Below are 55,309 nucleotides of genomic sequence, written 5' to 3'. Positions count from 1 at the left end.
TTCCTGCCGCTGCAAAAGAAATTGTTTTAAGTTTCTTGCGTTTTTGGGATCCGTTATCTTTCTTAGGGTTCATGACCAATCTCTCCTCGAATGTGCGTTTTTATAAAGGCATTTATCCTTGCAATAAGATGTTAATAGATTCATCATTGTTTGCGTACAACTGCTCTTAAAAATCTTACTATGTAAATCGTTTTTACCGTTTCCTTAACCATGCCTTCTGCAGACAGATAGTTTCTGATTTGCCGTTTTCGGTTAGGTACCATAAGCAGCGGCAGTTTTTTCGGATCAAACCATCCCGTCTGAGCTGTTTCAGGTCCTTTTGTAAACAACTTTCCGCCTATTGGCTCAGCTGAATAGATATGCTGTATATCATTTTCATCAGCCAAATGATATTCACCTATTTTAGCTGCAATCTTAATGCAGCACCCTGTTTCCTCTTCTGCCTCTCTAACCGCACATTCCTCCAGGAGTTCGCCCGGATCAGCCCTGCCCCCTGGCAGATCCCAGATTGGATAATCGCGGCGTTTTACTAATAGAATGTTCCCTTCGTTATTTTTAATGATTGAAAAACATCCTGCTGAGGCAATTGAATTCAAAGCCCTCTTAGCTCCTTCCAATACTAAACTTCAACATTATTATGCTGATCAGCTATTTTAACTCATTTTATGACCGGTGCCTTTGCACCTTGTATCCAATCTTTGATAAACGGAAGCTGATGCGGATTAAATTTATTTGGCAAGTTGTGTTTCTCTAAAAAAACTACTCTCTTACTCTCTTCATTTTGTTTTATTTGTCCCGAGAACTTCTTTGTGACAAAGATGACTTGCACGCTGTAAACCCTGTCTCCATTTTCGTATTCTGCAAATCCCTTTTTCCCTGAATAAATGCCAAATAAATTCAGGTCTTCCACAGATAACCCTGTTTCCTCGTACACTTCTCTTTTGACAGTTTCTTCAAAGGTCTCTCCGAGTTCAAGCAATCCCCCGGGAATTCCCCATTCTTGGCGGTCTGTTCGTTGCTGCAGAAGGATTCTGCCATTTTCATCTTCAATAATGGCTCCGCAGCCCACAGTTAATAACGTTTGATGGCCGATTAAATTTCGCATTGTTTGTATGTAGTCGCTCATTCCAGTTCCCTCTCCAATTCCGCTTAACACTTCCAATTTTAACATAAATACCCATACAATCTTAAAAAAAGACACATCATATTAAATGATGTGCCTCAGTGCTTGTTAATAAGCTCCTTCTGAGTAGGTGAGCTCATAGCTGTGTGTATAAATTTCAAAAATGTTTCCGAACGGATCTTCCACATAAACCATTTTGAACGGCTTTTCACTAGGATAATATTCCCGGATCGGCATGCGCTGCTTCCCGCCATGTTCAATGATTTTCTGCACCATGCCCTCGATATCAGGATCCTGGATGCAAAAATGAAAGATACCTGTTTTCCAGTATTCAAAATTGTTCTCAGGTTTTTCATTGTGTGGAAACTCAAACAGTTCAATTCCGATTTTGTCTCCGGTCGATAGATGGGCTATGCGGAATGTTTCCCACTCATTTCCGAAAACGTCCCTGCACATTTGCCCGATTGCAGAGTCATCGTTTTCTACTTTAGACGGTTCCATAAGGACATACCATCCGAAAACCTCTGTATAAAATTTGACTGCCTGGTCCAGGTCAGGAACAGAAAGTCCGATATGTGAAAACGATCTTGGATACGTCAGCATTGATTATATTCCTCCTCAATTGTACGATAGAGTTCCTTACAGAATTAGTGTAACGAATCATTTCCAATGATGTAAGTATGCACTTTTTTGTCAGTTACTATCATAGAAGTAAGAAAGGAAGCAGCAAATTGAACTCAAATGAAGGAAAATTAAAGTGCTCCATTGAATATACACTAAATAAAATAGGGGGAAAATGGAAAACGGTTGTCCTCTGGCATCTCGGGACTGATGGGACGCTTAGATACAGTGAAATCAGAAGGCTGTTGACAGGAGTAACCCACAAGGTATTAAGCCGGCAGTTAAAAGAACTTGAAGAAGATGGGTTTATCGAACGCAGGCAATATGATACGATGCCTCCGAAAGTAGAATATACCATGACATCCAAAGGACATACATTGATGCCGATTCTTCAGCACATGCATGTGTGGGGCAAAGAAAATTGGGACCAGGATTAAAGGAGGAATGAAAGTGGGATGGATCATTGGCTTGCTGGCTGGAACATTAGGGCTGGCTTACTTGATTGACCGGAAAAGAACGAACAGAAAAACCGTATCTCACAACCCCGGTGAGGAAAAAAACGTTACAATGGGCGACAATCGCTATTCAAGCGGCGGGGAATAGAGATTGCCTCCCTTTAAGGGAATCTATTTCAAAAAACATTGGTGAGCAACAAAAAGACGATAATCATCCAATTACCGTCTCTCCGCCTTTACATATGATTCACTTTCTTCTTTTTATCCCACTTAAAGATTTTGTTAAGGAACAAGTAAATTCTTTTTGACTCTTTTGTCATTAAAGGTCCAATAATCGCCAGAATCAGAACATACAGTGCTGAGAATGGCTTCAGCATCGGAGTAAGACCTCCGGCTATGCCGAGATTCGCTACAATAATGGAAAACTCGCCTCTTGATACAATAGTCAGACCAATGTTTGTGGACGCTTTATGTGACAAGCCCGCTCTCCTTCCGGCAATCATTCCGGCAATAAAGTTTCCGAGTATGGTCAATAGGACCGCACCAAGTGCAAGCCATACAGCGCCGCCGAGGGAGAATGGATCAATACTCAATCCAAAGCTGAAGAAGAAAATGGCGCCGAAGAAATCCCTGAAAGGAACGACCAGGTGCTCAATTCTGTCACTGTGCTCCGTCTCAGAAAATACAAGTCCCAGTAAAAGAGCGCCAATGGCTTCTGCTACGTGAATCAGTTCTGAAAAACCGGCCACGAAGAACAGGGAGGCGAAAATGACGATGATGAATACTTCATCAGAGGAAATACTGATCAGTTTGTTGATCAGAGGTGCACCTTTTCTGGCTGCAATGAAGAAAAGAAGCATGTAGCCAAGTGCAGTGAGAATGGAAATAAGCGCTCCGCTGAACGATGTAGCATCCCCCAGTACAAGACCTGAAACAACAGAAAGATACACAGCGAGGAAAATATCTTCAAACATAATAATTCCCAGAATCAGCTCTGTCTCATTATTTCCTGTCCGCCTTAAATCCACAAGGACTTTTGCCACGATGGCACTTGAGGAAATTGTTATCACTCCGGCAAACACCAAAACTTCAACCGGAGTAAACCCATTGATAAAGCCGTATAGAAGGCCCAATGTAAAATTGATGCCAATATAAATGGTACCGCCGGTTACGATCGATCTTCCTGATTTGATCAGCTTCTTAACAGAGAACTCAAGCCCCAGATAAAACAGCAAAAACAGGACACCGATTCTTCCAAGAAACGAGATAATCGCTTCACTTTCAATAAATCTCAGATCAATTACTCCTATATGAGGGGCATGCGGTCCTACAACCATGCCGAACACAATTAAAAAGGGAATAATAGAAAACTTAAATTTATTTGCAAGCAGGGCGGCTGCTGCAACAATCAGTAATGCGGTTCCAACTTCAAATACTAAATGATCCATTTAATCACCCCGGTTTGTTAATAGTTCGCTGATTACACGTTTAACTTCCTCTCTCTTCCCTGAAATGACAAGCGTGTCCCCTTTTTCAAGAATCTCATCAGGGCCAGCATTCAGCAGTTCTTTCATGTTGTTTTTCAAAATGGATATCACAGTGACACTGAAGTGGTTGCGGATATCAAGTTCGCCGATGCTTTTCCCTTCGGCAGCTGCCCCGGGTTCGATTTTGAACCATTCAATGACAAGTCCTGAAAAGGCCATTTCAATTGTTTCAAGAGCTTTTGGCTTGTAGGCCATGCCGCCAAGAATAGCCGCGATCTGTCTTGCTTCTGAGTCACTGAATACAATCGTTGAAACAACTTCCTCATGATCTTCGTCAAAATGATAGATTTCTCTTCTTCCGTCATCATGGATGACGATTACCGCTTTTTCCTGATTTTTTGTGATGACCTCAAATTTGCATCCAATTCCGGGAAGTTCGCTTTCTCTGATTTTCATCTGGATTCCTCCTGACCATTTTTAAAGATTCACATCGATTTGCGTGACAATCTGTTCATCTTTTTTTATTCCTAAAAACTTAAGGGTTTCAGCCGGTGTTGCATGATGGAAATGCTTTTGTAGAAGGGCAAGTGAGACCCCTTTTTTGTATGCGTGGTAGCCAAACGTTTTGGCCAGGGAATTGGTTCCGATTTTCTCATTCACCCCGGCATGAACGGCAGCGTCATGGATGATTCTGTATGCCTGCTGCCTAGTAATGGGCTTTTTGAATTTGCGGGATTGAAACAAGTAGCACATATCGGAATTCGCCTTCTTCAGATACTCGGTGATTGCCAATCTGAGTTTTTTATTAATATAAACAGATCTCCTCCTTTCGTCTAAATCGGAGTAATGATAAAATTCTGCAACATTTCCGTTTTCATCCAGCAGATCATCCTTTTTTACTGCAGTCAATTCTGACACCTTTAAACCTGTATTAATGCCAAAAACGAATAAAAGATAGTCTCTTTCGGATTGCTGTATAAGATAATCTTTTATTGCCTGAATGTCATTTACGTTTCTGATTGCACTTACCGTTTCCATTTTATCACTCTCCAATGTTACTTAATATTAGTTTATCATATAAATAAGTTACATTCAAATATACAGGCTACTTACAATCTTCTTAGTAATTCCCAAGAATGGAATTCATCCTGCAGTCCTTTATGCACCGGCTGCAGGATTTGAAATTCCCCATAAAAAAACAGCTCATTAAACATGAGCTGTACAAACCGTTATACAAGTATACATTGCAGACCTGATGTTCCGTTTATTGGATCGGCACCTTCTTAAACCAATACTCCAGCGCCTCCATTGGCTCCTCCCTCACGTGCGCGTAATAGATCTCCAATTCCTCCGGCTTAACACCATCAGGCAAAGTAAATGAAAAGTGAAAGTCTTCCGCTGTTTCCACATCATAGATCTGAGGCTCCAGGTCTGAAAAACCTTCTCTTTTAATCGCATGTTCAACATCTTCAACGAGGTATTTCCAGTCCATCTGGGTATGCAAATCCGCCCGGCTGCGGGAAACAGAGCCCGCACTCTTATTTTCAGGAATATAGAAGATAAGATAATCAGTTGGAAAACGGTAGTAATCAAGCCTTTCTGACCAGCTTCCGCTTATATGCACCCTGCCGTTTTCTGCGGATGTTTCAAAAATAAGAGAATCTGGCTTTACCCGATCAACGGAATGATAAAGAAAGAAACTGACAAATAGGATGCAGATGAATATGGGACTGAACAGCAATAGTGCGGCCAGTGTGTTTTTCTTCCATTTGCGGATTCCTGATACTAACAAAATAATCAAAACTAAACCTATAATCAGTGTCATTGCACAGGACCTCAAACCGTCATTTCATTTTCGTATTTATATTGGAGAGCATGGACTAACTGAGCATTAAGTACGTCTGCAAAAAAGCCAATTGAGAGTGAAGCGAGAAAAATAGTGCCCCCCATTAAGGCTAAACTAGGATGAAGAATGCCAATGATCATAAACAGCAGTATCCCTCCCGCATATATAAAGGCAATTATCCAAGCGCATCCTTTAATTCTGTGGAGAGATGTTAAAGCCGCTTCTGAAAAAGCCTTCCTTTTCTCTATAAGCGAAAGTAAATGCACAGTCTGCTTTAAAGCGAATGCAAAAGGGATGACAGTCAAATAAATTCCAGCAAGTACAATTCCTTTTGTATAGGCAAACTCCGGAAATTGCTCAGCAGACAACTCAGCAAGCCCCGGAAGCCACAAAACACTTAAACCAAAAACACCCCCGCCTATCAGGAGCACAGAGGCTTTTAAGATAAGGATAAATCCGTTTTGCATTTAGCACCTCATTCCAATGTTTTCCTATATATTACTCCTTAATTTATTGTAAATCAATAAATTTTTGTTGTTAAAACTAAAAAACAGCCAGCCTCCTTGATAAAGAAAGCAGCTGTTTTACAGGACGAAGCTTATGAATAAACACATCTCCACAGAGAAAAATAAGGAAAAAAACAACTAATAGAGAAGGAGCAGCTCATGATTATCTTTTACACTCTTTTTGCATGTTTTGTTTTGCCCCAACCGATTGCAAGTGATCTACATTCTTTACAGTCCGTTTCTTCGAATACTCATGAGTATTATCAATTAACAGAAATTTTCTATCATCAAGACCAGACTGCCATTTCCTACCCCCAGCTATCCGGTATGAAAAACCCAGCGGTCCAAGCAACATTGAATAGGAAAATCAAAGAAGATGCCTTAACGGTCCTTCACTATTACCCGGATGGAGTCCTGACGGATGGACTTACTTTAGACATCAAATACACAATAAAAAGAATGGACCGTGAACTGCTGAGTATACAGTATGATGGACTCGGCAATGTATCAGGCACAGCCCATCCCTCTCATCATTTTTATACATCAACCTACCTGCTGACTGATGGAAGGCGGGTAAAATTAAATCAGCTCGTAATCCTTAACGAAGCTTTTGCTGAAACGCTTAAGAAAAAAAGCAAGGCACTATCCCCTGCCCTGCAGGGTTACCTTGAGGGATTATCGAATCAGGACCTGCTTACTAAACTTCAAACTGCAGATCAGCTTGAACGTATCGGAGAAAACGATCAGTCTGATGTTTTCAGCTATTGGACAGAAGATTCCTTAGGCATCAGCATTGGAGTAAGCCATGCACAGGGTGACCATGCGGAATTTGAAGTGAAAACGAAAGATATCGTTCCTTTTTTGAAAAAACCTCTTTAGCAGAATAAGAAATTGTTTTTGACGTGTCAGAGCCCGCTTCCATTAAGCATTGATTGTGCGATTTGATTTTTCATCAAAATAAGAAGCCTTAGAAGGCATCATTACTGCCACAAGCAGACCAGCTGCAAACAGGACGCTTGCACCTGAAAAGACGAGACAGACTGTCTGCAGGGTGAACCATTCTGCTGATAATCCTAAAATAAGCGTCAGCACAATCTGTACGATTCCCTGAAGCATATCAGCAGCGCTCCCAAACCGGCCCATAATGGCGACAGGAACATTCATCTGAAAGAAAGTCGCATAGCCCGAATTGGCGAACGCCATAAAAAAGCCTAGAAAGACAAAAGACAGAGTAGCTGTCATAAATCCGTTTGAGCTGTAAAAAAACAAATACCCGGCAGAAGTCATCAGCATGCCTGTTCCCATATAGAAGCCAAGCTTCATTTTGGAAGCAAGTGCTGCTGATGCGGCAGCGCCGGCGAGCGCACCGAGTCCTGTCAGACTGACGATCATTCCATAATCCCTGTCAGAAAGCTCAAGATGCTGCTTAATAAAGGTTGCCTCCTGAGAATCAAGGGCAAAGCCAATCAGCATGGCTGCCTGAAAGAAAACGTATACCGCCATAAAGTAAGATGCCTTTTTCCCAAATTGAAAGACAGTTTTCCAATCATCGACAATCGTTTGAAATTTGCCGCGTATATTCGATTGATACGGCTCTTCCTCTAGCTTCGGCAGGAAACAAAGAATTAATCCGCAGGCAATAAAGGATACAGCATTGATAAAAATGCAAATGTCTGTTCCAAAATGCATAATCAGAAACCCTGCAACAGCAGGACCGGTCAAAAAAGCTCCGGAACTAGCCATCCCCATAACGGAATTAAATCTCTTTCTCTTTTCAGAAGGAATCATTTTCGTTATGTATACAGAAGAACTTGGACCAAAAAAAGAACCTGCCATATTAATAAGCAGAACAGCCAGATAAATAAACCAAAGTGAATCCAAAAAAGGGATGACAGCCACCATACCGCCTCTGAAAACATCTGTGAAAATCATCAGCTTCTTTTTATCCATCCGGTCAATGACACTGCCTGCCCATGTGTTTGTAATCAGCATGGCAATTGGCCTGATCATATACAGTCCTGCGACCGCTGCTGCCGAGCCTGTTAAGTTTAAGACAGATAAATTGATGGCAATCAGGTAGATCCAGCTGCCCAAATTTGATATGCCGATTCCTGTAATCAGCAGAGACGGCACTTTCCATGCATTCATTAACCCACCCCGTATAGAAGAATTATGTAATGATATCGTACCACTTTTCATCAGTTGTTTTTTCCTTCAATTGTGAATCTTCTCCAAATTTTAGTATTTTTTTCAAACGAACCTTGCTGATTCTTAATGCACAGTTTCAATACCTTTTTTTCAAACAAAAGAGAAGGTACAATAGAGCAAGAAAGGATGTGCTAAAATGGCTGTCGTTCTGCCGCATATTGAAGATGCCAACACAACGGGCTATATCCCTCCTGCTGGAGTTTATGAAACATTTGAAAATGAAACGGACTATGAAGAAAAAGTAAAAGAATGGGGACTGCGCGTAAAAAAGGAGTACTGGTATAAAGAACGTACACACCAGAGACTTGTTGCGATTAAAGGATACCAGACTTTCGGTGCATCACATACAACGCTTGTCATCGAGTTTCAAGACGGTAATCTGTCGTGCATTCATCCGGCTTACTTGAAAGAAATGCAGTCGGGAAACTTCGGCAAGGAAATAAAAGAGCCTGCTCCTGATGCTGCCGCTTCTAAGATTACAGATGAAACTGCATTAGAGTCTCCTTCAGAACCAGTCGAAGCTCCTGCCGTCAAGCAAGTTGAACTCTCTGAAGAACCCAAAAAGCCTGCCGCTAAAAAAGCTAAGCAGCCAAAGCTTGCCCTGCCTGATGACAAGGTGCATTTTACGGCAAAAGTGAAGCAGCTGGCGCTCAGCTGGAATCATTTTAATGAAGAAAACGACGAAGTAGTGATCCTCGAAGATGTCGCGATTGTGGGTGACGATGCCCTTGAAGTCGGACTAGCCTGGTGCTCCCACAGCAAAACCCTGAAAAAATATGAGCTTGCAGCTGGCGACATCCTGAACTTTAACGGGAAGATCGTCAAAAAAACATTGCCTAAAGGAAAAGACGTAGAAGATGAATCTATGCTGCTCGACGTTTCCGTTCCTTACAAAATCAACAATCCGTCTAAAATCGTCAAAGACTGATCAGCGCACCGTTACTGGTGTGCCTTTTTTATTTCAGCGCCTCTGATATGGCTGATTTTTCCCGGGAGAGCTTGCAATATTTCTCCTCCATTTGCGGATACTAACGTTTAGAAAAGCACCCGAGGGGTATTTATGCTACATCAATGCTTCCGACTACTAATTCAAGAGGTGACGACAAAAAGATGAGCATGAATCGAGGAATCATAACAGCAGTTGGTGCTATTGCCATTGCTCAGGGATTAAAAATATTCACCTACAAACGTCTTTCAGGAAAATGGGATGTGAAGCAAATTGTCACGACAGGCGGAATGCCGAGCTCCCACTCAGCAGGCGTTGCTGCTCTTTCCACTTATGTTGCAGCTAAAAACGGGACAACTTCCATTGAAACGGCGATTGCCGTGATTTTCGGCATCATTGTGATGTACGATGCACAGGGTATCAGACGGCATACAGGTGAAATTGCCAAACTGATCAATGACATTGACGGAGAGATGGCCGTTATTTCAGAGCACCTTCCCGGACTTGGACACATTAAACGCGAAGAAGAACTGAAAGAAGTGCTGGGACACCAGCCTCTTGAAGTTGTTGGCGGAGGTATTTTAGGTGTGGTTCTTGGGTTAATCAGTGCAAAACTTGAAGATAAGTAAGAAAGAGAGCAAAATTGCTCTCTTTTCTTTTTGTGAAGAAGAACTCTTTAAGAAAAACACTTACTAACATGGTTTACTTCCAACTACCACGGTTTTACTGCCAACTTTGGTTAAATTACTGCCAACTTTCATTCATTTACTGCCGACTTTGACAGAATAACTGCCAACTTCATTGCATTCACTGCCAGCCGGCTTCCGCTTAAGCATCATCATTTCAGCTCAATTCCCGCTTCTCAATCTTCTCCCTGAGATGATCCACCAGCTCTTCAATCTCCATTGTCAGAGACTGTTTCTCCCCGTGTTTCCTGACATTAACATGGCCAGCACTCATTTCCTGATCACCAAGTATCAACATGTAAGGCACCCTGCTTTTTTGCGCCTTTCTGATTTTATAACCAAGCTTTTCTCCGCTTACATCCATTTGAACGCGAATGCCTTTTGCTGCAAGCTTATTTTTGACTTCTTCTGCATAGCCGCGGTGCACTTCTGCAACTGGAAGAATCACAGCCTGAACAGGGGCAAGCCACAATGGAAACACACCGGCAAAGTGTTCGATAAGAATTCCAAGAAATCTGTCAAGAGAGCCTGCAATGGCGCGGTGAATGACGACTGGCCGCTCTTTTTCATTTTTCTCGCTGATATAACTGCAGTCAAACTTCACAGGCATCTGAAAATCAAGCTGTACTGTCGCACATTGATGACTTCTCTTCATGGCATCCTGTATGTGGAAATCAATCTTCGGTCCGTAAAAAGCTCCGTCTCCTTCATTTATACGGTAAGGCATCCCCATCTCGTCCAGCACTCCCTGCAGTGCCGCTTCCGCATCCTGCCATAGTTCATCCTCTCCCATTGAATTTTCCGGTCTAGTTGAAAGCTCGACCGAATAGTCAAATCCCAGAGTACGGTAGACATAATCAATCATCCCAAGAACACTTTTTACTTCATCCTGTATTTGATCCGGACGCACGAACAAATGAGCATCATCCTGACAAAAAGTCCGGACTCTAAGCAGGCCATTCAGGGCGCCGCTGTACTCATGCCGGTGCACCTGTCCGAATTCTGCATATCTGACCGGCAGATCTCTGTAGGAAAAAAGCTGCTGGTTAAACATGATCATGTGTCCCGGACAGTTCATCGGCTTAAGCGCAAATGTTTCTTCATCAACATCTGAAAAATACATATTTTCGTGATAATGATCCCAGTGGCCGGATTGTCTCCATAGCCGCTCATTCATCATAAACGGGGAAGAAACCTCCTGATAGCCTGCTGCACCCTGAACCTCCCGGAGCAGCGACTGCAGCTCGTTGCGCATAATTTGACCGTTTGGCAGGAAAAAGGGCATGCCGGGTGCTTCTTCAGAAAACAGGAAAAGCTCCATCTCTTTTCCAATCTTGCGGTGATCCCGTTTTTTTAGTTCCTCCTGTTCTTTTTCAAACAAAACCATTTCTTTTCTGCTTGCAAATGCTGTACCGCTTATCCGCTGAAGCACATGTCCTGACTTGTCACCCTTCCAGTAGGCGCCTGCAACTGCATGAAGTTTAAAAGCTTTAATGGCAGAGATGGAGAGGGGTTCATTCGATATGTTCATATACTCCCCGTGTCTGCAAACTATCACACTTTCCTCGTCCATCTCACACAGCTGCTCTGCTTTTAAATACTCTCCCTTTTCTGAAAATAAAGCGATGGCTTCTTCACGGGATAACGAAATATGCTCCCACTTTTCACCCTGTCCTAAGATGCGCTCCATTTCCGCTTCAATGTCTTTCAGTTCTTTTTCTTTTATGCTTTGCGGAAGCAGAAGCTCTGCATAAAAACCGTGCTGATGAGAAGCCTCGCCTCCAAGGACCGCTCCCGGATACAGTCTGCTGACTGCCCTTGCGAGAAGCTGTGCACTAGAATAATTGATGTCCTCCTGATTTTTTTCCTTTTTCTGATTTCCCATCATAATCCCTTCTTTCGCAGAAATATAAAAAAGCGCACTCATCCCTATAGCAGGGACGAGCGCGCTTTGCCCGTGGTTCCACCCAGATTTCCGAATTAGAAAAGCGTAAGTACCCGTTCAGCTCCGAAAGACAGATACGAAATCCGGCGAAAAGTCCGGTTCCCGCCATTTTGGCGGATTTTGTTCTGGCAGAGGAGTTGGGCACTGATGCTGGACAAAGATGCTAGATCATTTACCCATACTTTTCTAAAAACAGCTCCAGCGCTTTAACGCAGCGGCTGCGGCACGGCATTTCCTCCGTACGGTTATTCAAAGGCGGTAAGTTCATGCTCCTGCGCCGGAAAGTTCTCAGCCATCCTTCCCTCTCTGTTGCGCGGTGTTCATGCCTCGTGTCCTTGTCAAAACCTATAAAATATAAAAAGCGCACTCATCCCTATGACAGGGACGAGCGCGCTTTGCCCGTGGTTCCACCCAGATTCCCGAATTAGAAAAGCGTAAGTGCCCGCATCGATGTGCAAACCTTTACCCAAACTTTCCTAAACAACGGCTCCAGAGCTTTAACGCAGCGGCTGCGGCACGGCATTTCCTCCGTGCGGTTCAAAGGCGGTAAGCACATTTTCCGTGTTGGGAAGTTTCCAGCAGTCCTCCCCTCTCTGGCAACCGGTAAAAATGGCTCGTGTCCTTTTCATCACGTTTTCTAAATTAACATGATTTTACAATGTGACGAAAATGATTTCAACTGTTTTTTTAGTTTATGTGAAAAATCTCTGATCAGTGATGCCAATTTTTCATGTTTCAGGCATGTTTGTCCATGGTTCTATGGCCAACGTTTTCCTTACTCTTTGCATTCCCATCCCCCTGAATATTCGTTTTTCATCTTATTCCACTCTCCCGGATTTTGCAGATTTCTCCTGCGCCCCTGCTTTTTCTCCTTTTTTTAAATTAAAAAAGACGCATTTCTGCGTCGTTTTTTCCGGCTAGGAAGCCAGATGCGTTTCAAAATTTTTATAAAGGATATACCGCTGAAGCCCTCTTGTCTGCTCGAATGCGATTGCGGCGCGCTCTTTGGCTTCGCTCTTTTTCCCGTGTTTTTCTGCCATTTCTGCAAGAATGCTGTTTTTCATCCAGCCCTCCGGCAGCCTGTCTGCATGTTCTTTGGCTTCTTTGAAATTTCTGCTTTCAGCTGCAATCAGTCCCTCATAATAGGTCCTGTATGCCGGAGATTTAATCAAATGGACGTGTTTTTTCGCTTCGGACGGCTCCTGTTTATATAAGGCATAAGTCGTTTGAATCAACGCCCGGCGCTCTGAGTTTTTATATTTTGACTGGAATTTTTCCATTGCCTCTTCGGCTTCAGCATCCAGGTTGTTCGCGATAGCATAATAAAACTGATACATTGGATTACTCTGATGCTTGAGAATATAGGATTCAGACTTCCGGATATCCTTTGAAAACAGGACCGGACTTATCTGAACATACATGTACCAACCCATTGACAGAGTAAGCAGTAATCCAATCAGGTAAATAGGTGCTTCAAAAAATCCAAGTGAAAAGCATCCGAGAAAGATAACCGTATAAAAAATGATGTGCTGTTTCAACATTGTGCCTCCCCTTTATGTACACTAGCTTTATCATAAAGTGTGACGGAAAGGGAAGCAATAGCATTTATTCCAAAAATCGAATGAGTTCCCGGTTGAACTTTTCCAGTTCATCATAGAAAAGGCCATGACCGCTGTATTTAAACGGAATGAGTTCAGAATCAAGTATGCCTTTATGCATCAGCTCTGCGAATATAAACGGGCAGATTTGATCTTTCATGCCGTGGAAAATAGCTGCCGGAACAGTGATTTTCCCTAAATCCTCTCTCAAATCCTCATCACGGAGAGACTCGGCTGTCTGTGCCGTCCCATGTCCGGACGCATCAAGTCCAAGGCTCTGGAACCAGTTTTTAAAACTTTCTGAAATGTACTTGGCGAAGAAAATCTGCCCGAATCCTGTCAGCATGTCCGGTCTGTCAGTATAGGTCTGCTGAATCAGTTTGGTGACTTCAGATCTGGCCATTCCATGCGGATAGTCAGGCCGCTTGGTAAAGGAAGGAGCCGCTGCCCCAAAAAGGGCAAGCTTCCTGACCCTGTAACCTGAATGCCTCGCCATATACCTGATGGCAATGGCACCGCCCATTGAAAAACCGCCCAGTGCAATGTCTTTCAGCTGGAGGATTTCAATGACGGCCTTAACGTCATCAGATAGCCGGTCATAGGAATAACCGGTATAGGGTTTGTCTGATTTTCCAAATCCACGCAGGTCGATGAGAACGCACCTGAAACCAAGCTTAGGAAGCTGATCCAGCTGATATTCGTACATCCTGTGATCAACAGGCCAGCCGTGGATCAAAAAAAGCACCTGGCCATCACTTGGCCCCACATCTTCAACGAAGATCTTGACAGCATCATCCGTCTGTATAAAATATCCCATGTTTACCCCTTTCCCGGTTACGAGAAATACCCTTTTTCCTCATTTTCCAGTGCGATATGACTTGGATAGTTCTGCTCTGTCATCGTAATCCAGTCGGCGACTTCCTGAAGCATTGCCTGAACCTTTTCCCGCGGCAGTCCTTCTTCGGCTGCACGGTACCAGATATCCTCCATGATGGTGCTCAAATTCCGCGGATAAGAAACCTGATCATATCTGAGAACGTAGCTCAGGATCGGCTCAGCATCCCTTCCTCCCTGTTCTGTTTGGGATGAGTGCCTGACAAGCCATCCCTCCTCATTACGGATCAGAGTATACTTGTCGCTTTTGCCCCATTTGCGGGTGAACACATTTAGATAAAACGTCTCGCCCAGTGTCTGATCACACGGTTCATCATTCGCCTGCTGATTATTTAAATAATTCAGGAGTTCCTGAACAGGCCGGATGTGCTGGTAAAACTGGGGATCTCCCGGTGTCATTTTGCGCAGCCGTACTGTTTTTTTCAAATGTTTTGGTTTTGGATTCAGGGAGAGATAAAGAGAGTGGGCGGCTATTCCCATTTCGTCATAAACCTGCTCAATATGACGGTACGACTGAACCTGTCTTTCTTCTCTTGACAGCGAAAGAAAGTGAAGGATTTCCTCAAGCTTAGATTGAATCCTGTTTTTCAGCTCTGACTGTTCGGCACTTAATTCTATTTTCATCCATTACCCTCCTATCTAGCAGCAGCCCTCTACCAGACATCTCTGCTGAACTTCAAATCAACCGTTTCTCTCTGATGGATGTATGGCTCATAGTTTGAATCACCGATCTCCGCAGAAAGAAAAACAATTTTATTTTCCTTGCTGTAAAGCTTCAGATTCGCAGGCTGCAATGTCTGCGAAAAGGTTTCCCCGTTTTCATCCGCTGCCTCAATTTTTATGACATCGACCCGGATATCAAATTCTTCAGGATTTGAAAGTCTCAGCCTGAACTGAAATTTCCTTCCGTCTTCTGGATCCAGGCGGATGCCCTCAAGTCTGCAGCCGGCCATTTTCCTGTTTCTGCGTTCATCATCAGCAAGCTGATTCACGTGACTGACTGCCTGCTCGCATATTTTCACCAGAAATGTGCCGGTTTGTTTTTCTATTTTAAAAACATCTCTCGCGTTTTCAAGAAACTCATAAAGCCTGTCCAGGTCGTTCAATTTGAACGAAATCTGGTTTGGATTGATTGCGCCCTTCATCTCTTTGTAATCGAATGAAGGCGTCAGGATTGCCGTGTACTTTTTGTTTAAGATCCAGCAGGCTCCCATTTCATTCAGGCAGGCAGGGCTCTTGTAATAATGGTCAGACAGCACATAGATAACCCACGAATTTCCGCTCAGTTTTTGATGAAGATAATCATAAATATCCTCATCGTTAGGAATGTGATAGCCGGGATACGAACTGCAGACAATATTCGGCACCTTGATCATTGTCAGCAGATTTACAAGCTCTCTGACATATGCCTCATCACGGTGCGCATGACTGATAAAAATGGTATCGATCAAGTGCAGTGTCTCCTTCCTCCTAAACTCTTACATGCAGTCTCCTTGACATTCTATTCATGTTTTCCGGCAGATATGAACGGAATTGGACATGCTCGGAACAGTAAAAAACGCTCCACGATAAAAGTGGAGCGCACATATTCCGCACAGATTTGATGATTTTTGAAGATAAAGCTCAGAATTTGACCGACCGGCGGTTTGTTTTTATTAATTTCCTTCTTTTTTACAATTATATGAAACAATGATTCTCTTCCCTTCGTCTCATGCATGTCAAGCGAAATAAAGGGGAGAGAAAGAATGAAAAAATGGAAAGTCTTATCAGCATCAGTCGTAACCGCCTCAGCTCTATGGATGTCAGTGCCTCAGGCAAGCGCACAGGAAAATGTGCCGTACATCTTCACACTACCTGAATCAGGTATTATGAAAGAAGGAGCTAGAGGAGAAAATGTAAAAATTATGCAGCGCGGCTTGAACGAAGCAGCAGAAGCTTCACTAACTGTAGACGGCGTTTTCGGACCGAAAACAACCAATACCGTATTCTTCTACCAGAAAGCAAAAGGCCTGAAGGCAGATGGCGTGTATGGTCCGGACACTCACAAAGCATTGTCCATTGACGTCAATACCTTCGGACTGCCGAATACTGTCCTCAAGCTGGGAAGCAAAGGCAGCGACGTCCTGAAACTTCAGCAGGGATTGAATGATATCGGTTCAGAACTGACTGAAGACGGCATTTACGGAGAAAAAACAAAAGCCGCCGTCCTGAAATTCCAGCAGCGCTTCCCTGATCTGGCCGATGACGGAATCTATGGCCCTAAAACGCGCAGCGTGATGGAAAAAGTGCTGAATAGCTGATGTATGGAAAGCAGAAAATATTTTCTGCTTTTTTCATTGATTTATTGATTGAAAGTGTTCAATAAATGAGAAAAAGCCTCATTCCAGAGGCTTTTTCAGGTACTAGCAAATATAAGCAGAACCGACGATGATAAGCAAAATGAATAGAACAACAATCAATACAAAGCTGCTTCCTAGTCCGCCTCCGCAATGAACCGGATAAGAAGGATATGAACATCCGCAGTCATAACCGTACATGAATCAAACACCTCTTCATTTTGTTTTTCTTTACATCCTTACATTATGAGGTAGGTGGCTGTCCTGTATGTGCATTCGCCCATTTTTATTAAAAAGCTTTTAAAGTAAATTTTTGAAAACATTCTCCTGTTCAAGCACCTTCACAAAACCAAGCTTTTCATAAAAGGCTTTTGATCCCTCATCGTTCATGGTGACAAGATAGGCAGACTCTGCCCCGAGCTGCGCCGCCTCCTGCAGCAGGCACTTCATGAAGGAAGAACCATAGCCCATCCGCTGATATTCATCAAGAATGGCTACTTCCTCAATCTTTGCAAGACCTGTTATAGGCGAAAGATACAATTCAGCACTTCCGATTGGAACGCCTTTTTCATAGCAGACGTAAAGACGCACAGTCTTTTCCATATAGTACGGCTTTTTGCGCTGGAGCTTGGATTTTGCAAATGAAGCACTTATATGGCGGGCATCGTACAGCTCCATAGCGAAACATGCATCCTGCAGCACATCTCCTTCTCCGAGCTTTGTCATGACCCTTGAACATGATTCAATTTCTTCAAGCGTATGAAAATAATACAAGTCCAGATCGCAGTAATATTCTTCTTCATGTAGATAAGACCGGGTCCTTTTGTCTACCCTGCTGTTAAACGGCAGCTTTACATGGACAAAACTCCTGTTCAGGGCTGATTTGGAGTGTTCAAGCACTTCTTTTAACAGAATCGGGTGATAGGGTGTCGTCATTTTGGCAAAATGATGACTGTACATGGCTTTTAATGCATCGTCTGTATATGCTTTGTAAAGGGCCGTTTTTTTGACCTTGCAGAACAATTGCAAATACTCATCTTCTGCGGCATCAAGCACCTTTTCAAAATTGACGGCCTTATTCATTCATCGGTTCGAAATATTCAATCCATTCCCCGTCTGGCCCTTTGAAGAACAGATATTTCGCTCCATTCGGCAGAGTTGTTATTTCATCATAGATCAGCTCTGCTCCTAATTCCTTCAGCCTTTCCTCTTCTCCTTCAATTCCGCTTACCTTAAGGGCAACATGATGAACCTTTCCTTCTGCAGGAAGATCAGGGTTATACCCTTCGATCAGTTCAACAATGATGGACCCCTCCACTCCTAAAAATGCCAGTTTCATATTTCCATCTGTATGTAAAAAGCGGTCAATCAGCTGCAGACCTGCAACCTGCTGATAAAATTCAATCGATTTCTCAATATCTCTTACTTGTATTCCCACATGTTCAAATCCTTTGACTGCCAAAGTGATTCACTCCTATTCTCAGATGATGTTTCGATTATACCAAATCTTCTGCTAAATTCCTTTGATTTTCTGTACATTCAGCATCAGAAAAACCGGGAAAAACTTCCTCAGCACATTCAGCGCATCAAAACTGTATACATTTTGTATAAGTTTTGTTTATATTTAATTCAGGACATACGTCCAAAAAAAAAAAAAAAACAAAAAAGAGGAGTGGAAAAATGAGAAAGATTTTTTCAGTAGTAGCAGCAATGGTTTTATTATTGGCATTTGGAGCAGGTGCTTCTGCAGCAGAGAATGACGCAATGGTCAGAATCGTTCACGCTTCTCCTGATGCTCCTGCAGTTGATGTTGTTGTCGACGGCAAAACAGTTGTTGAAGGTGCTGAGTTTAAAGCAGCAACCGACTACATGATGCTTCCTGCAGGCGACCACAAGGTTGAAGTCTTCGCAGCTGGCACAGTTGCTGACGGCGAGCCTGTTATCTCAGCAGACTTAACAGTTGAAGCAGGCAAAGCCTATACAGCTGCAGCGATTAACACACTTGATTCTCTTGAACTAAAAGTCCTTAACGACGATTTGAATGTAACAGAAGGAAAATCAAAAGTGCGCGTCGCCCACTTTTCACCTGATGCACCTGCAGTTGATGTAGCTGTTAAAGGCGGAGACGTCCTTTTCCCTGGAGCTGAATTTAAAGGTGTAACAGATTACTTGGAAGTAGACCCTGGCTCATATGATCTTGAAGTAAGAGGCGCTGGAACAGAAGATGTAGTCCTTGACCTTGCAGGAACTGAATTGAAGGCCAATATGTCTTACACGGTCATTGCAGTTGGACTTGCCGGCGGAGAGCCTGCTCTTGAAGCACTTGTTCTTGCTGATCCGGCGATGATGCCTTCTGAAATGCCGAAAACAGGAATGGGCGGAACATCTGAAGCTGAGACAAACTACCTGCCAGTCGCAGCAGCAGCTATCCTTGGATTAGGTGCTTTGATGGCATATGGAATTAAGAAAAAAGCAAGCAGCCATTAAATCGGCAGCCCTGATTCTCCTTTTGGCCGGATGTGCACAGACTGGCGAAAACGCCTCACCGGATAAAAAAGAAACACGTACAGAACAAGCCTCTGCCGTCTCCGTTTCAGCTGAGACTTCAGAGGCAAAGCCCAAACCCGTCCAGCAAACTAAAACCGAAGGAATCAGCCCAAACCGTATTTCTATCCCTTCCCTTAATATTAGTGCAGGCGTAGAATCTGCCGGTCTGACTGAAGGCGGGATTATGGAACTTCCTTCAGATGACGAAATCACAGCATGGTACGAAAACGGCGCAATGCCAGGCGAGCAGGGAAACGCTGTAATTGCAGGGCATGTAGACAACAAAACTGGCCCGTCAGTGTTTTTTAATCTCAAAGAGATCAACACTGGAGATGAAATCATCGTCTCCGGAGAGAATGGCGAAGCGCTGACATTTGTTGTCCAGGAAATCAATTCGTATCCGTATGATGATGCTCCTCTTCCCGCTATTTTCGGGTTCAGTCAGCAGAGAAAGCTGAATCTGATTACATGCACAGGCGAATTTGACCGGAAGAAGAAGACGCATTTGGAGAGGCTGGTTGTGACTGGGGTTTTAAAAGAAGAAAGCTAGAGTTATAAAGTATGAACTTGCATAATTAACGTCTGTACGAAAACCCGAACTCATTGATCAGTTCGGGTTTTCTCTGTATTTCAGCTTCATTTGTGGCGGTACTACACATAGTGCTGCCACTTTTCTTTATGTCTTTACTTCGTTTGTGGCGCCACTACTCAGAATGCTGCGACTTTTCGCATGACTGCACTTCATTTGTGGCATCACTATCCAGAGTGCTGCCACTTTTCTTCATGTCTTTACTTTGTTTGTGGCGCTACTACACAGAATGCTGCCACTTTTTGCATGACTGCACTTCATTTGTGGCACCACTGCCAAGAGTGCTGCCACTTTTCTTCATGTCTTCACTTCGTTTGTGGCGCCGATACCTTTCATTCTGTCAATTCTTTTCAAACAAATCTATCTTTTCAAATTAAAAAGTGTCCTGAGAAACGTTAAAATGTCTTCCATCTTCTATTCATATACCCTTCCTTTTACTCAGCAGCCAAAACCCTCCTTGCAGACTTAAAAACCAACAAGACAAAAAAGATCATGCATGCTGTGCCGATCAGGGCCAGTGAAACAGCAGGGACTGACATAAATGTGAAGATAACACTTCCGGCAACAACCAGATAAAGAAGGCCGAGCATTTTTTTCACATAAGCTTCAGGGAATTTTCTTAGCTGCATGGAACCGGCCGGCGTACCGATCATAGCACCTGCAATAAGCAGCGCGCCATGTGTGTAATCCAGTTCCGCTCCGCTGAATAAATAAGAGCCTATTCCTGACAGGACAATAATGGAGGCTGCCGCAATGCTTGTTCCAATCGCCTTATTCAGTTGAATATCTCTAAAATTCTTTAACAGAGGAGTCATAACAAATCCTCCGCTGACTCCCATCAGTGAAGAAACGGCACCGGTAAGAAGTCCGATCATTGGAACTGATCCCTTCTTCGGCTTCTTTACCTCTTTCACCCTCCTTAAAAATTGATACGAAAACCATCCTAAAATCCCGATATAAGCAAGTGAAATGACAGCTGAGGCTGAATGAACCTCCTCGAGCAGGCGGACTGCCGGGGCTGTGGAAACTGCCCCAATCATACCGAACAGTCCAAGCCTTGCCGCTAAAGAGACATGTATATGTTTAAGACGGAAATGCGTAATCGTTCCAGTTATCGTTGAACCCATTGTCAGCATGAGAGACAAAATGACGGCTTGACTTGGATCATACCCAAGGATTAACAGTACCGGTGTAAGAATAATTCCTCCTCCAATACCGAAAAATCCAGACATGATACCAATTGCTGCTCCCCCTGCGAGAAATAAAATGGTTTCCATTTCACGTCACAACCTTTCTCTTTCATTGTATCTCTCTCATCTTTATAATAGAAATAAATAAATACAATGCAGTTTATTACGTTTTATAATTAACGGAGGGTACCATGCAGCTAGACTGGATTCGAACCTATGTAACGCTTGTACAGCTTCGACACTTCACAAAGACAAGTGAATTTCTTAATCTTTCACAGCCTACTATCAGTATTCACCTGAAGAAACTGGAGGACTTCGTCGGAACAAGTTTAATAAAAAGATCGGCACCAAACCGGCCATTTGAATTAACGGATGCGGGAAGGCACGTTTTTGAAGAGGGGAAAAAAATGCTTGAGATCAGCATGACCATCGAGCGGATAAAAGAGAAAAACAACGAGGTTTTGTTAAAACTGGGAGCAACGCATACAGTCAGTGACGTCCTGCTGCCTGATTTTGTTAAAAAAATTAAAACCATCTATCCGCATGTGCGCCTTCAGCTCACCATCAAAAATCATGAACAGATTGTTGACGGGCTTAAGCAGCACAAGCTTGACCTTGCCCTCGTTGAAGGAAAACGAGGACTTGAGCCATTTAAAGTGAACGTTATCAGCAGGGATGAACTGAGGTTTTATGCCAGTCATCACATTTCAATCAGGACTTCTCCTCTCCTCCTCAGAGAGAGAGGTTCAGGCACAAGAGAATACGCTGATCAATTTCTTCTGTCTGAGAGAATCGATCCTGTTGAAGTTATTGAGGCAGGCAGCCACTATCTCATTAAACAGCTGGCAGTAAGAGGGCTTGGCGCGGCGTTCCTTTCCCATTCGATGGTCAAAGATGAAGTAGAAAACGGAAAGCTCGTTCCTCTCGAATCTCATGTTGTCTACCGGCCGTTTTATGCTGTTCATGATGAAATAGCTGCAGCTCCGTTCATAGAAGAACTGCTTCCTTTGCTTCTATATGCATAACTGACTTTTGAAGACGCAAAAAAAACCATCAGGACCGGAGAATGACAGCTCCGGCTGCTGATGGTTTTCGTGACTCTAAAGCACTTTACTGCAAAGCTTCCCTTACTGGAAAAGCCCTAAAAATTTTCCGTACCCTTCTTTTTCAAGTTCTTCCTTTGGAACAAATCTGAGAGCAGCTGAATTTATGCAGTATCTTAAGCCGTTTGGACCCGGCCCATCGTTAAACACATGTCCTAAATGAGAATCCGCAGATTTGCTTCTTACTTCCGTACGGATCATAAAGTGAGAAAAATCCTTTTTCTCGACAATTTCATAATCTGACAGCGGGCGCGTAAAACTCGGCCAGCCGCATCCTGCATCGTATTTGTCTGTTGAACTGAAAAGAGGTTTTCCAGAGACGATGTCCACGTAAATGCCATCTTGTTCATTGTCGTAGTATTCATTCTGAAAAGGACGCTCAGTTCCGTTGTTCTGGGTAACTTCGTACTGGATCGGCGTGAGTTTTTCTTTCAGGCTGCTTTTATTCCAGTGTTCTTTAATATACGCATCGCGGCCTGAGCCTTTGCGGTACTGATTATAGCGAACCGGGCTTTTTTGGTAATAGTCCTGGTGGTATTCCTCTGCTTCATAGAAAGGCTTTGCCGGCAATATTTCCGTGACAATGGGCTTTTTGAAGCGGCCGCTTGCTTCGAGTTTTTGTTTTGATTCTTCAGCAAGCTGCTGCTGCCTTTCATTATGGAAGAAAATAGCTGTGCGGTAGGAATCCCCGCGATCAAAGAATTGGCCTCCGGCATCTGTCGGATCAATTTGCTGCCAGTATAATTCAAGCAGGCGCTCATATGGAAAGATGTCAGGATTAAATGTGATCTGCACAGCTTCATAGTGGCCTGTAGTTTCACTGCAGACTTCTTCATAAGTTGGATTTTCTTTATGGCCTCCTGTATAGCCGGAAACGATTTTTTCAATGCCCGGCAGCTCATCAAACGGCTGCACCATGCACCAGAAGCATCCTCCTGCAAAGGTAGCGAGTTCGTATGTTTTTTCAGTCATCCTGTTTCCTCCTCCTGCACTGTTCCGTCACTTCACCGGCCACGCAGTCAGAACTGCGGTTAAGGCCGGGATTGTCCGTTATTTAGTATCATTATATCATTTCCATTTCATAATCCCAGAATTCTGCTCTCTGACACGGGTTTTCCTTGACAAGACAGACACGTTTCTTTACATTAAAATTATTTAAGCAGATGAACAGTCTGATTTCAACTGTTTCCCCCGGAGGTTTTGCAGTGAAAAAACGCGAAGAAAAAATGTATGATTTAGAGTCGCTCATGAGAAGCATTTTCCGCCAGCTGCGGAATGAGATAAACGTTGTCCTCGGCAGCGTTCTTTCAAGGAATGAATTTATTATTTTAAAGTCATTAAAAGAAAATGGTCCTCAAAATGCGTCCAACCTGGCAAAAGAGCTTGATGTTTCCGCAAGCCATATAACGGCGGTAACAGACTCCCTGCTTTCGAAAGCGTTAATTACACGGAAAAGGTCCCCTAATGACCGGAGAATTACGCTGATCGATTTGACCGAAGACGGGCAGACCGTTTTAAGTGAACTGGAAAAAAAGAAGACAGAGTATTTTTCCGAAAGATTCGACTGTTTTACCGATGATGAACTGCAAAATCTGATTCAGCTTTTCGGAAAACTCGACCGGACAAAACCGTGATACATAGTCCTGCCTCCTTCTGGAAAAAATAACTTCACCGACAGAAGGAGGTCCTTTTATGACTGCACCATACTTATGCCCGAACTGCAAAACAAACCGCACGCGCTTTAATTTAATTGAACAGACGCCAAAGTCTGTTAAGCTGGATCCGCAGACAGGCGATGTCATTCAGGAATTTTCTCAGGAAGCCCTTGATCCGTTCCATCTCGCCTATAGAGGGCCGCATTATAAAGTACAATGCGGTGTATGCGGACTGATTGAAGATGAACTGACGTTTGTAAAGCTTGCCGAATTAAACCAGAACTAAAAAAAACGCTTAGAAATAAGCGTTTTTTTTGTGCATTTAATCATTTTGTTTTCTCTGTGCATAAGAAAATATTGGATCTCTGAGCGTAAACTCATAGCTTTCTCCATCCACAATACCTACTGTTTTGCTGCTGTCATATAAATCAAGGAGAAATTGAGCCATTTCCTGTGCCGTATGGAATTTCGGCATGGATTGACTGTAGCTGAAGTCCTCAAGGTCCATGGAGCGCTTTGCAAATTCTGTTTCTGTTGCTGCCGGGGCAAGTACTTTAGCCTGCATCTTTGCGCCTTTTCCTTTCAATTCCTGAGCCATTCCTTCAGTAAAGGCACTCACATAAAATTTTGTCGCGCAATAAGTCACAGCACCTTCTACAATGGTATAGCCGCCTGCAGATGATATATTCAGAAGCTGAGCTCCCTCGCTGGATGAGTAGTCTCTTGCAAACAGGGTGGATAAAATCGTCAGAGCCTGAATATTAAGCTGCAGCATGGTCTCTATTTTTTCCAGGTTCTGCTCCCCTACAGAGGCAAAGTTTCCAAAGCCTGCGTTGTTGACCCATGTTTCAAGGTCATATTCCTTTAAACTGTCGTAAAAAGACCGTGCATGTTCCGGAACAGATAAATCTACAGGTCTTATCACTGTTTCAAGCTCAGGGTTTATTTTGTGTATCTGATTTTTTAATTCTAGAAGCTGATCCTCTCTTCTTGCAGCAACAATCAGATGTTTTCCTCTTCTGGCAAACGCAAGTGCCGCTTCGTACCCAATTCCTGAACTGGCACCTGTAATGACTGTATATTTCATGCATTTCTCTCCTTTATAACAGACTTCTCAATAAACTCCTCTATGACTTTTACCACCTTTTCAGGTTCCTCTATCATTCCCATGTGTCCGCTATTTTCAAGAATGACTTCTGTTAGATGGTTCCCCCTATGCAAAAAGGTTTTTTCAGGCGGTACAATCTGATCTTTTTTGCCGGCAATAAGCAGGACAGGCAAGTCTTCATTATGAAGGACCTTTTGCCTGTCAGGACGGTTTTTCATCGCGTGCAGCGCGCCTGCTGCCCCGGTTTCAGGTGTTTTATATCCAATCTGCCTCACCGTCTCCATTTCTGCATGGAACGGCTCCTGATTTTCTGAAGCAAACAGCTTCGGCACTAAATCATCAATAAACCCTTTTATTCCCTCTTGTTCAATTCTCGCAATGCCTTTTTCCCGGCCCGCTTTCCCGTTTTCATCATCCGGGAGCGCCGTTGAATGCAATAGCCCGTATGAATGGAGCATGTGCGCATATTTTTCAACAAATGCAAGTGTGATATATCCTCCAAGCGAATGTCCAATCATTGTGACTTTCTCGATTTCAAGGACGTCAAACAATTTGGCCAGATCATCCGCCATTGACGTGATGCTGAATTCATCCTTCACTGTGCTTGAATGTCCGTGTCCTCTTAAGTCACAAGCGATGACTCTGTACTTCTCCGAGATATCCGGTATGATTTTGTTAAAATATTCCCTGCTTCCGCAAAATCCGTGAAGCAGCACGATGCAATGGCCCTCGCCATCATCTGAATAAGATAAAGATACGTCTCCGATATTCTGTTCATAATTTGCCATACGATTCTACCTCCGGATTTAGACATCAACCCTATATTTTCCCTTCAAAGATTAAATTAAAACCACATTCACATCCCTTTTTTGTGACAATCACCCATCTCCTTTCATATGTTAATGACGAATGAATAGATGGGAGTGCGCGCTAATGAACGAACCGAATAAGTATGCCGAAAAAGCCATGATGTATGACCTGCTTGCCTGCTACTATAAATATACAGACCCGCAGAAGCATGTCATGTATTATCAGAAACATTTGAACGCGATGCAGAAATGGATGTACAGCATGCAATATCAGGCAGCCTCGCGAGTTCCGCAGGGAGGCCAGCTTGAGCCTGGGATGTCACGGGTAAGAGTCATCCATGCTTCACCTGATGCCCCGGCAGTTGATATTTATGTGAATGGCAAACTGACCCTTCAAAATGTAAAGTACAAGGAAATCAGCGACTACCTGAAGCTTCCGACCGGCCAGTACCGCGTTGATGTTTACCAGGCAGGAACGACGAACGGCCCGGTTCTGAGTGAAATGTATATGCTCCTGCCAGGCATAACGTATACAATCGCTGCCGCCGGAAACCTGAACTCCATCAGGCAGCTTCCATTTGTGGATAAAACGTTTGTGCCTGCTGGTGAAGCAAGCGTGAAATTTGTCCATCTTTCACCTGATGCACCTGCCGTTGATATTGCCGTTAAAAACGGGGATATCCTCTTTAAAAATGTTCAATTTACGCAGGCAACCAAAAACGTGAAAGTTCCTCAGGGAAAATACGATCTTGAAGTGCGTGTTGCCGGGACAGACAATGTCGTGCTGACGGTTCCAAAAGTACAGCTTAAAAATGATACAGCCTATACGATATTTGCCGTTGGCTTTGCAAATGGGACACCTGAGCTCGAAGCACTTGCTGCAATTGGATAAAAATGTTTAACGTCATGTAAAGATGATAAGCCAATGTAAAAAGCATGTTCATTTTCTGTAAAATCTCTATTTTCCCTCCCCAAATCGATTATGATGAGGTTGACCAGCAGGAATGCAGGTTAAAAATCTCATTCAGATAGGTTACAAGGGAGGAAAAAGAAAATGAAGAAAGACATGCTATTAAAAGTTGGGGCTTCTTTATTGGCTATCTCATTAATGACTGCTTGTAACGACACAGAAACGGACGCACCTGAAGAAGACAACATGGAAGAAACAGAAGGCACGGAAGAGGAAACAACTACTGAAGAGGGTACTGAAGAAGAAACAACTGAGGAAGAAACAACTGAAGAAGCACCTGAAGAGGAAGAAAGCACTGAAGAAGAAGGACAATAATTTTACGATAAGCAAAAAGGAGGCTCACAGCCTCCTCTTTGTCCGTTAATTATTTTTCTGAGCTTTCTTTTTTTCATCCTTTAAATGAAGTGTATAAACCGAAGCACTTAGGAATACAGCACAGTACGATACGTTCATAAAAACTTCATTGTACTTTTCCTCTGCATAGGCAAAGTACGCCATTCCCCCGAAATACATAGAAATCATCAGCCCCGCTGCGCTGATCATCAAAAAAAGATCCTTCAACCTTTTCACCTCTTATCCTCTTTTATCTCCTGGTCAATAATTTTGGCCTGTTCGTTTTCGTAGGCCACTGTATAGGAAGCTTTTAACATCTGTTCCGAAGGCTTTCCGCCAGTTTTTGGCTGCACAGATATGTCTGCATGCACGATAATTTCCTCACCGGATGTTTCTGTTGTGATTGTCTCAATTGACATAGATGAAAAACGGTTAAACTGCTCTTTAAATACTTCATAGGTCAATTCTGACTGCAGTTCGCTTCCAAGCAGAGAATACGCCGTTACATAGTCGTGGAAGTCAAGACTCTCTATGTAATAGCTGACCAGATAATCGGCCGTTTCTGACTTTTTATTTTCACTCATTTCCCCTGAATCGTCAAGACCTGTATATGCAGGCAATGACTGCATCGGATTTTGCGCCCATGTTTTTGCGAGCGGCAAAATATCCTCAATCGGTATGCTGAAGCCAATTTCCCCTTCTTCCATTCTCGCAGAGTTCATGCCGATAACATGTCCGGTTTTACGGTCAATAAGAGGCCCTCCGCTGTTTCCCGGGGCAATAGGTGCCGATATTTGATGTACGCCTTTATACGTGTATGGAGGAAGATCAAAATCTCTGTTTGTTCCGCTGATAATACCCGTTGTTACCGTGTTTTGAAACCCTAAGGGACTTCCAAGAGCCAGAATTTCCTGTCCCAGTTCAGCATCAAATTTTTCTGCTATGCGTACCGGCTCTTGCCCTTTTAGCCCCTCCACTCTTACTAATGCAACATCTGTTTCAGTGCTGATGCCAATAACCTTCCCGTCGTAGCCTTTCGCATCCGTCGTTCTCACTTTGACTTCGTCTGTTCCGGCAACCACATGCGCATTTGTGAGAATGTCGCCTTCCTTGTTGAAAAGAAATCCTGACCCAACTGTTCCATCTTCAAGCTCAACCATTACTGTTTTTTTCTGCGTTTCCCTGATAATTTCCTTTAAATCAAGCTGCATTTCTTCCTTTTTTGATTCACGCAGAATAGAAGGTTCAGAAAAGATTTTTTCTGCAGCATCACTTTTAATATGAACATATCCTGCTGCCCCTGCTGAAAAGATAAGGAGTGACAGCGAAATGCTGATAATCCAATTCTTTTTCATATACGTTCCTTTCTTACTGGTGCTTAGATATCGTGTTTTGGCCTGCATGCCATGTCATGCGTTCAATTGCAAACGAAACCTTTTCTTTCACTCCATATGAGATATGTGAGTAATCAGCTTCTTCACCAGGCTTAAGTTCATTTGGAAACACATTTGTTTTCCCCTTTTCAATAAGAGTTCCTTCTTCATTCCTTACAGTAAAATAAATCGTAATGGACTGGACTGGAGCAGCTGAAATGTTTTTCACTTTCCCGGTAATATGTGCATCACCAAATTCGTCTTCTTCCACTGCGGGATTCGACGTTTTCAGGACTTTGTCTGTCCGTTCCTTCTCCTCATTTGCTGCCATGGCTATTTGTTTCAGCCTGTTCTGTTCAGCCTGTTCAAAATGGGTCCGCTCAGAAAGAATCTTCTCCTTTAAGGAAAGAAGTTTTTCATTGTCCCCGTCATATTGCAGGGCCTTATCTACAGACACAATGGCTGCATTAAATTGCTTTTCTTCAAGATTTTCTTCTGCAGCTGATGAACCGATCAGAACCATTTTGGCCTTTATCTGTTCTTTCACTTTACCTGCTTCAGCTGCATCTAAAACAGTCACTTCCTTGAGCTTTTCAGAAAGCTCCTCAATCGTGTGAACCGTTTCTATTTCTTTTTTCACTTCGGCCACTGTCACATTTCTGTCTGCCTGTTCAAGCTCAGATTTAAGTTTTGCATACAGAGGGGATGAATGTCCGCTGAACGTTTTTGACAGCACGGCTATTTGCTTTGCCGCCTGATCCAGATTTCCTTTTTGGATATGAGCATTGATCTGATGGAGGTCTTCTTTATGCTGAAGAACCCCGAGAATCAATTCTTTTTCCTGTTCGAGAATCCGGTAGTCTTCTCTGAGGGCAAGTCCTTTATCTGCAAAAACAAGTGCTTTCTCATACTCACCTGCAAGGGCTGTATCTTCAGCTTTTTGCTGATAGGCGATCACTTTTTCATTAATCGAAGCCTCATGCTTATCCGCTGCCGTAAGAAGCATCCAAACAAGCCCGATGCTTGCAGCTGGAAGAATAATCAGGGCACGCTTGGATATCCGGTAATGCTTCCATTCCTGCTCATTCATAAATACTTTTTTTCCGCAATATGGACAATAATTCGAAAGTAGATCTATTTCTTTTTCACCGCAATAATGACACTCCATGTCCGGCCTCCTTTTCTGAGTACAGACGCCTTATTTCGACTGGATCTCTATTAAGTATACATGGTTCGCTCTTTTCGCTCTACTTTCGTCCGTGCGTCGAAGCTTTATGATTGCAGGCCTATTTTCCTAATAACAAGGTACGTGGGACAGCTTCCTCCCCGTATATTCTTTCTATCACTGATGCGGTTGACCGAAGCTCAGCCTGACCGGTGTCAATTGACTCATTTTTTTCAAAATAAAAAGCACCGTATCCGCTTGAGGATACAGTGCTACTTTTCGAAGTCCGCCGGCACAAACAGCTTGAACCGGATATCATCATTTTTCAGATTAAATGATTCTGCCTTGGCCTTGAGATTGTTTTTTAACTTCAATTCAGTAATCTGGACAGTAACACTTTCCTGTTTAGGATCAATGTAAACATACTCAGGCAGCGGATATGTCTTTTTAATATAGCTCATAACATAAGGCACCGGAATGGGAAGCCTGCCGATAGAAAGACGTTCAACCTTTAACAGCATGTTGCCGTTCTCATTCACCTGCGGCTCAAATGAGAGCGTTAAATCAACATCTTTTCCAAAAGCCTTTACCGAGCCATACAGGTTTACTTTATCTTCAAGCAGAACCTTGTAATTCAGTTCCTCTGCTTTTGCTTCTTTCACCAGATAATAGTTAATCAGGCGGTTCAGGTCGTTCTTTGAAGAACTGACGGTAAGAGGAATCGTATCCCCGGCATTGAAATCTGCTGTTTCTGTTTTCGGCTGTTCTGCGGGCAAAAACGGAGATACGGCCAAAAACAGCAGAAATACCAGATTTAATGTGAGCAGTACGATAAATGCGAGTTTCCATTTTCCCATGTTCATCATCCAATCTTATTCTTTCTGTTCAGACAAACTTGAATAAACTCTGTCTGCAATTAATGAATACCCTGTTTCACTGGGGTGAAACTCATCTATATACAGCAGTTTGCCAAAAGACCTGGTTGCAAACAAATCTTCTGTCGGAACAAATATAGCATTTCCGTCCGCCATAATCATCTTGCTTGACGCCTGATTCCATTCCTCGATAATCGTATCAATCTCGCTCAGTTCAGGGAGCATGAATTTGAATGGGTTGTAAAGTCCCGTGTATACAATAACGGCATCCGGATTTGCGCTGCGGATTGTTTTTAAAATTTTTTCAAACCGCTTCTCAAAACGCGGCTGTTCTTCTCTGTACGGCTCCAGCTGTAGATCCATAATATGATTGCGGGTAACTTTCATGATATCATTTCCGCCGATTGTCATCAGAATGATGTCTGCTTCTCTCAGCTTTTCAATGACATCCCGTTTGCCAAGTACTTTTAACAAATCCGTTGTTTTATGTCCCCTGACGCCGAAGTTGGATACATCTACTGAAGAAACCTCTTCTTCAAGCTGCAGAAGATCGCTGACATCACCGACATATCCACCGTTATTATCTGCATCCCCAACGCCTGCTGTCAGTGAGTCTCCCACTGCCACCACGTTTAAATTGCTTTCGATAAAGTCAGAGGGGATAGGTTTCTTCATGAATGGGTCCTCGGCTGCTTCAGGTTTCATAGCCATATTAGCAGGCTTTGCAGAAAATACGTCACATCCGGCAAGCATGAGACACAATCCTGTCAGCACTAAAAACGATTTCCGCATGTTGTTATCCCCCTTTCCTCGTTCTTTTAGCCTATGATTATACCATGCTTTTGCTTACAGTTACAGCGTGGAAATCTGTACAACATGCCCTGCAAATGAAAAATACCCGCATTCGCGCGGGCATCAGTCATGAATTTTTTTAGCATCCCCGATGATTTCCTCATACGGCACATTCTCCACGCCGTCATAGTCCTTCATCACTTTTCCGTTTTGGTCTACTAAATAAAACACCGTTCCATGTATCACCTGATCTTGTCCTTCAGGCTTCTGAACAATCGTTTTAAAGCTGTTTTTCGCAAAAGCGTCTATGTCGCTCTGGTTATATCCGGTAAGGAAATCCCAGTTATCTAATGACAGCGGGTACCTGCCTGCATATTCCTTCAGTTTTTCAGGGGTGTCCACTTCGGGATCAACACTGAAGGAAACAAGCCTCACGTCATCAAGGCCCTCCGCTTTCAGCTGTTTCTGGAGTTCTGTCATATGGGCAGTCATTGGAGGACAAACGGTGTCACAGCTTGTAAAGATAAAATTCGCTACCCAGACGTCACCTTTCAGGTCACTCAGTCCAACTTTTTTCCCGTCCTGATTTGTATAGGAGAAATCTTCAATTTCATAATTGAGCGCCCCCTTAATGCCTCCGGATCCGCACCCGGTTAAGAGAGTAAGAGATACTATAAGACACAGCCATTTTTTCATCACGGGTTCACCTTTCCTTATCTTTCAATAAGGAAAGTGTATCAAAACATGCCTGGCATGAAAAGGATTTCATTCCTTTCTCATAATCTTTTGAAAATCAGACACAAATGCCCCGTAATCAAATTTAACGGCAATTCTGTGCACCGGGTAGTCTGCGAGCATTTTATACGGCCTGAAATCAGCGATGCTCTGGCCCCTGGCATACTCGGATTCTACGATTACCTTCACCGGTTTTTCAACATAGGTAATTTTATCTTCCCTGACTGCGCCCCAGAATGCCAGAAGATCGTGAAGCGGGCCGCCTGCGATATCCGGATTGTTTGTTTTATAAAAATTCGTATAGTAATCAATCATCGGTTTCAAGATCTGGCCAAACTGATTATTTGTGTCTTTGTAGAATTGATCCAGTTCCTGAATAACCTCATCCGGAATGATTGCGTAATTTGTAACATTCAGCGGGAAAATCGAGACCTTATTCGCAAGGGTCAAAACAAGATTGGCTGCTGAAGGATCGCCGTAGAAGTTTGCTTCTGCAACAGGTGTTACATTGCCGGGATATAAAAAGGCGCCGCCCATAATAATGATATCTTTCACCCTTCCGACAATGTTCGGAAATAAAACAAATGCCGTTGCCAGCGACGTAAGGCGTCCTACATTTACGATTGTGACATCATAGTTATATTGAGTGATCAATGATCGGATCATTTCAAAGTTTTCAAAATTGCCAACCGGAAATTCTCCTTCCGGTATGATGGGTCCCAGCCCCTGTTCGCCATGGATCTCCGGATAGTAGACAGGAATTTCTCCGGTAAGGGGCCTTGCTGCGCCTCCAATAAGCGGAATGTTTTCCGTTTTTGACAGCTTTGCCAAGTATTGCGCTGTTTTTAAAGCCGTCTGCTTGGAAACGTTCCCGTAGTCTGCCACAATGCCGATGATATCTGTATCGTCATCAAAATAACTGAACATCAGCGCCGTGATATCGTCCACTCCAAAATCGCCAAAAAACAGCACCTTCTTCGTTCCCATCTCTTCCCCCCTTTTTCTTACTGTATGAGAAGAAATTCAATATTTGTTCAAAAGTTTAGAAGTACCGCCTCTTCTGAAGTGTGTTAGAGTAAAGATAATCAAGTAAAGCAGGTGACCGAAATGAAAAAGAAAATCCCATTCTTCATGACCGCTTTTCTGTCATGTTCTCTTATTCTCTCAGGCTGTCAGGAATCTGCCGGCAACGAAAACCACGAAGACCACAGCAGTCATTCATCATTTAAAAACAGCGGAGACATCCGCGAGGAAACGCCTTCAGCGGAAGTTCTCCCTGCATTTCTGGATAAGCAGCCTGACGAAATCAAAACTCTTTATGCAGCGGCAGCCAGACATGAGGATCTGCTGAGTTATATGCCATGCTATTGCGGCTGCGGCGAATCCGCCGGGCACAAAGATAACGGGGACTGCTTTATTAATGAACGGAAAGAAGACGGCACTATTGTCTGGGACGACCACGGCACAAAATGCGGTGTGTGCCTGGAGATTGCCGCCAAAGCCATTATCGAACGCGAAAAAGGCACCTCTGTAAAAGAAGTGCGGCAAATGATTGATGAGCAATATAAGGAAGGGTATGCTGAGCCTACGGATACTAAACTGCCCGGAGTATAAGCAGAGGCAGCTCATATGTGAGACAAGACCCGGGAATCGTGATATTCCCGGGTCTTTTTGGGGTTGCGGAACCTAATTTGGAGGACCGTAAGAATTCATAGTTGAGCCTGAACCGGACAGAAACCCGGATTGCTCATCCTGTTTAGAATCCTCAGGAAGTGTCATTCCGGACCTTCTGCTGAAATAAATGGCAAGAGCCGACAGGATTAAAACCGGGGAAAGAATCAGCAGCCAAAGCATATTTGATTCACCTTCTTTCATTAGATTAATACTAATACGGATGTCCGGAGTTAAAGTTTCAGAATCTTCAAAAAAGGCGTATGATTGCTCATGCGCCTTTTCTCTTTATCTATTCAGCATAGTACATAAAACCAATAGCTCCTGGACCGGTGTGAGTTGAGATAACCGGCGTTGTGTAATGGACATCAATTGGATAGTCTGCGTTCATTTCATGCAGGGCATTTTTTAAATTGGTCGCAAGTGTCAGAGAATCCGCGTGCACGATTCCGACAGCTTTAACCGTTTTGTTTTTTACATCCTCTGCAAATTGTTTTGCAAGATACTTAACAATTTGTGAATGGCTTCGCACTTTTGTAACCGGTGTGTATACACCATCTGCCAGAGAGGCAATCGGCTTGATGTTCAGCAGGGATCCAATCATGGCTTTTCCTCTGCCGATACGGCCTCCTTTTACAAGGTTCTCAAGCGTGTCAACCGTTACAAATAGGCTTGTGTTGCGGCGGATTTCCTCCAACCGCTCAAGAATTTCTTCTTTAGAAGCCCCGTTCTGTGCCATCTTAGCAGCTTCAATGACCTGGAAGCTTAGCGCTCTTGAAATGAACATAGAATCAACAACGGTCACATCTGCATCCGTCATTCCGGCTGCACTCTCTGCAGAACGGACAGTCCCGCTCATACCGCCTGTCATGTGAATAGAGATGATGCTGCTTCCGTCAGATGCAAGCTTGTCGTACATCTCCACAAACTTCCCTGCAGGCGGCTGCGAGCTTTTTGGGAGCTCGTCCGCTTTTTTCATCTTTTCAATAAATTCAGCAGGCTGAATATCTACACGGTCAAGGTACGATTTTCCATCTATCACAATCGTCAGCGGAACAACGTTAATCTCATATTTCTCAAGAATGTCCTGACTCAAATCTCCGGTTGAATCAGTCACAATTTTCACTTTTGTCAACGGTATCACTTCCCTATTATTCTTGCTACCTTGTATTATACATTCAAATAAAGATGTTTCAATCGAAATCGCATACAAACTTATGGAAACTGCCAACTTTGCAGGCTTCAGACTTTTTACTGTACACAAAAGACTGTTTTTTCATCATACCAGTCTTTGTTTTTTCTGACAAATATCTGTATAAAATGAACTCTCGCAGCGCGATTCCATAGGCAGGTCCAGAGGGTTGATTACCTTCCCAGATTGTTTTACGGTTTGCGAGGGTACGATTTTCTCCGTAGCTTACCCTCTCAAATCGAGATTCGTTATCCGAGGGTAAGATTCGGGCATTTGCTTACCCTCCCAGATCGAGATTCGATATCCGAGGGTACGATTCGGGCATTTGCTTACCCTCCCAGATCGAGATTCGATATCCCAGGGTACGATTCGGGCATTTGCTTACCCTCCCAAATCGAGATTCGTTATCCCAGGGTACGATTCACTCATTTGCTTACCCTCCCAGATCGAGATTCGATATCCCAGGGTACGATTCGGGCATTTGCTTACCCTCCCAGATCGCGATTCGATATCCGAGGGTACGATTCGGGCATTTGCTTACCCTCCCAGATCGCGATTCGATATCCGAGGGTACGATTCGGGCATTTGCTTACCCTCCCAGATCGAGATTCGATATCCCAGGGTACGATTCAGGCATTTGCTTACCCTCCCAGATCGAGATTCGATATCCCAGGGTACGATTTACTCATTTGCTTACCCTCCCAGATCGAGATTCGATATCCCAGGGTACGATTCACTCATTTGCTTACCCTCCCAGATCGAGATTCGATATCCCAGGGTACGATTCGGGCATTTGCTTACCCTCTTAAATCGAGATTCGATATCCCAGGGCACGATTCCAGCATTTGCTTACCTTCCCAGATCGAGATTCGATACACGAGGGTACGATTCGAGCATTTACTTACTCTCTCAAATCGCTTCTCGGTTTCGCAGGGGAAGATTCACTAGCTTGCATGCCAAAAGAACAGCATCGCATGGCACACTCCTCTTCCCCCCAGGCAAAATGAAAGAGCGCATGCCCGGGGCATGCGCTCTTGTGCTATGCATTATGCTTTAATGTGACTGGCTGATAGATGGCTTCATAATCGGTCCATTTGACGGTTCTTTTTAAGTAGTCTTTAAATGAGTAAACAGCGTTTGGTTTCGGTTTTGCAGTAATCTTTGTCAGGAAGGACTGCAGACGGCTTTGAACGAGAAATCGGTATTGATTATCTTCCTCCAATACTGGAATATCTGTGATCTTTACCTTATGTCCATTTAACAGCTTGAACTCTAGGCTTTTGAATAACAAGTTATCAATCCTCTTTTTCACCCGTTTCTTATATTATACCCCAACGGCTTTAAGAAATCTGTCTAATTGTGTCAGGAAGGATGAAATTTTTCAGATGAAAAGATGGAACAGGCTGCTGTCTTTTTTCACTTCTGTGTACGGGAATCCTTTGCGGTTCATTCTTTCGATAAGGCCGCTGTAATCTTCCCTTTTTTTCAGTTCAATCCCTACAAATGCAGGGCCGCTGTCACGGTTGTTTTTCTTTGTATATTCAAATCTTGAAATGTCATCATCCGGGCCGAGGACTTCATCCAGAAATTCTCTGAGTGCGCCTGCACGCTGCGGGAAGTTGACAATAAAATAATGCTGCAGGCCTTCGTACATAAGCGACCGCTCTTTCATTTCCTGCATCCGTCCAATGTCGTTGTTCCCTCCGCTTACGATGCAGACAATGTTTTTTCCTTTAATCTGGTCACGGCAGAAGTCCAGGGCGGCAATCGGCAGGGCACCGGCAGGCTCCGCTACGATCGCATTTTCATTGTAGAGGCTGAGAATGGTCGTGCACACTTTGCCTTCCGGAACAAGAACCGTGTCATCCACAACGGACCTGCAGATGGAAAAATTGCTGTCTCCTACTCTTTTTACTGCAGCTCCGTCTACAAATTTATCAATTTTATCAAGCTCAACCACTTTGCCGGCTGAAATGGATTCCGCATATGACGGAGCTCCCTCCGGCTCAACGCCGATGATCTTCGTGCCTGGGGAAACCTGCTTAAAATAACTGCCGACGCCTGAGATCAGGCCGCCGCCCCCGATGCTCGCAAACACGTAGTCCATCTCAGCATCTGCGTCATTCAAAATTTCAAGGGCAATCGTACCCTGTCCTGCTATCACGTCGAGATCGTCAAACGGATGGATGAAGGATCTTCCTTCGGCCTCGCTGCACTCTCTCGCTTTTTTGTAAGAATCATCAAACGTGTCGCCTGTGAGAATGATTTCAATGTGCCCGCGGCCAAAAAGCTCCACCTGTGAAACCTTCTGCCTCGGCGTGGTTGACGGCATAAAGATTTTGCCGTGAATGTTCAGCTGTTTGCAGGAATAGGCAACGCCCTGTGCATGATTCCCGGCGCTTGCACAAACAATACCGTTAGCCGTTTCCTGTTCTGAGAGCTGCTTGATCTTGTTGTATGCCCCTCTTAATTTAAATGATCGGACAATCTGAAGGTCTTCTCTTTTCAAATAAACGCTGCACTCATATTTTTCAGAAAGACGCTCGTCTTTTTGGAGAGGCGTGTGGACGATTACATCCTTTAACAAATGGTGCGCCTTTAGGATGTCAGCCACATGAAGTGCGGGTTCAAGATTCATCATTTGTTTCATTCGGAAAATCCTTTCTGCATCTGGAGTTTAATTGAAATATTATATCATGAATATTCAAAATTAAAAGTTATTATTAAAAAATTCACACAATTATTTAACATTGGAGGGTTTATGATGGAATTTGAACTGAAATCAGCAGGCAGTGCCATTCCCTGCCTGGTCACAGCAGACGCAGATAACGGCCGGTATATGATCCGGAAAGAGGATACGAGCGGGGAAGTATTTAACTCCGTGCAGGAACTGAAAGAGTGGATCAGGCTGAACTGGACGGAATCTCAATTTGAAAATCCGAAGCAGTTTACATACATGCTTGAAAATCTTAAAACGCTGGAGCAATAGCTTGCATTTTTATTAATATTCTGTAAAGATGTTTTTATTGGTTCCATTTAGTTGCATTTGGGTGTTATAATGAAACCAATTAGAACATTCGAGGAGCAAACATATGACACTTGAAAAATTAATCGGCGAACACCCCCTGTTTATTGAAAAAAAATCACTTGCCAAAAAAATGGCTGCGGCTGATCTGCCTGTCATGCTTGAAGGCCCCGTAGGAAGCGGCAAGCAAACATTTGCACACGCAATTCACCTGGCTTCTGAAAGATCTGCCCGCCCTTTCGCTTCTGTTAACTGCAGTACATATTCTGAAGCTGCTCTTTATGAAGAGCTTTTCGGCTCAGATCAAAGGAGCGGTCTGATCGAATCTGCAGATGGAGGAACTGTTTTCCTTCATGAAATCTCAGGTTTAAGCCTGGACCTTCAGGCTCAGCTTCTGAGAGTCCTTCAGACAAAGCAAACAAAAAGAACAGGGTCTTCACCTTCCGTTCCGTCAGACATGCGGATCATTGTTTCTTCTTCTCAGGATTTAAAAGCTCTTGTAGAAAATGGAACTCTTCGTCAGGATTTTTATTATCATGTGAATGTGCTCAGACTGACGCTTCCTCCATTAAGCGAGCGAAAGACGGACATCCCGCTTCTCTCTGCATTTTTTATAAAGGAAAGAGGGCATGAGGTGCGCATTGATAAGACGGTCAGTGAAATTCTTTTGGGTTATTCATGGCCCGGCAATATTCTTGAACTCAGAAACACGATGGACTACTTGCTTACGGTTTGCGACGGCAGATCCATTCAGCTGCATGATCTTCCGAAGGATCCCTTTCTTTCAAAGGAGACGGAAAGCAAAAAAGAACCCAAGAAGACAAAAGATAAGCCCTTAACGATGATGGATAAGCAGGAATACCTGTTTATTCTCGAGTCGATCCGGGATTCAAATGAAGACGGGGACCCTGCCAGCAGGAGAACCATCTCCGACAGCAGCAAACAGACAAAAAACCCGCTTACACCTCAGCAGGTCAGGCACAGACTGGATTTTCTTGAAAGAAATGAGTATGTGACAAAGGGCCGCGGGCGCGCGGGCACTAAAATAACGCTTGAAGGCCTTGATTTTCTTCAGTCACTGAGTCAGAACCTTGAAACGATTCAAAAGGAGGCAGCTAAAGATGGAATACTCGATTAAAGAAGAAATTGCAAATGCGATCACCCATGGAATCGGTGTGCTTCTAAGCATCCCGGCTCTCGTTTACCTGATTATCTTTGCCGCTAAATACGGAGATGCGTGGCACGTTGTCAGCTTTTCCATTTTTGGGGCAACGATGATCCTGCTTTACTTGTTCTCTACCCTTCTCCATGCCATTCCGCACAGAAAGGCAAAGGATGTCTTTGAAATACTGGATCACTCGGCCATCTATCTGCTGATCGCCGGAACGTATACTCCGTTTCTTCTTGTTCCTCTCCGTGGAGCGCTTGGATTTACGCTGCTCGGCATTGTATGGGGTCTTGCGATTGCAGGCATCGTGCTGAAGATCTTTTTTGTAAAGCGATTTATCATCCTTTCAACACTTGCATACATTCTGATGGGCTGGCTGATCATTGTTGCGATTAAGCCTTTATATGCCTATTTAAGCCCTGAAGGCTTCGGACTGCTGCTGGCAGGAGGTCTGCTCTATACAATCGGCGCTGTCTTCTACGTATGGAGGAAGATCCCCTACCACCATGCAATCTGGCACGGATTTGTTCTTGCAGGCAGTGCCGCTATGTTCTTCTGTGTTTTGTTTTATGTCACAGATGTACCGTTCATTTAAATTTCCGTTCAAAAAAAACACTCAGGAGGGATTCCTGAGTGTTTTTGCAATGGTCTGCCTTAGTTCTTCAGCCGTTGTTTTTAAGTCACGGCCTGTATAGTCCTCGGCCTGAACCGGCTTGCAGACAATGACTTTGACTTGGGACGGCTTAAATCTCCATCCGCCCTGTTTTTCCATAATGTCATACGTTCCGTCAATCGCAACCGGCACAATCGGAACCCCCGCTCCTGCAGCCATTCGGAGAGCACCTGTTTTAAATTCGGCCAGATCGTCCCCTTTGCTTCTTGTTCCCTCCGGAAAAATAATCAGGGAGTGGCCCTCTTTCAGTTTTTCGCTTCCTTCTTTCAAAGACAGCAGAGCCTGGCGTTTATTTTTGCGGTCAACAAAAATACAGTTCATGACTTCCATCCATTTTGGAAGAAGGGGCAGTTTTTTCACCTCTGTTTTCGAGAGAAATCCTGCCGGTTTTTTAAGCGAACTCATTAAAACCGGTATATCAAAATTGCTTTGATGGTTGCTCACAATGAGGACGGGACCGTCGGGCATGTTATGTTCTCCTTCTACCTTCACCTTAGAACCTGAAGATCTGATTAACGATGCTGCCCAGTTTTTAGGGAGTGTGTGCGCCGCTTCGTCTCTTTTTTCGACGGAAAGGCGCGGGTCAAGCTTTTTCACACGGCTGAGTTCCGGCAGGCTGCAGATTAGATAGCCAATCCCGTACAAAACCGTCACTAACATTCTGATCATTTGATTGTTCCTCCTGATGTCCCAATAAGAAGCCTCCCTATTATACGGGAGGCTTTTTTCACTGTTATTGAAATTATAACGAATTAAAGTCTGTGTATAACAACAACAAAGTTATCTTCGTCCTGCTCCAGCGCCTAGATCCTCTGTCAGAACAAATCCGTCAAAAAAGTCAAACCCGGACTTTTCCGCCGGATTCTTATCTGCCTATCGGAGCGGGCCTTGGCGCTTACGCTTTTGATGTTTCATAAATAATAAATTCATAATCATACGGATTCTTCTCGTCTTTTGGCCCTTTTTCACGGCTGATGACACGGTAATTTTCTTCTTTAAATTCCGGGAAAAATGTATCGCCTTCAAACGTATCATGAATCTTCGTTATATACAGCCTGTCTGCAAGGTGCAGGCATTCTTTGAAGATTTCTGCTCCGCCGATGATGAACAGATTCTTCTCATTAAGTGACTGATCACCTAGCACATCACCCAGCTCATGAATGACCTTTGTGCCTTCCTGAGAATACTGTCTATTCCGTGTCAGAATGATATTTTCTCTTCCCGGAAGAGGTTTGCCGATTGATTCAAAGGTTTTCCGCCCCATCAGGACCGGATGTCCGAGCGTCACCTTTTTAAAGTAGGCGAGGTCTGCGGGTATTCGCCACGGCAGATCATTGTTGCGTCCGATGAGATGATTTTCATCCATTGCGACAATCATCGAAATCATACGCTGACAGCCCCTTTAATATGCGGATGAGGTTCATAGTCTTGAAGTGTGAAATCTTCAAATGTAAAATCAAAGATCGATTTCACGTCCGGATTGAGCTTCATTTTCGGCAGCTTTCTGACATCGCGCGTCAGCTGCAGATCGACCTGTTCAAGGTGATTTTTGTAGATATGAACATCCCCGAAGGTATGAACAAATTCACCCAGCTCCAGGTCCGTCACATGGGCCACCATCATCGTCAGCAGCGCGTATGAGGCAATGTTGAACGGTACGCCGAGGAAGACATCAGCTGACCGCTGATAAAGCTGGCACGATAGCTTTCCGTCGTTTACATAAAACTGAAAAAAACAGTGGCATGGCGGCAGTGCCATCTTGTCGACATCTGCCGGGTTCCACGCGCTCACGATCAGCCGTCTTGAATCAGGGTTGGTTTTAATCTGATCAATCAGCTTTGCAATCTGATCCACTGTTTCCCCGTCTGCACCTTCCCACGAGCGCCATTGGCGTCCGTAAACAGGGCCGAGTTCGCCATTTTCATCAGCCCACTCGTTCCAGATGCGCACTCCGTTATCCTGAAGATACTTTACGTTCGTATCTCCCCTCAAAAACCAGATCAATTCGTGAATAATGGATTTTAAGTGAAGCTTTTTCGTTGTCAGAAGAGGGAATCCTTCGCTTAGGTCGAATCTCATTTGGTAACCGAACGTACTGATTGTTCCGGTGCCTGTCCGGTCTTCTTTCACCGTTCCATTTGAAAGAACATGCTTGCATAAATCCAAATATTGCTTCATTTAAAGACACTTCCTTCGTTTTCATACTAGTGATAATTGTATCGGAAGTCTGTCCCGTTTTCTACCGTTGATTTATAAAGATTTGCGATAAACTGATGAGAAAGCGGCGCCATTTCTTTCAGCTTTATTCTTGTCTCCCTGCTGTGATAATACATCGCAAAGATCTCGGCAAAATATTCTTCCGGAAACCTTGTGAAATAGGTTTGGTCAGAAAACAGCATGCCGGCTTCTTTTTTCCATATATTCAAATAAAGCGGATTGCTTCTGACCCGGGAGAAAACGTTGAGATCTGCAGCATGGGCAAATTCGTGCAGTTCAAGTGACACCGATCCATGTCCCATACCGTATTCGCTCATGCCGATCTTCACGTACACTCTGTTATCCTCTGTCATGCCCGGAACACTTTCCCAGCCTGTTTCTTCACTGCGCCCCTTTGGCGTTAATCCATCCAGATGCTTAAGCCCTTTTTCTTCGGTCAATTTCCCTTCGAACAGCTTAATGACCACACCTTGCTCCTTTGCAGCATTGAGAATGGCAGGATGGATATGATGAAGGTTTTTCAGCATCTTTTCTGCTTCCTGCTCCTTGATGCTTTGTTCCGGCAAATAGACCATTTCGTTCAGCGGGGAGCCTGCAGGTATCGCTGATGTTTCCAGAATAAGAGGATGTTCTTTCAGAAGCTGACCGGAGGGGATACTTACGGATGGATAGGAATAGAAGGCAAACGCTGCTGTAATGGAGAGGCTTGCCAAAATAAGATATCGTTTCATCACATATGTATACCTCCTTTATCCGTTCTATATCCTTATGAAAATAGTAACATATTGAATACACCCTTCCCATATTCTCTGTCCTGTCACTTTTACGGCAATTCCGCCATATGATGGAAATTATCATGGAAATTAGGTGATCTTGATGAGGATGCTAATAAACCGGAGAATTCCATACAGAGAAAGGCAGCAGCTGACAGAAGAAGTCATTGAAGTCATGACGTTAAAGAGCTACATGGTCCTTGACGGTCTTACTTCGATTGGATTGATTGCGCTGTTTTCAATGCTCTTTTTGGGATAAAAACCAAATAAAAAAGCCGCACGAATGCAGCTTTTCACTTTGAAGATTATAAGCCAGTGCTGTTGCTGTGGCTTGATTTTTTGCGGAAATAGTTTAGAGCGAATGTACCTGCAAACATCACAAGGATGATAACGAAGAATACAGAGTGCTCGATATGAATATGTGCTACAGCCAGACCCATTTTAACTGCAATCAGAGCAATAAGAATGTAGGCTGTTGTTTCAAGCTCAGGTACTTTGTCAATCAGTTTCAGGAATACGCCAGCAACTCCTCGCATCATAAGTACGCCAAAAATTCCTCCGAGAAGAAGAACCCATGGTTGTTCGCTGACGCCGAATGCCGCAAGAACGCTGTCTACAGAAAACGCAATATCCATTAATTCTACTGCCACAACTGTACCCCAGAACGTACCGAAAAGACGGATAAGAATGCCGTTTTTGTTGATGCCGCCGTGCTCTTCATCACCTTCGGCATTTTCTTTTCGTTTATCCAAGAAATATTTAACTGCAAGCCATGCAAGATAGGCCGCACCTAATATTTTTACCCACCATAGTTTGATCAGGAATACCCCGACGCCAATGGCGATGAAGCGGAAGACGTATGCTCCAAGCAAACCGTAAAATAAAGCTTTTTTGCGCTGTTCTTCAGGCAAATGTCTAACCATAACTGCTAGTACTAATGCGTTATCTGCTGATAATAGACCTTCGAGAATGACCAGTGTTCCAATAAGTCCCCAGGAAACTGGATCTGTAAGTACTTTGCCCCACATTTCCCAATCAAAAAAAAGTGCGTACGTGTCAAGCATTGCTTGCAAAATTGACATCTACCATTTCCTCCTAAACTTCACATTAACTTTTTCATTATACTGAAAAATAGATTGCTTGTTAAGTATTTTCACCTTTCTTCATGAAAAAGACACTTTTAAGCAGTCTGCCTAACTTAATACGGATGAGCCCGGAAAAGGTTTCAAAAAAAATATGCACCTAAGAGGTGCACATTTTTTATACTGTGGCTTTTGCATCGCGGCCGTCCGCTATGTCCCGTGCTCTATGAGCCATCCGGCTTGCTGCGGCTGCGGCAAGTGCGGCCACAAGATCATCGAGAAAGGTATTGACGCGGTTTCCGCCATGTTCATCAAGCGCTTTAATAATGCCGAACTTTTCTTTGTCCAGATATCCGAAATTGGTCAAGCCTATGGAGCCGTACACATTCACGATGGAAAGCGGAATGATTTCATCGATGCCGTAGAGCGGTTCGTCCGTTTCAACAAGATGCTGAAGCGGCTGCGGCAGCAGATTCTGCTCCGCCAGCTGATCCAGCGCCAGCCCCGTGAGGACGGCATGGACAATTTCCCTCTTGTTCAGAACTCTCTCTACGTTTTCAACACAATCTTCAAGTGTAATATCAGGGATATATTTCTTCTGCAGCGTCATGACGATCTCTGCGATATCCGTCAGCGCCACGCCCCTGTCATACAGCATTTCTTTTGTTGTTTTCACCATTTCATCAATCGTGTATTTGCCCACTAGACATTGCACCCCTTTAATGTGTCATCCAGTTTGGAGGCATATTCTGATTCCAGTAGATGCTTCCAAGTTCGTGATGCTTCTGAAAAGAATCATGGTGCGTGTGGTAATGAAAGTTAAACCAGTATCCCTGCTTTGGAGGGTGGTCGCGGCGAACGTGAAATCTTAAGATGTCCTCACCGGTTTCTTTGTTATACAGGTGAAAGATTTTTTCGCCTTTTCCATCAGCAGGTTTTTTGGAAATCACTAAATCCCTGATGTCCTCATCCGAATAGTCTTCAGCATACTCCCTGATGGCTTCTTCCATTTTCGGAAGAATGATCTGCCTGAATTCATCCTCGATTTTCATTCCGATTTTGTCTCCGAATTTCTGAAAAGACTGGTTTTCCGCCGCTTCTAAAAAAGAGGAAATGTACTCTTCTTTGGACGGAACCTGCCAGTAAGCGGTTTCATCAGCATATACGGGTTTTGGCGGTGCATTTAATTTAACGGAAGAATCTTCAGATGAGCGGTCCTCAACTGTCAGGGCTGCCGGAGGCGCAACCATTCCGAAGGTTGCAATAGTGAATAAGATGACAAGCGTTTTACGCATCCATTTGTTCATCATGCCGTGTCTTCCTCCAAGTCTTCCTATAATACTATTATTCTATCATAAATAAATTCTTTATTTATAGAATTTTTTTGAAAAAGCGACCTTCTAATGGTTTTAAATCCAAATGAAAACGTTTAAACTAAAGGAGAAGCTGGAAATAAAAACCTAGAGTGTTTGGAGTGAATCAGAATGGAATCCGTCTTTATTATTGCATCATTCGTGACACTGGCTTATTTTATTTTCACTGAAATTACGGACTGAAAAAAGCTCATGGCATCTGCCATGAGCTTTTTCGTTTTAACGCTTTTGCTTTTTGGATGCAGAAGATTGTTTTCTTCCTGCTTCTGAAGCCGTTGTTCCCTGTCCTTCAGTTTCAGTTGAACCAAGCTGTGATTTAGATGGATCGCTTTTATGTTTTGACATTGGATGAGCACCTCCTCATCCTATTTTTCACAGATCTTTTGTTTCTATCACACCATAATGAAATTTAGCTGATTTTCTTTTAAAAACACGAAAGCCGAGCTCGTCAAATGACGGGCTTTTCCAATGATCCTTTAAAACAACCCTATTTGCGGCAACCCGTTTGGCTTCCTTTATCGTGTCTTCCGTAATTGGAGAATACTCGCTCAGCGACCTCAATCGTCCGATCCCATCAGATTCTGTGATTGCTTCTTCAAACATGGGATCGAAGTAAACGACATCGAAAGAATTTGCATCCAGTCCCTTCAGCAGATCAAGATGATTCCCGCTTTTGACTTGTATTCTCCGCATGCAGTCATCAAACTCATCCACTCCCGTTTCCCACGTTTCAAGTCCTTTTTCTACGAGATATGCTACGAGCGGATTCGCTTCTGCTGCTGTTACGTTCCCTTTTGATCCGACTGCATAGCTTGCTGTGATGCTGTCAGAGCCAAGACCAAGCGTGCAATCCAAAAACGTGTCACCCGGTTTCAGGTCAGCTGCTACAATAAGGGGATCATGCTCTCCTTTTTGAAGCCTCTTGAGTCTGAACATGGCTGAATTGGGATGAAAGAAAAACGGCTCCGCTCCTCCTCTTTTATGCCATTCCAGCCTGTTCTTTCCGACCACGAGCACATCTCCGTGCTCTTCTGACAGCGTCTGTACGGACTGTTTCTTCCGGCTGATATAAGCTGCCTTCAGGTCATTTGCTATTCCTTCTGCAAGCCGGATCATCGAAGGATTCGTCCTTCCGGCGGTTGTGACAATCACAGGCTTTCACCTCCCATTTAAAGCGCGGCGGCCCGTTTCTTCTGGACAGGACCCCTTGGATTGCAGATGCGCCATTTTCAAGTCATGACAAAGGGATGCCTGCTTCCAGGCATCCCGATAATCCTTATTTAGCTGAGTCAAAGGCACTGATAAGATTTTCCATAATGTTCTCGATCGTATTTCCTTCGATTTCATGACGAGGGATAAAGTGAACAACTTTATCTCCCTTTAAAAGCGCCATTGAGGGAGAAGATGGTTCGTACCCTTCAAAGTAGCCTCTCATTGCAGCCGTAGCTTCTTTGTCCTGCCCTGCAAACACCGTCACAAGGTGGTCCGGCGCATTTTCAGCCTGCATAACCGCCTGAGTTGCAGCCGGTCTTGCAAGTCCTGCTGCACAGCCGCAGACAGAGTTGACTACTACAAGAGTCGTGCCTTGTGCCTTCTCCATAAACGCTTTCACATCTTCTTCAGCCGTTAATTCCTGAAACCCTGCATTTGTCAGCTCTGCACGCATTGGTTTCACCATTTGACGCATGTATTCTTCATATGCCATTGACATTTGTCATTCCTCCTAAGCCTTCGCATGTAGTAAAAGAATACTACAGGTGGAATGACAATTCAACAGACGGGCCCTCAGCGGGTTTTGGCAGGTTCTTTTGCCTCTTCAAATGCATCTGTCACCGCACCCTGTGATGCACAGGAAACGGTTCTTGCATATTTGCCGAGGACACCGCGGTTTCTGAGAGGAGGAGCGCTCCATGAACCTTTTCTTTCAGCAAGCTCTTCATCCGACACATGCAGATGAAGTTCACGCTTATCGCTGTCAACCGTAATAAGATCACCATTTTTCACAAGGGCAATCGGTCCGCCGACCTGTGCTTCAGGCGTAATGTGCCCGACTACAAGACCATGAGTCCCGCCGGAAAAGCGGCCATCTGTCAGCAGTGCTACGCTCTCTCCAAGGCCTTTGCCGACAATGATGGATGACAGGGACAGCATCTCAGGCATACCCGGTCCCCCTTTAGGGCCCTCATAGCGGATAATCAGCACATCACCTGCGGTCACTTCGTTTGACATCACAGCTTCTGTCGCTTCAATCTCTGTATCAAATACCTTTGCAGGCCCTGTCATTTTCGTTACTTTCAGGCCGGAAACTTTTGCAACCGCCCCGCTTGGCGATAAGTTCCCTTTCAGAATCACAAGCGGCCCGTCTTTTCTCAATGCCTGCTCCAGAGGATAGATGACGTCCTGTCCTTCTCTCAGGCCTTCCATTTCGCGCAGGTTTTCTTCTACTGTTTTTCCTGTAACTGTCAGACAGTCGCCGTGCAGAAGCCCTTCTTCAAGTAGAAGCTTCATAACAGCAGGTACTCCGCCTGCTTCGTGCAGATCCTGCATGACATATTTTCCGCTCGGCTTCAGATCTGCGATATGAGGCACTTTGCGCTGCAGACGCTCAAAATCCTCAAGCGATAGTTCTACATTGATTGAATGGGCAATGGCCATGAGATGAAGAATGGCATTTGTTGATCCTCCAAGCGCCATCACGACCGTAATCGCATTTTCAAATGCTTTTTTCGTCATGATGTCTTTCGGGTAAATATCCTGCTCAAGCATCCGGTATACGGCCTGTCCAGCCTCATAGCAGTCATTTTGCTTCATTTCTGTTTCAGCCGGGTTTGAAGAGCTGCCCGGCAGACTCATTCCCATCGCTTCGATTGCAGATGCCATCGTATTCGCCGTGTACATGCCTCCGCAAGAACCTGCGCCAGGGCATGCATGACATTCGATTTGGTGCAGACCGTCTTTGTCGATGTCTCCGTTGTTGAATTTTCCGACGCCTTCAAACGCAGATACAATGTCAATATCTTTATCATTTAAGCGGCCCGGTTTAATCGTGCCCCCATATACGAATACCGCCGGCACTTCAGCGCGTGCGATGGCAATCATGCATCCGGGCATGTTTTTATCACAGCCCCCGATGGCAACAAATGCATCGAGATTTTCAGCTCCGACTACCGTTTCAATAGAGTCCGCAATCACGTCGCGGCTCGGCAGTGAATAGCGCATGCCTTCTGTTCCCATTGAAATGCCGTCAGAAACCGTAATTGTGCCGAAAATCATGCCTGCGCCGCCTGCAGTGTTTACGCCTTTTTTAGCCAGCTGGGCAAGTTTATCAATATGTATATTACATGGAGTTACTTCGCTCCATGTAGAGGCGATGCCGATCATCGGTTTCTGGAAATCTTCATCTTTCAACCCAACCGCACGAAGCATGGCACGATTCGGCATTCGTTTCATATCGTCGCTGATTACTTTACTCTTGATTCTCAAATCTTTTTTGCTCACTTACATCACCCCGTTAAATTGGTATTGTTATATACTATAGTCCGAATTCTGCCGTATTTCAACAATATTCGAATAATTTACAAAAATAAAATAGCTTGAAGTTTTTTCAGATCCATAACGTGATGTGATTTGAGGGAAGGGTGCCTTAGCTTAGATAGATGGTAATGCCCTTGAGACTGTATTCCAGAAGTTCTAACGCTTTGGTTTGTTCCCTTCAGAACATGCTGATCTTCATGAAGGGTCATTACCTCTCTGCTTTATTCCCCTCAGAATCTAAAAGGCACTAAACAGAGCACAATAACTTCAAGTATCTGTATTTATTAAAAATTGCTTCAAACAGATTTTCTAAGAGGCAAAAAAATAACGATCTCCATCTGGAAATCGCTTAATGTTCTGTCAAAATAAGTGGCCCATCTTTCGTAATGGCCACAGTATGCTCATATTGGGCTGAAAGTTTTCCGTCCACTGTCCGGGCAGTCCACCCGTTGTCGTCCATTTTTGAATACCATGTTCCTTCATTCACCATCGGTTCAATGGTAATGACCATTCCTTCCCTGAGTCTGAGGCCTTTTCCGGGCATTCCGTAATGCAGCACGGTCGGTTCCTCATGCATCGCCGGTCCAATGCCGTGACCAGTGAAATCTCTCACCACTGAAAAGGATTCACCTTCTGCATATGTTTGAATGGCGTGGCCGATATCACCAAGCCTGTTGCCGATCACTGCCTGCTCAATCCCTTTATACATGGCCGTTTTTGTAACATCCATTAATTTCAGCGCCTGATCAGATACATTTCCTACTGCATGTGTCCACGCCGAGTCTGCTAGAGCACCGTTTACATTCACGACAAAATCGACCGTTACAATATCACCGTCTTTTAAAGCCTGATTTCTCGGGAAGCCGTGGCAGATTTCATCATTAATCGATGCACACGTGGCAAACTCGTAGCCTTTATAGCCTTTCTGCTCAGGCACCGCTCCGTGGTCGGCAAGGTACTTATCCACGAAGGAATCAATCTCAAGTGTCGTTACACCGGGTTTCAAAAGCTTTGAAACCTCTTTATGGCACGAAGCAAGCAGCTTCCCTGCTTCGTGCATCCGGCTGATTTCTCTTTCGCTTTTTAAAATAATCATCGAACGTCTCCTCTTGGAATTGGTCCTCTTCTTATGATCTTGCAGTTGCCCTAATCATTATAAAATGAGGGTTATTCGTCAAATATTCATAGTTTGCAGGATTTTTTTCATAGAAACTTTCAGCAGGCTTAGGTTCAATCAGTTCATCTATTGAAAAAAAACGGCTCGTTTCCGTGACGATTTTTTCCAGAGGTTTTCTGTAAAAACTCACATCAAATGTCTGACCTGACTTTTTCCAGGTATCATGCAAAAGTTCTTCGCTGAAATAGTTCTTGCACTCAAACAGTTTCCAGTCCATAAATGGATGGTGAGTGGAAAAAAGAAGCCAGCCTGATGGTTTTAGAACTCTGGAAAATTCGCTTAATACAGGCTTCCAGTCTTTACAGTAATGAAGCGTAAGTGAACTCACAATGCCGTCAAATGAGGCATCAGCAAAAGGAAGAGTCTCTGAGAGGTCGTGACAGATCATTTTTGCACGCCCTCCCGTTTTCCTGATGGCCGCTTCAATCATATTGGGGCTGATATCAACGCCCGTCACCTGCGCTCCTCTTTTTTGCAGCTGATCCGAATACCAGCCGGCAGAACAGCCGGCATCAAGAATACTCGAGCCGTTCAGGTTTTCAGGAATATTAGCCATCATAGCAGGCCTTTCATAATCTGTATTATAAAGACTGTCCGTTTCGGTTTCATAGATCCTTGCAAGTCGGTCAAATGCTTCTTTTGTCTTATTCGGCATATGAGATTTTCCCCCATCGTTTTTTCATCAATCGCTAAGAAACCTCGCTAAAATAATATGGCCAAAGTCTTAGAATGGGTCTTTCCATTTTAGAAAAAAACTCTGCAAAAAGACTAAATCCACTAAGTGATTTAGTCTTTCAGCCGTCTTATTGCTGTCTGCTTTCTGTCATCTGTTTCCAGACGGAGCCTTTTGCCTCTTCTCCGCCTTCAATTCGTTCAATGGCCATTTTCACTTGAAGACTGACCTCGAATTCAGGATCGTTTTCGGCCTCTTTTAGTGCGCTCAATGAGCGCTCATCGCCGACTTCATATAGGAACATGGCTGCACGCCATCTGACGAGCTTGTTTTTGTCTTTAAGGGCAAGCATCATTTCTTCCATCGCTGCAGGGTCACCGATGTCTGATAGGCAGTCGCCGGCGGTTCTGCGAACGGTAACCGATTTGTCTTTCAGGGCTTTATACAGGTAAGGAAGCACAGAAGGCTCCTCGATCATGCCGAGATATACAGCAGCAAGTCTCCGGATTGAGGCCTTTTCATCTGATAATGCTTTATTTAAAACAGGGAGATCGCTCTCCTTTGGATCCATTTGCTCAAGATGCGCATAGCGCACTGTCCATTCCGGATCCTCGAGCATGTCCTCTGTCACCGTGTATGATTTGCGGGCTGGAACCGGTTCAGACTTGTCCTTTTTCAAAAGAGCTTCTGTAAGCTTTGTCAGCCGCTCTTCTGTATAGGCTGCCTGCAGCTCTTCAGTGACGTCTTTTCCAATTTCATCAAAGTCGCCATACCTTACTCCCTGTTCCTTCCACTTTCTTTCAAGCACAACATTGTCAGCGTTCTGCTGCGCAGCAAGAACAGCTTTTTGAAAACGCTCGGGAAGTCCGAACCTCTTTTCTGTCTCGCCGTCAGAAAGCTTTACCTGCATCGGGATGCCGCTGAACATCTGAACGTGGACATTGACCTCGCCGAAATGATCATTGATTTTTGAGCTGGAATCAGCTTTATCTTCCGTCTCTTCGCCGAATGCAGCACGGACTTTGGGAAGAATCTCTTTCCAGTCGAATTTGGCATTGCGTTCTACTGCCAGGAAATCCGCCACGTGATATACGCCTTTAACGCCTTCCACTTTGAGGATCTCCTGGATGACGCCGGGTGCACCTTCAGCTGTTTCAGGCTTATAATTGCTGCTTTTCCCGCCCGGCAGCTCCTCATCCAAAATGACTTTCATCGTATTTGGGCTCGGTGTCGGTTCAATTGATTTAATATTCAAGCCATGTCACTCCTTGTTTCGTGTCTGCATCCATTCTAACATAGCTGTAATTGCTCTTGCCATTTAGAGAAACCGCACGTCACGAGTTCCTTCCGGGCCCTTCCCATTCAAGGTAAAATTGCTTGAGATAGGCAACCATAAATTGATGGCGCTGAAGGGCCAGAACCCTTCCTTCCTCTGTATTCATGAGATCTTTCAGCTTCAGGAGTTTTTCGTAAAAATGATTGATGGACGTAGAACGATCCGAGCGGTATTCTTTTTCAGTCATGCTGCTCCTGACAGGCATGTCCGGATCATGAATGAGGCTGCCTTTTGATCCTCCGTAGGAAAAGACTCTTGCTATTCCTATTGCCCCCATAGCATCAAGCCTGTCGGCATCCTGGACGATCTGCGCTTCAATGGAAGAAACCTTTTCCCTGTTGCCCCCCTTAAATGAAATGGAAGTAATAACTGCCAGAATGTCACTGATAGACGACTGATCGAGTCCTTCCCTTTCAAGCAGGGCTGCGACTTCTTCGGTACTCATCCGGATATCATCTGACAGCTTTTCGTCAATCACATCATGAAGGAGAGCAGAAAGTTCAACAACAGATTGGCTGCACGCGTATTTTTTCGCTAGATTAACAGCCGTCCTTCTTACTCTTTCAATATGGTGCCAGTCGTGGCCTGTGCCTTCTTTTTTCAGGCGATCCTTTACGGTGCGTTCGATGTTTTCAATAATTTCTTTCAATTTAAGACACTTCCTATTCTTGGAACCAGGATACGCCGGCTACGTCTTCGCCTGTATGAACACCGATTGTTGTGCAAAGCGGCACAAGCTTGACCGGAATTTTGGGGAATTCTTTCACAAGCGTGTCATGCAGGCGGTCGGCCTTGTCGCGTTTTGAGGTGAACATCACCGCAATTTCGCGGATTGAATGTGTTTGACTGCCTTTTTTGATTTGACCTGCTATATACTGAAACGCTTTCTTTTCAGACCTGACTTTTTCTTCGGTAGAAAGCGACCCTGACTTAATGCGGATGATTGGCTGAATGTTTAAAAGACTTCCAAGATAATATTGAGTTCCGGTCATTCTTCCGCTCTTGTGAAGTCTTGTAAGGTCCCCGATCAGCACGTATGTATGGTGTTTCTCCTTCAGACTCTCAAGTTCTGTAACAATTTGTTCCGTCTCCATGCCTTTTTCTTGCATGAGAACGCCCGCTTTCACAATCCTAGTCAGAGGTTCTGTCAAAATAAGAGAATCAATGACCGTCACCGGTATATCTGCTTCGCCTGCTGCCTGAACAGCAGAAGAGTAGGTACCGCTGAGAAGACTTGACAGGTGGATGGAAATCACTTCGTCATAGTCTTCTGCAAGCTTCCTGTAAAGCTCTGCAAAAGCGCCAGGCGGCGGCTGTGATGTGGTAATGGCATTTTCAGGTTTTTTAAGAAGCGGATATAATTCTTCCGGTGCAAGAGTCACACCGTCCAAGTAGTCTTCTCCATTGATGCATACAAGGAGAGGCACCCAGTATATGTCGGGGTGATCCCTGATTTCCTGATCAATGCTTGCCGTGCTGTCTGTTACCCATGCAATTTTTCTCCCCATCATCGTATTCCCCTTTCTCTTTAAGCTTTCAAACCCCTATTCTTAGTATTAGTCGAAAGAGTTTAGGATTCCTCTTTTAAAAACTCATTTAATTTTGGAAATAGACGCAGGGCGTTATCGTAGAAGAAGAGCCCGTGATGTTCCTCCGGAATCAGTTCGCTGAACAGGTCAATGTATGGCTTAATTCCTATTAGCGGCCAGTCTGTCCCAAATAAAAGTCTGTCGTAGTGATCGCAGTAGGAAAGCGCATGAATGAGGTGATCAAAGAACCTCGTATTCTTTTTGGCGGCAATGGTCTTGTCCGTTCCGACAAGCAGTCCGGATAAATCAGCATGCATATTGTGGTTTTTGTTAATGACCTCAGCACCATCAAGCACCCATGGGTCTCCGAGATGCGCCATCATGAATTGGATATTCCGGTGTTCCACTGCCACTTCATCAAGAGTGAGGGGGTGGCTGTATTTGAGAAGACTTCTCTCTGAATAGGTATCGCCCGTATGAAAAACAACCGGAAGGCTGAATGCTTCTGCAAGCTCATAAACTGGTCCGTACACTTTGTCATAGGCATAAAAAGGATAGTATCCCAGATAAATTTTAATCCCGGCCGTCTGGTGGTGCTGGAGGGATTTCTCGAGCATCAGCAGGTTTTCTTCGCTGAGCTTATACGGATTAATGCCCTGACAGACGAAAAAATTCTTGGGCACACTTCCTTCAAGGTCGACTCCCATTGGTGTTTGTGCAGCTTTATCCGGAAAAGCTCCGCCGGCTGTTTCTGTCACACCCATGGCAATGGCAGCTACAACTCCGGCATCTTCATATTCTTTCTGCAGCCCTTTCAGGGAATAATCCACAAAAGAAACGTCATCCCCTGTTTGCCTGAAGCTTTGAATCTCTGAAATGTGCATATGGGCATCAATGATTTTCACTGCTCATTCCTCCTTTATAAACGAAAAGAAGCCTCTATTGGCTTCTTTCCGGCGAATTTACTGCTGCAGCAGCTTCTGAATCGTTTCTTCCATTTCTTTTGGGTCTGTATTGGGAGAAAAGCGTTCAACAGCTTTTCCGTTACGATCTACGAGAAACTTAGTAAAATTCCATTTCACAGCCTTTGAACCGAGCAGGCCCGGTGCTTCATTTGTCAGATGGGTAAACAGCGGATGAGCCTTCGGGCCATTTACATCGACTTTAGCGAACATTGGAAAAGAAACGCCATAGTTCAATTCGCAAAAGCTTTTAATGTCTTCTTCTGTCCCAGGTTCCTGGCTCATAAACTGATTGCACGGAAAGCCAAGGATTTCAAGCCCCTCCGGCTGATACCGTTCGTAAAGTTCCTGCAGCGCTTTGTACTGCGGAGTGAATCCGCATTTGCTCGCCGTATTCACAATCACAAGCACTTTTCCGCGGAATGCATCCATTGATTTATCATCGCCGCCAATTGTTTTTACATGAAGATCATAAATACTCAAAATCAACTTCCTCCTTCAACTATTTTTTCGAGGGTTGTGATAGCATGCTCTGTCATTGCCATCAGATCATCCACATGATCCTCGCTTATGCTCCGCCCGAACTGAACGTGATAAGCATGGCTGTACTCTTTAAACGGTACATCATACATCACCTGATGACGCACTTTAAAGTTGACCCCCCAGTCTTCTTCAATCATTCGTTTAGCAAACGTATACTCTTCTGCTGCTGTTTCATGAAAAGTGAGGCCAATCTCGCACGAATGTACATCATTGGTTTTCATCAGCTCCCCAGAAAGCTCCGGGAGGCTCATGGCGAGCCTGAATACCGCAGCTGCACCCTTTGATTCTTTCAGCTGAAATTGAATCTCATACACCCTTGACATCGCCGCAAGGTCTACAAGATCCTTTCTGCCTGTGACTGAAATGCTGCCGTCAAGATCCGCGTCGTAAACAGCACCTTCAAGAACCGTTTTTAAGTTATCAAATGCAGTCGGATCAAACATCAGAACAGCCCTGCCGCTTTCCCGTCTGCATCTACCGACATGC

71 protein-coding genes (2 of these 71 running past the window's edge) are annotated in these 55,309 nt (G+C 44.1%); 18 read left to right on the top strand and 53 right to left on the bottom strand.

Annotated features, from left to right (window positions below; all coding sequences use genetic code 11):
• From MHB63_18215 to MHB63_18200, 4 genes are all read right to left on the bottom strand, one after another.
• On the bottom strand, nt 1-73 hold the 5' portion of the coding sequence (locus tag MHB63_18215; GenBank protein MEK3808460.1) for an alpha/beta hydrolase. It extends 956 nt beyond the left edge of the window; only the first 73 of its 1,029 coding nucleotides appear in the window; it begins with the start codon at nt 71-73; the stop codon falls past the left edge of the window.
• A gap of 70 nt (nt 74-143) precedes the next feature.
• Nucleotides 144-596, bottom strand: coding sequence for an NUDIX domain-containing protein (locus MHB63_18210; protein ID MEK3808459.1), 453 nt, complete (start codon nt 594-596; stop codon nt 144-146).
• Between the two features lie 62 nt (nt 597-658).
• Nucleotides 659-1,126, bottom strand: coding sequence for an NUDIX domain-containing protein (locus MHB63_18205; protein MEK3808458.1), 468 nt, complete (start codon nt 1,124-1,126; stop codon nt 659-661).
• 105 nt (nt 1,127-1,231) lie between these two features.
• Complete coding sequence (locus MHB63_18200) at nt 1,232-1,723, bottom strand: lactoylglutathione lyase family protein (protein ID MEK3808457.1); 492 nt, start codon at nt 1,721-1,723, stop codon at nt 1,232-1,234.
• A gap of 131 nt (nt 1,724-1,854) precedes the next feature.
• Between MHB63_18200 and MHB63_18195 the strand changes: the two genes are divergently transcribed.
• Nucleotides 1,855-2,181, top strand: a complete 327-nt coding sequence (locus tag MHB63_18195) for a helix-turn-helix domain-containing protein (protein MEK3808456.1) — start codon at nt 1,855-1,857, stop codon at nt 2,179-2,181.
• Between the two features lie 13 nt (nt 2,182-2,194).
• Nucleotides 2,195-2,347 carry a hypothetical protein gene (locus MHB63_18190; protein MEK3808455.1) on the top strand — a complete coding sequence of 51 codons (153 nt, stop codon included), beginning with the start codon at nt 2,195-2,197 and terminating at the stop codon, nt 2,345-2,347.
• An 88-nt stretch (nt 2,348-2,435) separates the two neighbouring features.
• Here the strand turns inward: MHB63_18190 and MHB63_18185 are convergent, their stop codons facing one another.
• The 5 genes from MHB63_18185 to MHB63_18165 form a co-directional block, all read right to left on the bottom strand.
• A complete protein-coding gene (locus MHB63_18185; protein ID MEK3808454.1) occupies nt 2,436-3,647 on the bottom strand; it encodes a cation:proton antiporter in 1,212 nt (403 codons plus the stop codon).
• Nucleotides 3,648-4,142, bottom strand: coding sequence for a cation:proton antiporter regulatory subunit (locus tag MHB63_18180; protein MEK3808453.1), 495 nt, complete (start codon nt 4,140-4,142; stop codon nt 3,648-3,650).
• A 21-nt stretch (nt 4,143-4,163) separates the two neighbouring features.
• The gene (locus tag MHB63_18175; protein MEK3808452.1) at nt 4,164-4,724 is read right to left on the bottom strand and encodes a tyrosine-type recombinase/integrase; all 561 of its coding nucleotides are present in this window, start codon (nt 4,722-4,724) and stop codon (nt 4,164-4,166) included.
• Between the two features lie 226 nt (nt 4,725-4,950).
• Complete coding sequence (locus MHB63_18170) at nt 4,951-5,511, bottom strand: hypothetical protein (protein ID MEK3808451.1); 561 nt, start codon at nt 5,509-5,511, stop codon at nt 4,951-4,953.
• An 11-nt stretch (nt 5,512-5,522) separates the two neighbouring features.
• Nucleotides 5,523-5,999, bottom strand: coding sequence for a DUF2975 domain-containing protein (locus tag MHB63_18165; protein ID MEK3808450.1), 477 nt, complete (start codon nt 5,997-5,999; stop codon nt 5,523-5,525).
• A 393-nt stretch (nt 6,000-6,392) separates the two neighbouring features.
• On the opposite strand from MHB63_18165, the gene MHB63_18160 reads away from it, so the two are divergent.
• Nucleotides 6,393-6,917: a hypothetical protein gene (locus MHB63_18160; protein MEK3808449.1), complete on the top strand. Its 525-nt coding sequence runs from the start codon at nt 6,393-6,395 to the stop codon at nt 6,915-6,917.
• Nucleotides 6,918-6,959: 42 nt separating this feature from the next.
• On the opposite strand, the gene MHB63_18155 is transcribed toward MHB63_18160, so the two are convergent.
• The gene (locus MHB63_18155) at nt 6,960-8,186 is read right to left on the bottom strand and encodes an MFS transporter (protein MEK3808448.1); all 1,227 of its coding nucleotides are present in this window, start codon (nt 8,184-8,186) and stop codon (nt 6,960-6,962) included.
• Nucleotides 8,187-8,382: 196 nt separating this feature from the next.
• Between MHB63_18155 and MHB63_18150 the strand changes: the two genes are divergently transcribed.
• Nucleotides 8,383-9,174, top strand: a complete 792-nt coding sequence (locus tag MHB63_18150; GenBank protein ID MEK3808447.1) for a hypothetical protein — start codon at nt 8,383-8,385, stop codon at nt 9,172-9,174.
• Between the two features lie 188 nt (nt 9,175-9,362).
• The gene (locus MHB63_18145) at nt 9,363-9,821 is read left to right on the top strand and encodes a divergent PAP2 family protein (protein MEK3808446.1); all 459 of its coding nucleotides are present in this window, start codon (nt 9,363-9,365) and stop codon (nt 9,819-9,821) included.
• 214 nt (nt 9,822-10,035) lie between these two features.
• Here the strand turns inward: MHB63_18145 and thrS are convergent, their stop codons facing one another.
• The 5 genes from thrS to MHB63_18120 form a co-directional block, all read right to left on the bottom strand.
• Entirely contained in the window at nt 10,036-11,763 is a 1,728-nt protein-coding gene (thrS, locus tag MHB63_18140) for a threonine--tRNA ligase (protein MEK3808445.1), read from the bottom strand.
• Between the two features lie 977 nt (nt 11,764-12,740).
• Entirely contained in the window at nt 12,741-13,361 is a 621-nt protein-coding gene (locus MHB63_18135; protein MEK3808444.1) for a hypothetical protein, read from the bottom strand.
• A gap of 67 nt (nt 13,362-13,428) precedes the next feature.
• Nucleotides 13,429-14,238, bottom strand: a complete 810-nt coding sequence (locus tag MHB63_18130) for an alpha/beta hydrolase (protein ID MEK3808443.1) — start codon at nt 14,236-14,238, stop codon at nt 13,429-13,431.
• Nucleotides 14,239-14,255: 17 nt separating this feature from the next.
• Complete coding sequence (locus tag MHB63_18125) at nt 14,256-14,939, bottom strand: hypothetical protein (GenBank protein ID MEK3808442.1); 684 nt, start codon at nt 14,937-14,939, stop codon at nt 14,256-14,258.
• Nucleotides 14,940-14,968: 29 nt separating this feature from the next.
• Nucleotides 14,969-15,766: a toll/interleukin-1 receptor domain-containing protein gene (locus tag MHB63_18120; protein MEK3808441.1), complete on the bottom strand. Its 798-nt coding sequence runs from the start codon at nt 15,764-15,766 to the stop codon at nt 14,969-14,971.
• A gap of 294 nt (nt 15,767-16,060) precedes the next feature.
• On the opposite strand from MHB63_18120, the gene MHB63_18115 reads away from it, so the two are divergent.
• Nucleotides 16,061-16,615 carry a peptidoglycan-binding protein gene (locus MHB63_18115; GenBank protein ID MEK3808440.1) on the top strand — a complete coding sequence of 185 codons (555 nt, stop codon included), beginning with the start codon at nt 16,061-16,063 and terminating at the stop codon, nt 16,613-16,615.
• 102 nt (nt 16,616-16,717) lie between these two features.
• Here the strand turns inward: MHB63_18115 and MHB63_18110 are convergent, their stop codons facing one another.
• The 3 genes from MHB63_18110 to MHB63_18100 form a co-directional block, all read right to left on the bottom strand.
• Entirely contained in the window at nt 16,718-16,852 is a 135-nt protein-coding gene (locus MHB63_18110; GenBank protein ID MEK3808439.1) for a YjcZ family sporulation protein, read from the bottom strand.
• A 99-nt stretch (nt 16,853-16,951) separates the two neighbouring features.
• Nucleotides 16,952-17,734, bottom strand: a complete 783-nt coding sequence (locus tag MHB63_18105) for a GNAT family N-acetyltransferase (GenBank protein MEK3808438.1) — start codon at nt 17,732-17,734, stop codon at nt 16,952-16,954.
• The gene (locus MHB63_18100) at nt 17,727-18,113 is read right to left on the bottom strand and encodes a VOC family protein (protein MEK3808437.1); all 387 of its coding nucleotides are present in this window, start codon (nt 18,111-18,113) and stop codon (nt 17,727-17,729) included. Before MHB63_18100 ends, MHB63_18105 begins: the two co-directional genes overlap by 8 nt.
• Nucleotides 18,114-18,331: 218 nt before the next feature.
• Between MHB63_18100 and MHB63_18095 the strand changes: the two genes are divergently transcribed.
• Together MHB63_18095 and MHB63_18090 are read left to right on the top strand one after the other, a co-directional pair.
• Nucleotides 18,332-19,138, top strand: coding sequence for a DUF4397 domain-containing protein (locus tag MHB63_18095; GenBank protein ID MEK3808436.1), 807 nt, complete (start codon nt 18,332-18,334; stop codon nt 19,136-19,138).
• On the top strand, nt 19,107-19,748 hold the full coding sequence (locus MHB63_18090; protein ID MEK3808435.1) for a class F sortase: 642 nt from the start codon (nt 19,107-19,109) through the stop codon (nt 19,746-19,748). The genes MHB63_18095 and MHB63_18090 overlap by 32 nt, the downstream gene beginning before the upstream one ends.
• Nucleotides 19,749-20,221: 473 nt before the next feature.
• Here MHB63_18090 and MHB63_18085 read toward each other — a convergent pair whose 3' ends face one another.
• Nucleotides 20,222-21,064, bottom strand: a complete 843-nt coding sequence (locus MHB63_18085) for a sulfite exporter TauE/SafE family protein (protein ID MEK3808434.1) — start codon at nt 21,062-21,064, stop codon at nt 20,222-20,224.
• Nucleotides 21,065-21,168: 104 nt separating this feature from the next.
• Here MHB63_18085 and MHB63_18080 point away from each other — a divergent pair, with 104 nt between their 5' ends.
• Nucleotides 21,169-22,002: a LysR family transcriptional regulator gene (locus MHB63_18080; GenBank protein MEK3808433.1), complete on the top strand. Its 834-nt coding sequence runs from the start codon at nt 21,169-21,171 to the stop codon at nt 22,000-22,002.
• A 102-nt stretch (nt 22,003-22,104) separates the two neighbouring features.
• On the opposite strand, the gene msrA is transcribed toward MHB63_18080, so the two are convergent.
• Nucleotides 22,105-23,052, bottom strand: coding sequence for a peptide-methionine (S)-S-oxide reductase MsrA (msrA, locus tag MHB63_18075; protein ID MEK3808432.1), 948 nt, complete (start codon nt 23,050-23,052; stop codon nt 22,105-22,107).
• Between the two features lie 233 nt (nt 23,053-23,285).
• Here msrA and MHB63_18070 point away from each other — a divergent pair, with 233 nt between their 5' ends.
• Nucleotides 23,286-23,714 carry a MarR family transcriptional regulator gene (locus MHB63_18070; protein MEK3808431.1) on the top strand — a complete coding sequence of 143 codons (429 nt, stop codon included), beginning with the start codon at nt 23,286-23,288 and terminating at the stop codon, nt 23,712-23,714.
• A 58-nt stretch (nt 23,715-23,772) separates the two neighbouring features.
• Nucleotides 23,773-24,021 carry a DNA alkylation repair protein gene (locus MHB63_18065; GenBank protein ID MEK3808430.1) on the top strand — a complete coding sequence of 83 codons (249 nt, stop codon included), beginning with the start codon at nt 23,773-23,775 and terminating at the stop codon, nt 24,019-24,021.
• A gap of 36 nt (nt 24,022-24,057) precedes the next feature.
• Here the strand turns inward: MHB63_18065 and MHB63_18060 are convergent, their stop codons facing one another.
• The gene (locus tag MHB63_18060; protein ID MEK3808429.1) at nt 24,058-24,822 is read right to left on the bottom strand and encodes an SDR family NAD(P)-dependent oxidoreductase; all 765 of its coding nucleotides are present in this window, start codon (nt 24,820-24,822) and stop codon (nt 24,058-24,060) included.
• Nucleotides 24,819-25,631, bottom strand: a complete 813-nt coding sequence (locus tag MHB63_18055; GenBank protein ID MEK3808428.1) for an alpha/beta hydrolase — start codon at nt 25,629-25,631, stop codon at nt 24,819-24,821. The genes MHB63_18060 and MHB63_18055 overlap by 4 nt, the downstream gene beginning before the upstream one ends.
• A 145-nt stretch (nt 25,632-25,776) precedes the next feature.
• On the opposite strand from MHB63_18055, the gene MHB63_18050 reads away from it, so the two are divergent.
• Nucleotides 25,777-26,544: a DUF4397 domain-containing protein gene (locus MHB63_18050; GenBank protein MEK3808427.1), complete on the top strand. Its 768-nt coding sequence runs from the start codon at nt 25,777-25,779 to the stop codon at nt 26,542-26,544.
• Between the two features lie 162 nt (nt 26,545-26,706).
• Nucleotides 26,707-26,937, top strand: a complete 231-nt coding sequence (locus MHB63_18045) for a hypothetical protein (GenBank protein MEK3808426.1) — start codon at nt 26,707-26,709, stop codon at nt 26,935-26,937.
• Between the two features lie 45 nt (nt 26,938-26,982).
• Here the strand turns inward: MHB63_18045 and ypmT are convergent, their stop codons facing one another.
• From ypmT to MHB63_18010, 7 genes are all read right to left on the bottom strand, one after another.
• Nucleotides 26,983-27,192 (bottom strand): protein YpmT, encoded by a 210-nt coding sequence (ypmT, locus tag MHB63_18040; protein MEK3808425.1) that lies wholly within the window; start codon nt 27,190-27,192, stop codon nt 26,983-26,985.
• Nucleotides 27,189-28,310 (bottom strand): trypsin-like peptidase domain-containing protein, encoded by a 1,122-nt coding sequence (locus MHB63_18035; GenBank protein MEK3808424.1) that lies wholly within the window; start codon nt 28,308-28,310, stop codon nt 27,189-27,191. Before MHB63_18035 ends, ypmT begins: the two co-directional genes overlap by 4 nt.
• A 13-nt stretch (nt 28,311-28,323) precedes the next feature.
• Complete coding sequence (locus MHB63_18030; GenBank protein ID MEK3808423.1) at nt 28,324-29,496, bottom strand: FxLYD domain-containing protein; 1,173 nt, start codon at nt 29,494-29,496, stop codon at nt 28,324-28,326.
• A 269-nt stretch (nt 29,497-29,765) separates the two neighbouring features.
• Entirely contained in the window at nt 29,766-30,350 is a 585-nt protein-coding gene (locus MHB63_18025; GenBank protein MEK3808422.1) for a YpmS family protein, read from the bottom strand.
• 15 nt (nt 30,351-30,365) lie between these two features.
• Nucleotides 30,366-31,160: an SGNH/GDSL hydrolase family protein gene (locus tag MHB63_18020; protein MEK3808421.1), complete on the bottom strand. Its 795-nt coding sequence runs from the start codon at nt 31,158-31,160 to the stop codon at nt 30,366-30,368.
• A 123-nt stretch (nt 31,161-31,283) separates the two neighbouring features.
• Nucleotides 31,284-31,856 carry an SCO family protein gene (locus MHB63_18015; protein MEK3808420.1) on the bottom strand — a complete coding sequence of 191 codons (573 nt, stop codon included), beginning with the start codon at nt 31,854-31,856 and terminating at the stop codon, nt 31,284-31,286.
• 69 nt (nt 31,857-31,925) lie between these two features.
• The gene (locus tag MHB63_18010; GenBank protein ID MEK3808419.1) at nt 31,926-32,882 is read right to left on the bottom strand and encodes a nucleoside hydrolase; all 957 of its coding nucleotides are present in this window, start codon (nt 32,880-32,882) and stop codon (nt 31,926-31,928) included.
• 120 nt (nt 32,883-33,002) lie between these two features.
• Here MHB63_18010 and MHB63_18005 point away from each other — a divergent pair, with 120 nt between their 5' ends.
• Entirely contained in the window at nt 33,003-33,509 is a 507-nt protein-coding gene (locus MHB63_18005) for a PCYCGC motif-containing (lipo)protein (protein ID MEK3808418.1), read from the top strand.
• Between the two features lie 72 nt (nt 33,510-33,581).
• On the opposite strand, the gene MHB63_18000 is transcribed toward MHB63_18005, so the two are convergent.
• The 4 genes from MHB63_18000 to ilvA form a co-directional block, all read right to left on the bottom strand.
• A complete protein-coding gene (locus tag MHB63_18000; GenBank protein MEK3808417.1) occupies nt 33,582-33,749 on the bottom strand; it encodes a hypothetical protein in 168 nt (55 codons plus the stop codon).
• 109 nt (nt 33,750-33,858) lie between these two features.
• The gene (locus MHB63_17995) at nt 33,859-34,701 is read right to left on the bottom strand and encodes a DegV family protein (protein ID MEK3808416.1); all 843 of its coding nucleotides are present in this window, start codon (nt 34,699-34,701) and stop codon (nt 33,859-33,861) included.
• A 1,096-nt stretch (nt 34,702-35,797) separates the two neighbouring features.
• Nucleotides 35,798-36,049 (bottom strand): DUF2535 family protein, encoded by a 252-nt coding sequence (locus MHB63_17990; protein MEK3808415.1) that lies wholly within the window; start codon nt 36,047-36,049, stop codon nt 35,798-35,800.
• Nucleotides 36,050-36,139: 90 nt separating this feature from the next.
• On the bottom strand, nt 36,140-37,408 hold the full coding sequence (gene ilvA / locus MHB63_17985; GenBank protein ID MEK3808414.1) for a threonine ammonia-lyase IlvA: 1,269 nt from the start codon (nt 37,406-37,408) through the stop codon (nt 36,140-36,142).
• Nucleotides 37,409-37,522: 114 nt separating this feature from the next.
• On the opposite strand from ilvA, the gene MHB63_17980 reads away from it, so the two are divergent.
• The 3 genes from MHB63_17980 to MHB63_17970 all read left to right on the top strand — a co-directional run bounded on the left by MHB63_17980 (nt 37,523) and on the right by MHB63_17970 (nt 39,546).
• A complete protein-coding gene (locus tag MHB63_17980) occupies nt 37,523-37,747 on the top strand; it encodes a hypothetical protein (protein MEK3808413.1) in 225 nt (74 codons plus the stop codon).
• Nucleotides 37,748-37,850: 103 nt separating this feature from the next.
• Nucleotides 37,851-38,921 (top strand): sigma 54-interacting transcriptional regulator, encoded by a 1,071-nt coding sequence (locus MHB63_17975; GenBank protein ID MEK3808412.1) that lies wholly within the window; start codon nt 37,851-37,853, stop codon nt 38,919-38,921.
• Nucleotides 38,905-39,546, top strand: a complete 642-nt coding sequence (locus MHB63_17970; protein MEK3808411.1) for a hemolysin III family protein — start codon at nt 38,905-38,907, stop codon at nt 39,544-39,546. Before MHB63_17975 ends, MHB63_17970 begins: the two co-directional genes overlap by 17 nt.
• Nucleotides 39,547-39,567: 21 nt before the next feature.
• Here MHB63_17970 and MHB63_17965 read toward each other — a convergent pair whose 3' ends face one another.
• The 4 genes from MHB63_17965 to MHB63_17950 form a co-directional block, all read right to left on the bottom strand.
• Nucleotides 39,568-40,293 carry a lysophospholipid acyltransferase family protein gene (locus MHB63_17965; protein ID MEK3808410.1) on the bottom strand — a complete coding sequence of 242 codons (726 nt, stop codon included), beginning with the start codon at nt 40,291-40,293 and terminating at the stop codon, nt 39,568-39,570.
• 226 nt (nt 40,294-40,519) lie between these two features.
• Nucleotides 40,520-41,011 (bottom strand): dihydrofolate reductase, encoded by a 492-nt coding sequence (locus tag MHB63_17960; protein ID MEK3808409.1) that lies wholly within the window; start codon nt 41,009-41,011, stop codon nt 40,520-40,522.
• Nucleotides 41,008-41,802 carry a thymidylate synthase gene (locus MHB63_17955; GenBank protein ID MEK3808408.1) on the bottom strand — a complete coding sequence of 265 codons (795 nt, stop codon included), beginning with the start codon at nt 41,800-41,802 and terminating at the stop codon, nt 41,008-41,010. The genes MHB63_17960 and MHB63_17955 overlap by 4 nt, the downstream gene beginning before the upstream one ends.
• 26 nt (nt 41,803-41,828) lie before the next feature.
• Complete coding sequence (locus MHB63_17950; protein MEK3808407.1) at nt 41,829-42,572, bottom strand: toxin; 744 nt, start codon at nt 42,570-42,572, stop codon at nt 41,829-41,831.
• Nucleotides 42,573-42,717: 145 nt separating this feature from the next.
• On the opposite strand from MHB63_17950, the gene MHB63_17945 reads away from it, so the two are divergent.
• Complete coding sequence (locus MHB63_17945; protein MEK3808406.1) at nt 42,718-42,873, top strand: hypothetical protein; 156 nt, start codon at nt 42,718-42,720, stop codon at nt 42,871-42,873.
• Between the two features lie 46 nt (nt 42,874-42,919).
• On the opposite strand, the gene MHB63_17940 is transcribed toward MHB63_17945, so the two are convergent.
• From MHB63_17940 to MHB63_17865, 16 genes are all read right to left on the bottom strand, one after another.
• Nucleotides 42,920-43,696, bottom strand: coding sequence for a TerC family protein (locus MHB63_17940; protein ID MEK3808405.1), 777 nt, complete (start codon nt 43,694-43,696; stop codon nt 42,920-42,922).
• Nucleotides 43,697-43,874: 178 nt separating this feature from the next.
• Nucleotides 43,875-44,399, bottom strand: coding sequence for a phosphatidylglycerophosphatase A (locus MHB63_17935; GenBank protein ID MEK3808404.1), 525 nt, complete (start codon nt 44,397-44,399; stop codon nt 43,875-43,877).
• Between the two features lie 16 nt (nt 44,400-44,415).
• Nucleotides 44,416-45,003: a YpjP family protein gene (locus MHB63_17930; protein MEK3808403.1), complete on the bottom strand. Its 588-nt coding sequence runs from the start codon at nt 45,001-45,003 to the stop codon at nt 44,416-44,418.
• A 285-nt stretch (nt 45,004-45,288) separates the two neighbouring features.
• Nucleotides 45,289-45,414 (bottom strand): YuzL family protein, encoded by a 126-nt coding sequence (locus MHB63_17925; GenBank protein MEK3808402.1) that lies wholly within the window; start codon nt 45,412-45,414, stop codon nt 45,289-45,291.
• A gap of 27 nt (nt 45,415-45,441) precedes the next feature.
• A complete protein-coding gene (locus MHB63_17920) occupies nt 45,442-46,221 on the bottom strand; it encodes a class I SAM-dependent methyltransferase (protein MEK3808401.1) in 780 nt (259 codons plus the stop codon).
• Nucleotides 46,222-46,345: 124 nt separating this feature from the next.
• Nucleotides 46,346-46,780, bottom strand: coding sequence for a BrxA/BrxB family bacilliredoxin (locus tag MHB63_17915; GenBank protein MEK3808400.1), 435 nt, complete (start codon nt 46,778-46,780; stop codon nt 46,346-46,348).
• Nucleotides 46,781-46,854: 74 nt separating this feature from the next.
• The gene (gene ilvD, locus MHB63_17910) at nt 46,855-48,567 is read right to left on the bottom strand and encodes a dihydroxy-acid dehydratase (GenBank protein ID MEK3808399.1); all 1,713 of its coding nucleotides are present in this window, start codon (nt 48,565-48,567) and stop codon (nt 46,855-46,857) included.
• 385 nt (nt 48,568-48,952) lie between these two features.
• Nucleotides 48,953-49,699, bottom strand: a complete 747-nt coding sequence (gene map / locus MHB63_17905; protein ID MEK3808398.1) for a type I methionyl aminopeptidase — start codon at nt 49,697-49,699, stop codon at nt 48,953-48,955.
• 31 nt (nt 49,700-49,730) lie between these two features.
• A complete protein-coding gene (locus tag MHB63_17900) occupies nt 49,731-50,435 on the bottom strand; it encodes a class I SAM-dependent methyltransferase (protein MEK3808397.1) in 705 nt (234 codons plus the stop codon).
• A gap of 148 nt (nt 50,436-50,583) precedes the next feature.
• Nucleotides 50,584-51,708 carry a conserved virulence factor C family protein gene (locus tag MHB63_17895; GenBank protein ID MEK3808396.1) on the bottom strand — a complete coding sequence of 375 codons (1,125 nt, stop codon included), beginning with the start codon at nt 51,706-51,708 and terminating at the stop codon, nt 50,584-50,586.
• Nucleotides 51,709-51,787: 79 nt separating this feature from the next.
• Nucleotides 51,788-52,438 carry an HD domain-containing protein gene (locus MHB63_17890; protein MEK3808395.1) on the bottom strand — a complete coding sequence of 217 codons (651 nt, stop codon included), beginning with the start codon at nt 52,436-52,438 and terminating at the stop codon, nt 51,788-51,790.
• A 13-nt stretch (nt 52,439-52,451) separates the two neighbouring features.
• A complete protein-coding gene (locus MHB63_17885; GenBank protein MEK3808394.1) occupies nt 52,452-53,297 on the bottom strand; it encodes a DegV family protein in 846 nt (281 codons plus the stop codon).
• Nucleotides 53,298-53,359: 62 nt separating this feature from the next.
• Nucleotides 53,360-54,223 carry an amidohydrolase family protein gene (locus tag MHB63_17880; protein MEK3808393.1) on the bottom strand — a complete coding sequence of 288 codons (864 nt, stop codon included), beginning with the start codon at nt 54,221-54,223 and terminating at the stop codon, nt 53,360-53,362.
• Nucleotides 54,224-54,280: 57 nt separating this feature from the next.
• The gene (locus MHB63_17875) at nt 54,281-54,763 is read right to left on the bottom strand and encodes a glutathione peroxidase (protein MEK3808392.1); all 483 of its coding nucleotides are present in this window, start codon (nt 54,761-54,763) and stop codon (nt 54,281-54,283) included.
• A gap of 2 nt (nt 54,764-54,765) precedes the next feature.
• Entirely contained in the window at nt 54,766-55,266 is a 501-nt protein-coding gene (locus MHB63_17870; protein MEK3808391.1) for a hypothetical protein, read from the bottom strand.
• A protein-coding gene (locus tag MHB63_17865) for a formate--tetrahydrofolate ligase (GenBank protein MEK3808390.1) crosses the window boundary here: on the bottom strand, nt 55,266-55,309 show its final stretch. The gene runs 1,633 nt beyond the window's last position; only the last 44 of its 1,677 coding nucleotides appear in the window; the start codon falls outside the window, past its right edge; it ends in the stop codon at nt 55,266-55,268. Before MHB63_17865 ends, MHB63_17870 begins: the two co-directional genes overlap by 1 nt.

Origin of the sequence: Bacillus sp. FSL H8-0547 (genome assembly GCA_038002745.1) — a bacterium.
Taxonomy (GTDB): domain Bacteria; phylum Bacillota; class Bacilli; order Bacillales; family Bacillaceae; genus Bacillus_P.
The sequence above is the reverse complement of the archived record's forward strand: the minus strand, read 5'-3'. Positions and strand labels throughout refer to the sequence as shown.

Excerpts from the sequence above, each read along its gene's own strand:
- MHB63_18205 (MEK3808458.1), bottom strand. The coding sequence starts at position 1,126 with ATGAGCGACTACATACAAACAATGCGAAATTTAATCGGCCATCAAACG.
- MHB63_18185 (MEK3808454.1), bottom strand. The coding sequence starts at position 3,647 with ATGGATCATTTAGTATTTGAAGTTGGAACCGCATTACTGATTGTTGCA.
- MHB63_18180 (MEK3808453.1), bottom strand. The coding sequence starts at position 4,142 with ATGAAAATCAGAGAAAGCGAACTTCCCGGAATTGGATGCAAATTTGAG.
- MHB63_18175 (MEK3808452.1), bottom strand. The coding sequence starts at position 4,724 with ATGGAAACGGTAAGTGCAATCAGAAACGTAAATGACATTCAGGCAATA.
- MHB63_18170 (MEK3808451.1), bottom strand. The coding sequence starts at position 5,511 with ATGACACTGATTATAGGTTTAGTTTTGATTATTTTGTTAGTATCAGGA.
- MHB63_18165 (MEK3808450.1), bottom strand. The coding sequence starts at position 5,999 with ATGCAAAACGGATTTATCCTTATCTTAAAAGCCTCTGTGCTCCTGATA.
- MHB63_18155 (MEK3808448.1), bottom strand. The coding sequence starts at position 8,186 with ATGAATGCATGGAAAGTGCCGTCTCTGCTGATTACAGGAATCGGCATA.
- MHB63_18150 (MEK3808447.1), top strand. The coding sequence starts at position 8,383 with ATGGCTGTCGTTCTGCCGCATATTGAAGATGCCAACACAACGGGCTAT.
- MHB63_18145 (MEK3808446.1), top strand. The coding sequence starts at position 9,363 with ATGAATCGAGGAATCATAACAGCAGTTGGTGCTATTGCCATTGCTCAG.
- thrS (MEK3808445.1), bottom strand. The coding sequence starts at position 11,763 with ATGGGAAATCAGAAAAAGGAAAAAAATCAGGAGGACATCAATTATTCT.
- MHB63_18130 (MEK3808443.1), bottom strand. The coding sequence starts at position 14,238 with ATGGGATATTTTATACAGACGGATGATGCTGTCAAGATCTTCGTTGAA.
- MHB63_18125 (MEK3808442.1), bottom strand. The coding sequence starts at position 14,939 with ATGAAAATAGAATTAAGTGCCGAACAGTCAGAGCTGAAAAACAGGATT.
- MHB63_18115 (MEK3808440.1), top strand. The coding sequence starts at position 16,061 with ATGAAAAAATGGAAAGTCTTATCAGCATCAGTCGTAACCGCCTCAGCT.
- MHB63_18110 (MEK3808439.1), bottom strand. The coding sequence starts at position 16,852 with ATGTACGGTTATGACTGCGGATGTTCATATCCTTCTTATCCGGTTCAT.
- MHB63_18105 (MEK3808438.1), bottom strand. The coding sequence starts at position 17,734 with ATGAATAAGGCCGTCAATTTTGAAAAGGTGCTTGATGCCGCAGAAGAT.
- MHB63_18095 (MEK3808436.1), top strand. The coding sequence starts at position 18,332 with ATGAGAAAGATTTTTTCAGTAGTAGCAGCAATGGTTTTATTATTGGCA.
- MHB63_18090 (MEK3808435.1), top strand. The coding sequence starts at position 19,107 with ATGGAATTAAGAAAAAAGCAAGCAGCCATTAAATCGGCAGCCCTGATT.
- MHB63_18085 (MEK3808434.1), bottom strand. The coding sequence starts at position 21,064 with ATGGAAACCATTTTATTTCTCGCAGGGGGAGCAGCAATTGGTATCATG.
- MHB63_18080 (MEK3808433.1), top strand. The coding sequence starts at position 21,169 with ATGCAGCTAGACTGGATTCGAACCTATGTAACGCTTGTACAGCTTCGA.
- msrA (MEK3808432.1), bottom strand. The coding sequence starts at position 23,052 with ATGACTGAAAAAACATACGAACTCGCTACCTTTGCAGGAGGATGCTTC.
- MHB63_18065 (MEK3808430.1), top strand. The coding sequence starts at position 23,773 with ATGACTGCACCATACTTATGCCCGAACTGCAAAACAAACCGCACGCGC.
- MHB63_18060 (MEK3808429.1), bottom strand. The coding sequence starts at position 24,822 with ATGAAATATACAGTCATTACAGGTGCCAGTTCAGGAATTGGGTACGAA.
- MHB63_18055 (MEK3808428.1), bottom strand. The coding sequence starts at position 25,631 with ATGGCAAATTATGAACAGAATATCGGAGACGTATCTTTATCTTATTCA.
- MHB63_18050 (MEK3808427.1), top strand. The coding sequence starts at position 25,777 with ATGAACGAACCGAATAAGTATGCCGAAAAAGCCATGATGTATGACCTG.
- MHB63_18045 (MEK3808426.1), top strand. The coding sequence starts at position 26,707 with ATGAAGAAAGACATGCTATTAAAAGTTGGGGCTTCTTTATTGGCTATC.
- MHB63_18035 (MEK3808424.1), bottom strand. The coding sequence starts at position 28,310 with ATGAAAAAGAATTGGATTATCAGCATTTCGCTGTCACTCCTTATCTTT.
- MHB63_18030 (MEK3808423.1), bottom strand. The coding sequence starts at position 29,496 with ATGGAGTGTCATTATTGCGGTGAAAAAGAAATAGATCTACTTTCGAAT.
- MHB63_18025 (MEK3808422.1), bottom strand. The coding sequence starts at position 30,350 with ATGGGAAAATGGAAACTCGCATTTATCGTACTGCTCACATTAAATCTG.
- MHB63_18020 (MEK3808421.1), bottom strand. The coding sequence starts at position 31,160 with ATGCGGAAATCGTTTTTAGTGCTGACAGGATTGTGTCTCATGCTTGCC.
- MHB63_18015 (MEK3808420.1), bottom strand. The coding sequence starts at position 31,856 with ATGAAAAAATGGCTGTGTCTTATAGTATCTCTTACTCTCTTAACCGGG.
- MHB63_18010 (MEK3808419.1), bottom strand. The coding sequence starts at position 32,882 with ATGGGAACGAAGAAGGTGCTGTTTTTTGGCGATTTTGGAGTGGACGAT.
- MHB63_18005 (MEK3808418.1), top strand. The coding sequence starts at position 33,003 with ATGAAAAAGAAAATCCCATTCTTCATGACCGCTTTTCTGTCATGTTCT.
- MHB63_18000 (MEK3808417.1), bottom strand. The coding sequence starts at position 33,749 with ATGCTTTGGCTGCTGATTCTTTCCCCGGTTTTAATCCTGTCGGCTCTT.
- ilvA (MEK3808414.1), bottom strand. The coding sequence starts at position 37,408 with ATGAAACAAATGATGAATCTTGAACCCGCACTTCATGTGGCTGACATC.
- MHB63_17980 (MEK3808413.1), top strand. The coding sequence starts at position 37,523 with ATGGAATTTGAACTGAAATCAGCAGGCAGTGCCATTCCCTGCCTGGTC.
- MHB63_17975 (MEK3808412.1), top strand. The coding sequence starts at position 37,851 with ATGACACTTGAAAAATTAATCGGCGAACACCCCCTGTTTATTGAAAAA.
- MHB63_17970 (MEK3808411.1), top strand. The coding sequence starts at position 38,905 with ATGGAATACTCGATTAAAGAAGAAATTGCAAATGCGATCACCCATGGA.
- MHB63_17965 (MEK3808410.1), bottom strand. The coding sequence starts at position 40,293 with ATGATCAGAATGTTAGTGACGGTTTTGTACGGGATTGGCTATCTAATC.
- MHB63_17960 (MEK3808409.1), bottom strand. The coding sequence starts at position 41,011 with ATGATTTCGATGATTGTCGCAATGGATGAAAATCATCTCATCGGACGC.
- MHB63_17955 (MEK3808408.1), bottom strand. The coding sequence starts at position 41,802 with ATGAAGCAATATTTGGATTTATGCAAGCATGTTCTTTCAAATGGAACG.
- MHB63_17950 (MEK3808407.1), bottom strand. The coding sequence starts at position 42,572 with ATGAAACGATATCTTATTTTGGCAAGCCTCTCCATTACAGCAGCGTTT.
- MHB63_17945 (MEK3808406.1), top strand. The coding sequence starts at position 42,718 with ATGAGGATGCTAATAAACCGGAGAATTCCATACAGAGAAAGGCAGCAG.
- MHB63_17940 (MEK3808405.1), bottom strand. The coding sequence starts at position 43,696 with ATGTCAATTTTGCAAGCAATGCTTGACACGTACGCACTTTTTTTTGAT.
- MHB63_17930 (MEK3808403.1), bottom strand. The coding sequence starts at position 45,003 with ATGAACAAATGGATGCGTAAAACGCTTGTCATCTTATTCACTATTGCA.
- MHB63_17925 (MEK3808402.1), bottom strand. The coding sequence starts at position 45,414 with ATGTCAAAACATAAAAGCGATCCATCTAAATCACAGCTTGGTTCAACT.
- MHB63_17915 (MEK3808400.1), bottom strand. The coding sequence starts at position 46,780 with ATGTCAATGGCATATGAAGAATACATGCGTCAAATGGTGAAACCAATG.
- map (MEK3808398.1), bottom strand. The coding sequence starts at position 49,699 with ATGATTATTTTAAAAAGCGAAAGAGAAATCAGCCGGATGCACGAAGCA.
- MHB63_17900 (MEK3808397.1), bottom strand. The coding sequence starts at position 50,435 with ATGCCGAATAAGACAAAAGAAGCATTTGACCGACTTGCAAGGATCTAT.
- MHB63_17885 (MEK3808394.1), bottom strand. The coding sequence starts at position 53,297 with ATGGGGAGAAAAATTGCATGGGTAACAGACAGCACGGCAAGCATTGAT.
- MHB63_17870 (MEK3808391.1), bottom strand. The coding sequence starts at position 55,266 with ATGTTTGATCCGACTGCATTTGATAACTTAAAAACGGTTCTTGAAGGT.